This window comes from Pseudomonas parafulva NBRC 16636 = DSM 17004, from assembly GCF_000730645.1.
GTDB classification, from domain to species: domain Bacteria; phylum Pseudomonadota; class Gammaproteobacteria; order Pseudomonadales; family Pseudomonadaceae; genus Aquipseudomonas; species Aquipseudomonas parafulva.
On sequence record NZ_BBIU01000014.1, the window covers coordinates 1 to 56,449 of the forward strand.

49 protein-coding genes, 6 tRNA genes and 2 pseudogenes (1 of these 57 cut by a window edge) are annotated in these 56,449 nt (G+C 60.9%); 35 read left to right on the plus strand and 22 right to left on the minus strand.

Annotation, left to right across the window (positions count from 1 at the left end; translation table 11 throughout):
* Nucleotides 1–73 precede the first annotated feature (73 nt).
* The 3 genes from PPA02S_RS10525 (at nt 74) to PPA02S_RS10535 (ending at nt 7,478) form a co-directional block, all read left to right on the plus strand.
* On the plus strand, nt 74–3,682 hold the full coding sequence (locus tag PPA02S_RS10525) for an RHS repeat domain-containing protein (RefSeq protein WP_217997273.1): 3,609 nt from the start codon (nt 74–76) through the stop codon (nt 3,680–3,682).
* Between the two features lie 200 nt (nt 3,683–3,882).
* Nucleotides 3,883–6,387, plus strand: a complete 2,505-nt coding sequence (locus PPA02S_RS10530; RefSeq protein WP_028634806.1) for a fimbria/pilus outer membrane usher protein — start codon at nt 3,883–3,885, stop codon at nt 6,385–6,387.
* The gene (locus tag PPA02S_RS10535; RefSeq protein ID WP_080667890.1) at nt 6,387–7,478 is read left to right on the plus strand and encodes a fimbrial protein; all 1,092 of its coding nucleotides are present in this window, start codon (nt 6,387–6,389) and stop codon (nt 7,476–7,478) included. Before PPA02S_RS10530 ends, PPA02S_RS10535 begins: the two co-directional genes overlap by 1 nt.
* Here PPA02S_RS10535 and PPA02S_RS23020 read toward each other — a convergent pair.
* The 4 genes from PPA02S_RS23020 to vasI are packed head-to-tail and all read right to left on the minus strand — an operon-like array spanning nt 7,469 to nt 13,381.
* Nucleotides 7,469–7,678 carry a hypothetical protein gene (locus PPA02S_RS23020; protein ID WP_155273713.1) on the minus strand — a complete coding sequence of 70 codons (210 nt, stop codon included), beginning with the start codon at nt 7,676–7,678 and terminating at the stop codon, nt 7,469–7,471. The genes PPA02S_RS10535 and PPA02S_RS23020 overlap by 10 nt on opposite strands.
* An 11-nt stretch (nt 7,679–7,689) precedes the next feature.
* Nucleotides 7,690–11,298 (minus strand): type VI secretion system membrane subunit TssM, encoded by a 3,609-nt coding sequence (gene tssM / locus PPA02S_RS10540; protein WP_028634804.1) that lies wholly within the window; start codon nt 11,296–11,298, stop codon nt 7,690–7,692.
* The gene (gene tssA, locus PPA02S_RS10545; RefSeq protein WP_028634803.1) at nt 11,295–12,761 is read right to left on the minus strand and encodes a type VI secretion system protein TssA; all 1,467 of its coding nucleotides are present in this window, start codon (nt 12,759–12,761) and stop codon (nt 11,295–11,297) included. The genes tssM and tssA overlap by 4 nt, the downstream gene beginning before the upstream one ends.
* Entirely contained in the window at nt 12,749–13,381 is a 633-nt protein-coding gene (gene vasI / locus PPA02S_RS10550; protein WP_080667889.1) for a type VI secretion system-associated protein VasI, read from the minus strand. The genes tssA and vasI overlap by 13 nt, the downstream gene beginning before the upstream one ends.
* A 275-nt stretch (nt 13,382–13,656) precedes the next feature.
* Between vasI and tssB the strand changes: the two genes are divergently transcribed.
* The 15 genes and pseudogenes from tssB (at nt 13,657) to PPA02S_RS10630 (ending at nt 28,828) form a co-directional block, all read left to right on the plus strand.
* On the plus strand, nt 13,657–14,160 hold the full coding sequence (tssB, locus tag PPA02S_RS10555) for a type VI secretion system contractile sheath small subunit (RefSeq protein ID WP_028634801.1): 504 nt from the start codon (nt 13,657–13,659) through the stop codon (nt 14,158–14,160).
* 17 nt (nt 14,161–14,177) lie between these two features.
* On the plus strand, nt 14,178–15,668 hold the full coding sequence (gene tssC, locus PPA02S_RS10560) for a type VI secretion system contractile sheath large subunit (RefSeq protein WP_028634800.1): 1,491 nt from the start codon (nt 14,178–14,180) through the stop codon (nt 15,666–15,668).
* The gene (tssE, locus tag PPA02S_RS10565) at nt 15,665–16,075 is read left to right on the plus strand and encodes a type VI secretion system baseplate subunit TssE (RefSeq protein ID WP_028634799.1); all 411 of its coding nucleotides are present in this window, start codon (nt 15,665–15,667) and stop codon (nt 16,073–16,075) included. The genes tssC and tssE overlap by 4 nt, the downstream gene beginning before the upstream one ends.
* A 3-nt stretch (nt 16,076–16,078) precedes the next feature.
* On the plus strand, nt 16,079–17,845 hold the full coding sequence (gene tssF / locus PPA02S_RS10570; RefSeq protein WP_028634798.1) for a type VI secretion system baseplate subunit TssF: 1,767 nt from the start codon (nt 16,079–16,081) through the stop codon (nt 17,843–17,845).
* A complete protein-coding gene (gene tssG / locus PPA02S_RS10575; RefSeq protein WP_028634797.1) occupies nt 17,809–18,825 on the plus strand; it encodes a type VI secretion system baseplate subunit TssG in 1,017 nt (338 codons plus the stop codon). Before tssF ends, tssG begins: the two co-directional genes overlap by 37 nt.
* On the plus strand, nt 18,822–19,379 hold the full coding sequence (locus PPA02S_RS10580; protein WP_028634796.1) for an FHA domain-containing protein: 558 nt from the start codon (nt 18,822–18,824) through the stop codon (nt 19,377–19,379). Before tssG ends, PPA02S_RS10580 begins: the two co-directional genes overlap by 4 nt.
* Complete coding sequence (tssJ, locus tag PPA02S_RS10585) at nt 19,376–20,170, plus strand: type VI secretion system lipoprotein TssJ (RefSeq protein WP_028634795.1); 795 nt, start codon at nt 19,376–19,378, stop codon at nt 20,168–20,170. Before PPA02S_RS10580 ends, tssJ begins: the two co-directional genes overlap by 4 nt.
* Nucleotides 20,171–20,222: 52 nt before the next feature.
* A pseudogene (gene tssK, locus PPA02S_RS10590) lies at nt 20,223–21,560 on the plus strand (type VI secretion system baseplate subunit TssK).
* Nucleotide 21,561: 1 nt separating this feature from the next.
* Nucleotides 21,562–22,410, plus strand: coding sequence for a type IVB secretion system protein IcmH/DotU (gene icmH / locus PPA02S_RS10595; protein WP_028634794.1), 849 nt, complete (start codon nt 21,562–21,564; stop codon nt 22,408–22,410).
* Between the two features lie 133 nt (nt 22,411–22,543).
* On the plus strand, nt 22,544–23,059 hold the full coding sequence (locus PPA02S_RS10600; protein ID WP_028634793.1) for an Hcp family type VI secretion system effector: 516 nt from the start codon (nt 22,544–22,546) through the stop codon (nt 23,057–23,059).
* Between the two features lie 73 nt (nt 23,060–23,132).
* Entirely contained in the window at nt 23,133–25,199 is a 2,067-nt protein-coding gene (locus PPA02S_RS10605) for a type VI secretion system Vgr family protein (RefSeq protein WP_028634792.1), read from the plus strand.
* A gap of 14 nt (nt 25,200–25,213) precedes the next feature.
* Nucleotides 25,214–26,569, plus strand: coding sequence for a DUF2169 family type VI secretion system accessory protein (locus PPA02S_RS10610; protein ID WP_028634791.1), 1,356 nt, complete (start codon nt 25,214–25,216; stop codon nt 26,567–26,569).
* A gap of 1 nt (nt 26,570) precedes the next feature.
* Entirely contained in the window at nt 26,571–26,927 is a 357-nt protein-coding gene (locus PPA02S_RS10615) for a DUF4150 domain-containing protein (RefSeq protein ID WP_028634790.1), read from the plus strand.
* A 4-nt stretch (nt 26,928–26,931) separates the two neighbouring features.
* Nucleotides 26,932–28,125, plus strand: a complete 1,194-nt coding sequence (locus tag PPA02S_RS23240; protein ID WP_211230855.1) for a hypothetical protein — start codon at nt 26,932–26,934, stop codon at nt 28,123–28,125.
* Between the two features lies 1 nt (nt 28,126).
* The gene (locus PPA02S_RS10630; RefSeq protein WP_028634789.1) at nt 28,127–28,828 is read left to right on the plus strand and encodes a hypothetical protein; all 702 of its coding nucleotides are present in this window, start codon (nt 28,127–28,129) and stop codon (nt 28,826–28,828) included.
* A gap of 79 nt (nt 28,829–28,907) precedes the next feature.
* Here PPA02S_RS10630 and PPA02S_RS23025 read toward each other — a convergent pair whose 3' ends face one another.
* A complete protein-coding gene (locus tag PPA02S_RS23025) occupies nt 28,908–29,060 on the minus strand; it encodes a hypothetical protein (protein ID WP_154660092.1) in 153 nt (50 codons plus the stop codon).
* Between PPA02S_RS23025 and tnpB the strand changes: the two genes are divergently transcribed.
* Nucleotides 29,059–29,418 (plus strand): IS66 family insertion sequence element accessory protein TnpB, encoded by a 360-nt coding sequence (tnpB, locus tag PPA02S_RS10635; RefSeq protein WP_028634788.1) that lies wholly within the window; start codon nt 29,059–29,061, stop codon nt 29,416–29,418. The two genes, PPA02S_RS23025 and tnpB, sit on opposite strands and share 2 nt — an antisense overlap.
* A gap of 18 nt (nt 29,419–29,436) precedes the next feature.
* Nucleotides 29,437–30,071: pseudogene (locus PPA02S_RS10640) on the plus strand (transposase); the annotation flags it as partial.
* Nucleotides 30,072–30,531: 460 nt separating this feature from the next.
* On the opposite strand, the gene PPA02S_RS10645 reads toward PPA02S_RS10640, so the two are convergent.
* From PPA02S_RS10645 to PPA02S_RS10665, 5 genes are all read right to left on the minus strand, one after another.
* Nucleotides 30,532–30,607, minus strand: a tRNA-Gly gene (locus PPA02S_RS10645).
* Between the two features lie 86 nt (nt 30,608–30,693).
* Nucleotides 30,694–30,769 (minus strand) — tRNA-Gly (locus PPA02S_RS10650).
* Between the two features lie 3 nt (nt 30,770–30,772).
* A tRNA-Glu gene (locus PPA02S_RS10655) sits at nt 30,773–30,848 on the minus strand.
* A 92-nt stretch (nt 30,849–30,940) separates the two neighbouring features.
* A tRNA-Gly gene (locus tag PPA02S_RS10660) sits at nt 30,941–31,016 on the minus strand.
* A 4-nt stretch (nt 31,017–31,020) separates the two neighbouring features.
* Nucleotides 31,021–31,096, minus strand: a tRNA-Glu gene (locus PPA02S_RS10665).
* Nucleotides 31,097–31,419: 323 nt separating this feature from the next.
* Here PPA02S_RS10665 and PPA02S_RS10670 point away from each other — a divergent pair.
* Nucleotides 31,420–32,187, plus strand: coding sequence for a hypothetical protein (locus PPA02S_RS10670; protein ID WP_028634787.1), 768 nt, complete (start codon nt 31,420–31,422; stop codon nt 32,185–32,187).
* A 53-nt stretch (nt 32,188–32,240) separates the two neighbouring features.
* Here PPA02S_RS10670 and PPA02S_RS10675 read toward each other — a convergent pair whose 3' ends face one another.
* Both PPA02S_RS10675 and PPA02S_RS10680 read right to left on the minus strand, forming a co-directional pair.
* Nucleotides 32,241–32,723: a free L-methionine (R)-S-oxide reductase MsrC gene (locus PPA02S_RS10675; protein ID WP_028634786.1), complete on the minus strand. Its 483-nt coding sequence runs from the start codon at nt 32,721–32,723 to the stop codon at nt 32,241–32,243.
* Nucleotides 32,720–33,610: an ATP-binding protein gene (locus PPA02S_RS10680; RefSeq protein ID WP_028634785.1), complete on the minus strand. Its 891-nt coding sequence runs from the start codon at nt 33,608–33,610 to the stop codon at nt 32,720–32,722. Before PPA02S_RS10680 ends, PPA02S_RS10675 begins: the two co-directional genes overlap by 4 nt.
* A gap of 81 nt (nt 33,611–33,691) precedes the next feature.
* On the opposite strand from PPA02S_RS10680, the gene PPA02S_RS10685 reads away from it, so the two are divergent.
* Nucleotides 33,692–36,046, plus strand: coding sequence for a hybrid sensor histidine kinase/response regulator (locus PPA02S_RS10685; RefSeq protein WP_028634784.1), 2,355 nt, complete (start codon nt 33,692–33,694; stop codon nt 36,044–36,046).
* On the opposite strand, the gene PPA02S_RS10690 is transcribed toward PPA02S_RS10685, so the two are convergent.
* Both PPA02S_RS10690 and msrB read right to left on the minus strand, forming a co-directional pair.
* On the minus strand, nt 36,036–36,524 hold the full coding sequence (locus tag PPA02S_RS10690) for a glutathione peroxidase (RefSeq protein WP_028634783.1): 489 nt from the start codon (nt 36,522–36,524) through the stop codon (nt 36,036–36,038). The two genes, PPA02S_RS10685 and PPA02S_RS10690, sit on opposite strands and share 11 nt — an antisense overlap.
* A gap of 14 nt (nt 36,525–36,538) precedes the next feature.
* The gene (msrB, locus tag PPA02S_RS10695; protein WP_028634782.1) at nt 36,539–36,934 is read right to left on the minus strand and encodes a peptide-methionine (R)-S-oxide reductase MsrB; all 396 of its coding nucleotides are present in this window, start codon (nt 36,932–36,934) and stop codon (nt 36,539–36,541) included.
* Nucleotides 36,935–37,101: 167 nt separating this feature from the next.
* Between msrB and PPA02S_RS10700 the strand changes: the two genes are divergently transcribed.
* Complete coding sequence (locus PPA02S_RS10700; RefSeq protein WP_028634781.1) at nt 37,102–38,313, plus strand: pyridoxal phosphate-dependent aminotransferase; 1,212 nt, start codon at nt 37,102–37,104, stop codon at nt 38,311–38,313.
* Between the two features lie 241 nt (nt 38,314–38,554).
* Nucleotides 38,555–39,442, plus strand: a complete 888-nt coding sequence (gene htpX, locus PPA02S_RS10705) for a protease HtpX (protein ID WP_028634780.1) — start codon at nt 38,555–38,557, stop codon at nt 39,440–39,442.
* Nucleotides 39,443–39,564: 122 nt separating this feature from the next.
* On the opposite strand, the gene PPA02S_RS10710 is transcribed toward htpX, so the two are convergent.
* Nucleotides 39,565–40,215 (minus strand): thiopurine S-methyltransferase, encoded by a 651-nt coding sequence (locus PPA02S_RS10710; protein ID WP_028634779.1) that lies wholly within the window; start codon nt 40,213–40,215, stop codon nt 39,565–39,567.
* Nucleotides 40,216–40,316: 101 nt separating this feature from the next.
* Here PPA02S_RS10710 and PPA02S_RS10715 point away from each other — a divergent pair, with 101 nt between their 5' ends.
* Nucleotides 40,317–41,084: a DODA-type extradiol aromatic ring-opening family dioxygenase gene (locus PPA02S_RS10715; RefSeq protein WP_028634778.1), complete on the plus strand. Its 768-nt coding sequence runs from the start codon at nt 40,317–40,319 to the stop codon at nt 41,082–41,084.
* A 60-nt stretch (nt 41,085–41,144) separates the two neighbouring features.
* Here PPA02S_RS10715 and PPA02S_RS10720 read toward each other — a convergent pair whose 3' ends face one another.
* A complete protein-coding gene (locus tag PPA02S_RS10720; protein ID WP_028634777.1) occupies nt 41,145–42,824 on the minus strand; it encodes a DEAD/DEAH box helicase in 1,680 nt (559 codons plus the stop codon).
* Nucleotides 42,825–43,310: 486 nt separating this feature from the next.
* Nucleotides 43,311–44,066, minus strand: a complete 756-nt coding sequence (locus PPA02S_RS10725; protein ID WP_028634776.1) for a spermidine synthase — start codon at nt 44,064–44,066, stop codon at nt 43,311–43,313.
* 114 nt (nt 44,067–44,180) lie between these two features.
* Here PPA02S_RS10725 and PPA02S_RS10730 point away from each other — a divergent pair, with 114 nt between their 5' ends.
* On the plus strand, nt 44,181–45,527 hold the full coding sequence (locus PPA02S_RS10730) for a class II 3-deoxy-7-phosphoheptulonate synthase (RefSeq protein WP_028634775.1): 1,347 nt from the start codon (nt 44,181–44,183) through the stop codon (nt 45,525–45,527).
* Between the two features lie 11 nt (nt 45,528–45,538).
* Here PPA02S_RS10730 and PPA02S_RS10735 read toward each other — a convergent pair whose 3' ends face one another.
* Entirely contained in the window at nt 45,539–45,757 is a 219-nt protein-coding gene (locus PPA02S_RS10735) for a DUF1127 domain-containing protein (RefSeq protein WP_028634774.1), read from the minus strand.
* A gap of 96 nt (nt 45,758–45,853) precedes the next feature.
* Here PPA02S_RS10735 and PPA02S_RS10740 point away from each other — a divergent pair, with 96 nt between their 5' ends.
* Nucleotides 45,854–46,705 carry a LysR substrate-binding domain-containing protein gene (locus PPA02S_RS10740; RefSeq protein WP_042141622.1) on the plus strand — a complete coding sequence of 284 codons (852 nt, stop codon included), beginning with the start codon at nt 45,854–45,856 and terminating at the stop codon, nt 46,703–46,705.
* A 10-nt stretch (nt 46,706–46,715) separates the two neighbouring features.
* On the opposite strand, the gene PPA02S_RS10745 is transcribed toward PPA02S_RS10740, so the two are convergent.
* The gene (locus PPA02S_RS10745; RefSeq protein WP_028634772.1) at nt 46,716–47,465 is read right to left on the minus strand and encodes a sulfite exporter TauE/SafE family protein; all 750 of its coding nucleotides are present in this window, start codon (nt 47,463–47,465) and stop codon (nt 46,716–46,718) included.
* A 246-nt stretch (nt 47,466–47,711) separates the two neighbouring features.
* Between PPA02S_RS10745 and PPA02S_RS10750 the strand changes: the two genes are divergently transcribed.
* Nucleotides 47,712–48,167, plus strand: coding sequence for a MarR family winged helix-turn-helix transcriptional regulator (locus PPA02S_RS10750; RefSeq protein ID WP_028634771.1), 456 nt, complete (start codon nt 47,712–47,714; stop codon nt 48,165–48,167).
* Nucleotides 48,168–48,235: 68 nt separating this feature from the next.
* On the opposite strand, the gene PPA02S_RS10755 is transcribed toward PPA02S_RS10750, so the two are convergent.
* Together PPA02S_RS10755 and earP are read right to left on the minus strand one after the other, a co-directional pair.
* Entirely contained in the window at nt 48,236–48,808 is a 573-nt protein-coding gene (locus PPA02S_RS10755; RefSeq protein ID WP_028634770.1) for an elongation factor P, read from the minus strand.
* Between the two features lie 48 nt (nt 48,809–48,856).
* Nucleotides 48,857–49,990 (minus strand): elongation factor P maturation arginine rhamnosyltransferase EarP, encoded by a 1,134-nt coding sequence (gene earP / locus PPA02S_RS10760; RefSeq protein WP_028634769.1) that lies wholly within the window; start codon nt 49,988–49,990, stop codon nt 48,857–48,859.
* A gap of 128 nt (nt 49,991–50,118) precedes the next feature.
* Here earP and PPA02S_RS10765 point away from each other — a divergent pair, with 128 nt between their 5' ends.
* The 4 genes from PPA02S_RS10765 (at nt 50,119) to PPA02S_RS10780 (ending at nt 54,421) form a co-directional block, all read left to right on the plus strand.
* Nucleotides 50,119–50,499 (plus strand): hypothetical protein, encoded by a 381-nt coding sequence (locus PPA02S_RS10765; RefSeq protein WP_028634768.1) that lies wholly within the window; start codon nt 50,119–50,121, stop codon nt 50,497–50,499.
* Between the two features lie 2 nt (nt 50,500–50,501).
* Nucleotides 50,502–50,972, plus strand: coding sequence for a GreA/GreB family elongation factor (locus tag PPA02S_RS10770; RefSeq protein WP_028634767.1), 471 nt, complete (start codon nt 50,502–50,504; stop codon nt 50,970–50,972).
* A 55-nt stretch (nt 50,973–51,027) separates the two neighbouring features.
* A complete protein-coding gene (locus tag PPA02S_RS10775) occupies nt 51,028–52,206 on the plus strand; it encodes an MFS transporter (protein ID WP_028634766.1) in 1,179 nt (392 codons plus the stop codon).
* A gap of 82 nt (nt 52,207–52,288) precedes the next feature.
* On the plus strand, nt 52,289–54,421 hold the full coding sequence (locus tag PPA02S_RS10780) for a TonB-dependent siderophore receptor (protein WP_028634765.1): 2,133 nt from the start codon (nt 52,289–52,291) through the stop codon (nt 54,419–54,421).
* Between the two features lie 168 nt (nt 54,422–54,589).
* On the opposite strand, the gene PPA02S_RS10785 is transcribed toward PPA02S_RS10780, so the two are convergent.
* Nucleotides 54,590–54,679, minus strand: a tRNA-Ser gene (locus PPA02S_RS10785).
* 199 nt (nt 54,680–54,878) lie between these two features.
* Between PPA02S_RS10785 and PPA02S_RS10790 the strand changes: the two genes are divergently transcribed.
* From PPA02S_RS10790 to PPA02S_RS10800, 3 genes are all read left to right on the plus strand, one after another.
* On the plus strand, nt 54,879–55,568 hold the full coding sequence (locus PPA02S_RS10790; protein WP_028634764.1) for a crotonase/enoyl-CoA hydratase family protein: 690 nt from the start codon (nt 54,879–54,881) through the stop codon (nt 55,566–55,568).
* Nucleotides 55,569–55,637: 69 nt separating this feature from the next.
* Nucleotides 55,638–56,351, plus strand: a complete 714-nt coding sequence (locus tag PPA02S_RS10795; RefSeq protein ID WP_028634763.1) for a lysophospholipid acyltransferase family protein — start codon at nt 55,638–55,640, stop codon at nt 56,349–56,351.
* A 69-nt stretch (nt 56,352–56,420) separates the two neighbouring features.
* On the plus strand, nt 56,421–56,449 hold the beginning of the coding sequence (locus PPA02S_RS10800; RefSeq protein WP_028634762.1) for a magnesium and cobalt transport protein CorA. Its footprint extends 943 nt past the window's final position; the window shows 29 of its 972 coding nt (coding positions 1–29); it begins with the start codon at nt 56,421–56,423; its stop codon lies beyond the right edge, outside the window.

The following is a 56,449-nucleotide window of genomic DNA, read 5'->3' on the forward strand; positions in this document are numbered from 1 at the left end:
CGAGCCGAGCGACGAACCGGATGCGCCCACGCCGTGGAACTGCCCGCCCGACCCTTATGGGTTCTCGCGGCATTTGCGAGCCCTGACAGTTCATCCAGCCACAACGACAGGGGTCGAGCAAACAGCCAAAACCCTGCGTACTCGCTATCGTTATGCCACACTCGCCGTTGTGGCTAATAGCGCTGCACCGCCTGGGCTACGCGCCACGCAAGAAGAACTCGTCCAGGTAGACGACGACGAGCAGGAAATCTCCCTGCAGGTTGCGACAACCTGCTATTTGCATACGCCGGACAACCCCTTCCTGCACGGGCGTGTCGACAAACAGACCACCACGCTGAAACACGAAGACGACACGCCAGACATCACGACGGAAATTCGCTACTTCCATTCACGCATCAAGGATGCCAACGGCGCGGAAAGCCTCATCCAGACCCGGCAGACATTCAAAGGCCATGACCGGCTGGAGAAGACACTGCACAACTCGGTTTCCCGGTACACCGGATACGATATGCGACGTGAGGACCTGAACGGCGTCCACATTCATTACGCATATGATGCGATGGGCCGACTCGTCAGCGAAACCGTGGCGCCCGACACCGACGACGAGGCCACGCGTCAGTACCGCTATACCCTGCCTAGCAACCCAGGAGAACGACCCAGCCAGAGCGTTACCGATGTTCAGCAAGTGGTAACCCGCACCTGGTTCGACGGCTACAACCGCACGTTGAGCGAAGAGCGGCAAGTGCAAAGCGACGATGGCAAAACGCGGAACTGGCACTGTGTCTATGACTGCCAGTACGACAGCCTTGGCCGCCTGCAATCAGAAACGCGGCACGATGTATTGCAAGGTACAGACAAGCGCTCGATGACCACTGCATTCGGTTACGACGCCTGGGGCGACACCAGCCATACCACAGGCCCCGATGGCGTTACCCATCGCCGTGCACGCTCGCCGTTCGGTAAAGACGGCGACATCATCCGCACCTGGCAAGAGCGCCCCACAGAGCCCGAAAAACAGCGGGTGCTGATGATCAGCGAGTTCAACAGGCAGGGTAAACCTGTGCGGGAAACGCGCGAAGACCTCGCTGGCAAGCAGGTCGGCGCGAATGATTACAGCTATGACGGCCTCGGACGCTGCGTGAAGCAGGTACAGACCTTACGCGATCCGTTGAACGAGGCCCGTGCGCTCGATCGCACCCAGCGTTTCGTTTACGACGTCTGGGGCCGAATGGTCGAACGCGAACGCCCCAACCGCTCAGTGCTCAAGCGCACCTTCGCCGCTCACACCAGCGCCGAACTCACCACCCATCTGACACTGCGCGCAAGCGCCACGGCACCTGAACAGACCGTTATCAAGCGCGAGTACGACGGGCTCGACCGACTGGCTAAGACCACGGTCGGAACCATGGTCGATGTCTACCGCTACCAGGGCGATCAGATCAAGGTTCACCGTCATGAGCGCGGCAGCGGCCGTTCATCGACCTTTGGCTACCGCCTCACGCTCAATGAACAGCCTGTGAGCATCGCGGTCAACGAAGAGTCGGAACCTAGCTTGAAGTACGCCTTCACGCGCAAGGATTCGTCCATCACCAGCGCCGCGAACCCAGCCGGAGAACGCCTCTACGACTACACCGATCAGGGATTACTGCGCCAGGAGCAATGGAAAGCCACCGACACGGCCAACAGCTATAGCATCGACTATCGCCATTCCTTGCAAGGATTGCCGCTGGGTCAAAGTAGCAGTGACGGCGAAAACACCGTTCATGAGTACGATGAACTGGGGCGTCTGAAGAAAACCACCGATGGCAACCTGGTTGCCGAATTCGACTATGACGAGGATGGTCGGCCAAGCAGAACTCTGACGACAGATGCCCTCAGCGGGCGCACGGTCACCGCTGAACAGACCTATGACGATCTGGGGCGTTACCTTGAACGCACGGTAGCGCTGGATGATGGCTCCACGCACACCCTGAAACTGACCTGGCGCGACGACGACCAGTTGCACGAGCGGTCACATTACTGCGATGGCGCGCAATTGTTGAAGGAAACCTTCAGCTATGATGATCTCGACCGCCTGACGAGGATCGATTACCAGGGTACCCAGCTGCCACGCAACCGCGCCAACCGTGCAATCGTCATGGAGATGTACCGTTTCAACGACCTGGACCACCTGACCCAGTGTCAGACCCGCTTCGCTGATGGGGCAGTGGATATGGCGGTGTTTACCCCGAAAACCGATGGCAGTTTCCAGTTGCAGTCGGTGACGCATACGCTGCAGCCCGATTACCCGGCCAGCCAAACCTTCCGCTACGACGAAGACGGTAACATGCTCAATGACAGCCGGGGCAACCAGCTCAGCTATGACGAGCGCGGTCGCCTGCAGGAAGTCCGCAGCCCAGACAACAGCGTGTCGTTGGCAACCTACCGCTATGACGGGCACGACCATCTGATCGGCGTACGTGACCAGTCCGGTATCGAAGAACATCGCCGCTACCAGGGCTATCGGCTGAGCCGTACCCGGCGCGAGCAAATCGTGACGCGCTACCTTCATGGCGGTGAACACCCGCTGGGCATGCAGCGCCCAGGTGTGAGCGACGAAGTCAGGCTGCTGCTCAGTGACACCAGCGGCAGCGTCATCGGTGAATACGCTGCCGATGGCGTACATACCGCGCATTACAGTGGCTACGGTGAGCGTCCGGACGCCGATGAACTGCAATGCCCCTTCGCGTTCAATGGCGAAGTTCGCGAGCCGGGCCTGGACTGCTACATGCTGGGTAAGGGCTACCGGGTGTACGAACCGGAACTCAAATGTTTCCGCAGCCGGGACTCGCTGGCACCTGAAGACGCCGGTATCAACCCGTACATGTACGTCCTGGGCAACCCGGTCAACTGGCAAGACCCCACCGGGCATCTCAGCCAGCGAGGACCAGAGCTGCGACGCGATCCACGACCGCCTTACACCGGGCAGCCTGAGCCAGAGAAAAAGAAAGTCGGGTTCATGGATTTCCTGCTGCCGGTCATCTTCGGCGCCGTTCTCATCATCGCGACGGCAGCGGCGGTGTTCACCGGCGGGCTGAGCCTCGCCATCGCGGCGAAGGCCGCGGTCGGGTTAGCGGGGGTCGGCATGATGATTGGATCTGTGATAGTCGAAGAAGGGCCGGCGAAGGACGCCCTCACCACGATTGGCTTCATACTCGCGACCGCTGGTATCGGTGCGATGATCCAATCTGCGGCGGCGGGCTTCAAAGGCAGCGCTGCGGGCAAGGCCGTGGGCACTCAAACATCGACAGGCCCCAGTCTCGGTTCCCGTAGCGGCAGTGCTCAGAGCAGAGGCAGTGTTCAAACCACTCCAATGTCGCCACCGGGGGGTGGGAGCACCATTCCCGTACCTCCACCAATGCCTAGCACTTCGCAGGTAGTTCGTAGTAATAGTGCTACTCCACCCGCTGTTCCATCGCCGGATTACTCGCCGCTTACTACGCCTCGCAACAGTGTAGTACCCGGTCCTTCACAAAGCACTCCGGCAATGACTGCAACCCCGCCGTCGCCCCCTGTGGCTAGAGCAGCTGACCCATCCATGATCGCCGATCCGGCCGTTTCCGAAATGTTTCAATTGAGACCCATCAATCTCGTGTGGAAGACCGGAGGCAAGGAGAACGGGGCCATAGGAACGCCTGTTTAATACTGATCGCACCTGACGCATGCGAGGGCTTCATCACTGAAGCCCTCGTTTCGCAAGCAGATCCGCTATTCGAAATTCCAGCCCGCATCCAGAAATCCCCTACATTCCCGCTCGACTCCCATCTCTATCGTTCGCGCTCAGTTCCGTTACCCCAGAGGCCCTCCCCCTGGTGACGTCCCGTGCTTCGATAGGACTCCGCGATGCTCCTGCGCTCGATACGAAGGTTCACTCCTCCCTGCCCATTCGCCCCGTTACTGGCGTTAGCCGGTGGTAGCCTGCTGCTATCAGCCCCACGTCCCGCGTTCGCGAATCAGCCAGACCTGCATTTCAACTCGAGCTTCATGCGCCAGGCGCCCGATCAACCCACCGACGCGGGCGCTACCGCGCTGCAGGCGTTGGCGGCAGAAGCGCCATTGAGCCCCGGCCACTACCGCGTCGAGGTCAGCGTCAACCATGACTACCTGGGCCAACGCTCGGTGGAACTCGTCAAGTCTGCCGAAGGCAAGGGCTTGCAAGCGTGCCTGAGCGCCGCGCTGCTGCGCGAAGTGGGGTTGCGCGAAGAGGGCCTGGCCGCTGCACTGCCTGACGAGCAGTGCATCAACCTGGACAGCCTGGTAGCGGATGCCAGAACCGATTTCGACAGCAGAACACTGCGCCTGATGCTCTCCATCCCACAGATAGCCCTGCGCCGCGACATCGTCGGCAGCGTACCACCCGAGCAGTGGAGCTCGGGCATTTCGGCCGCCTTCCTGAACTACCAGGCGTCCATGCAAACCCGCAATCAGCGCGGTGCAAGCAGCACCAATCATGACTTGCTGGTTCATAGCGGGCTGAACATCGGTGCGTGGAGGGTTCGCAGTAGCCAGGCGCTGCGGGACACCGGCGACGGCAAAAGCCGCTGGACGCACAGCAACACCTATGCCCAGCGTGACCTGCCGGACAACCGGGGTAATATCACCCTTGGCGAGACGCTCAGCAACGGCGAGGTGTTCCGCAGCCAGCCGTTCAAAGGCGTGCAGTTAGCTTCCGACATGGGCATGCTGCCCGACACCTTGCAAAGCTATGCACCGGTGATCCGCGGCGTGGCGCAGACCCGTGCCAAGCTGGAAATCTTGCAGAACGGCTACCCGGTGTACTCCACCTACGTCGCAGCCGGCCCCTACGCCATCGATGACCTCAGCATCGGCACCGGCAGTGGCGAACTGGAGGTGGTGCTGACCGAAGCCGACGGCCAGGTCAGGCGGTTCATCCAGCCCTATTCCAGCATGGCCAACCTGCTACGCCCGGGCATCTGGCGCTACAGTGCGACCTTAGGCCGTTATAACGGCGCCGGTCGCCATGACGACCCTCTGCTTTGGCAAAGCACCCTGGCCCGCGGCGGCGCTTGGGACTCCACGCTCTACGGCGGGTTACAGGGCGGCGACTACTACAAGGCCGGCACGTTGGGCGTGAGTAAAGACTTGGGCAAACTCGGTGCCCTCTCGCTGGATGCTACCCATGCCCGTACCGACCTGGGCGGCTCGTTGGGAGAGGTTCAGGGGCAAAGTTTTTCGGCGCGCTATGGCAAGATTTTCCAAACCGGCACCAACCTGCGCTTCGCCGGCTACCGCTATTCGACCGAAGGCTACCGCGACTACGATGAAGCCGTACGCGAACGGGCTGCCGACAGCCGCTACCTGGGTAACCGGCGCAGCCGCGTTGAGGCCTCGGCACAGCAAAGTATCGGCGCTGGCAGTTCGCTCAGCCTCACAGTGTCCCAGGATGACTACTGGCGCAATAATTTGCGGCGGCGGCAGTACCAACTCCAGTTCAATACCCAATGGCGCAAGGTCAACTACAATTTCTTCGCCTCCCAGGCACTGAGCGCACAGGGCAAGGAAGACCGGCTGATCGGCCTGAGCATCACGCTACCGTTGGATTTCGCGCACATGGGGCACGCCTCCTTCGATGTGCAATCGGCGGGTGGCAAACAGCGCCAACGCGCCAGCCTCAACGCCAGCGCACTGGACAACCAGCTGCACTACGCGATTTCCGCCGACCGCGATGCCCGTAATAACAGCAGTGGCGCGCTATCGATGGGTTATCAGAACGCCTACGCCAGTTATGGCGCGGGCTATACCCAAGGCGGCAACTTCCGCTCGCTGTCCGCCAATATCAGCGGCAGCCTGCTCTTGCATGAAGACGGCCTCACGTTCGGCAACTACCTGGGCGAAACCAATGCATTGGTGCACGTTCCGGGTGTCAGCAATATCGGTACCCGCAACGCCCCGAATGCCACCACCGACAGCCGCGGTTACATGCTGGTACCGCACCTTCGGCCCTACCGCAAGAACGCGCTGCTGCTCGACACCGACGGCGTTGGGCCCGAAGTGGAAATCGACCAGGGCAGCGCCAATCTGGTGCCGCGTCGCGGCGCTATCGTCAAGGCAGCGTTTGCAGCACGGCGGGTCGCCCGCGTTATTCTCACGCTGCAGCACCCCGAAGGTCGGCCACTGCCGTTCGGCGCCCAGGTGAGCAATGCCGAAGGCCAGCCCCTGGCCGTGGTCGGCCAGGCAGGGCAAGCACTGCTGGCCATCGATGAAACCCCTCAGCAATTACAGGTGCGCTGGGGTGAGCAGGCACAGCATACCTGCCAGCTCACCATCGACCCCACCAACATCCCCTCCAATCACGGCTACCGCACGCACAGTGCACAGTGCTTGTGATGGATGCCCTGATCCAAGGATTCAGCCCAATGAAACGCTCAACGCCCCTGTGCGCCCTGGTATTAGCCTCAGCCTTCTCGGCCAATGCACTGGCAGAATGCTTCTGGGAAGACAGTAAATCCGGACACATGGAGTTCAACCTGCGTCTAGGCACCTACTGGATCCCCCGCGACGCACCGGTCGGCACCGTGATCGGTACACTGAACCAAGCCAGTAACCTGCGCAACGAGATGGGTATCAACCTGGTCTGCGACTACCAAGGCATCCCCCTGACCGTGCAATTGCAGGCAACTACGCCGATCGTATCCGACCCGGTCCCGCCGGTAGGTGGTGAAGACCTCACCGGTCGTATCCTGCAAACAGGCGTTGATGGCGTTGGCATTCACATACGCCTGCAAGAACCCTACATGAATGGGATTTCGCCCAACTTCTGGAGGCCCGTGACATGGGATTCGATCCCCTATCAAGGTCGGGCAGAGCATAGCACCGCGCCGACGGGTATCTATGCCAGAAGGCTGAAAGCTCAAATAACACTGATCAAAACCGGCCCCATTGCGGCAGGTCCCCAAGCGTTCAATGGCAAGCAGCTGTTCAGCGGCATATTCAGTGACGTTGGCAATGTGCTGAGCTATAACTTGCATGGCACCGTCATGCAGGCACAATGCACACTCACCGGCAATCCTGTCAGCGCCGACCCGGTGCTGCTGGGCGATCACGATCTGAGCAGCTTTACCGGGCCGGACTACACCACCCCGCCGACCCCGTTCTCCATTACCCTCAACGATTGCGTGACCGACAGCGGCTCTGGCGTGCAGGCTTACCTGAACTTCGACGGCGTTAAAGGCTCCACGATCATCGACAAGGACCGTGGCCTGTTCAGCCTGACCAGCTCATCGACCGCGCAGGGTATCGGCATACAGTTGCTGCATCACGACGGCAGTGCGGTGAAACTCCAGCAGGACGTACCCGTGGCCCCTATTGCTACCGGTCAAACCCGGCTGGACTTCCAAGCCCGCTATTACCAGACTCAAGCCACTGTAAAAGCAGGGAGTGCCGAAGGGGCGTTGAGCTTCACCGTAAGCTATCGCTGAATCAGCAGCTGCAGCCCATGCTTTTCGCGGGCAACGGAAAACGCGATGTGAAAAATTACTTGTCCCATTGAAGTCATTGGATTTTTTAGCCAGCCCCGCTTTCCAGGTCTATCTTTAAGCAGGGTATGCATACTTGACTCCAATGGCTCAATCGCCTGCGTACGGTAATTCAACGCCTGGACACGCTCTTGCGTTTGCATGAATTGCCTACTTATAAGCCGGCTTGCGTAGTGGCCCCCAGCTTGGGCGACTTCTGCAACAACCCTCGTGGCAACCGGAAATTTTTGAACGGTTCTTGCGTGATTGGGTTGAAGGCCTTCTGCGCGTTGAGCCTGTAACGCATCACGCCATCGCCGGTTCTGAAGCTCAGGTCTACGCTGGTTGCCGTACGCCCGTTGAGCGCACCACGGCTGAGCAAACGGAACATCGACCACGGCCCTCGGTACTCCAAACTGCTGCTATTGCCGTTCTGCCTGAGCAAGGTCAGGTTGCTGCGCACCTGCTGCCCCAAAGTATTGGGCCAGACGATACCAGTGATCTGGCTCGGGCCATGGGTATAGGAGATCAGTTGGCCATCCAGGTCCAGCAAGCTTGTGCGCTGGTTGGCGCTCAACCCCAGGGGCTCGATGCTGAACAGCACACTCAGGTTGCCGCGCTGATCGAAGAAGGTCTCACGGATGCGGTCTGCCCGCTCCAGCTGTTCGATCACATCGCTGCGGATCAGTGATTGCCCCTGCTGGCCGGCCTGCAGGGCTTCGAGGTTATCCTTCAGGAAGACCTTCAGGTACTGATCGTTGAACTGCTGCAGCCGCCCCTTCGGCCCGAAGAAGGCCTCGAAGTCGTCCAGCGAAGCATCAGGCGCCCGAACCACGAAAGGGTAGCGCCCTGCCAGGCGCTGCTGGAAGAAGCTGTATACCTCGGCATCCCAGCGCCGCTCCAGCTCGCGCAGGGCTTCAACATTCAGCACTTGTGCCGTTTGATCCGCCACTTTCCGGACTTGGTGGTTGATTGGCTCTGGCAAGCCGGTGGCGACTCGCTGCAAGGTGCCAATTGGATCCTGCCCCGTCATCGAGAAACGTTGATGCACAGCGCGCAGTGCAGCTTTGCCTCTGTCCGGGCTGTCCTGCACCGCCTTGGCGTAATCATGAAGGGCCGCAATGGCGCCAAGGGTTTCATCGTAGTAGCTCGGCTTCTCGCCCGCTGCCTGCAACATGGCGCTCAGCCCGGTAAAAGCCCGCTGAATAGCCCAGGCCTGATGTTGCTCGGCGTTGCTGCTTTTCGGTTGCAGCGCTGCGGTCTCTTTGGGGGGCTCGACGTTTGCAGGTGTAGAAAGTGAAGTGTTATCTCTTACCGTATCCAGCAACCGATGCAGGGGGGCCGCGGGCCCGGTGAACTGCTGCAGGATCGCAACCCCATGATCCAGATCGCGGAAGTCAGCCACTGAAATGGCGTTCAAGGCGCGCCGCCAGCTGTCAACGTAGTCCGCGCTGTACAAGTTGCGCAGCCGCTCGCTCAACGCCTCCCGATCAGCGTCCGAATAATCAAGCTGACCGCGTTCACCCAATGCCCATTGGTCGATCATTGCCATGTCGGCAAACCGCTGACTGCGCGGTTCGAAGTACTCCTTGAAGCCTTTGGCGGTGAGCAGCGGTGCCAGCAGGACATCATCGCCCTTTCTGGCACTGCCAGATAACTGATACACCACATCAAAGGCTGGACCCACTTGATGACGCAGGTCCAGGCCGGTATGCAACTGCTCCCCGGCCTGCTGTTTCAGGCTCGCATACACTCGCTCTGGCAGCGGTACCCTGCGCAGGGCCTGCTGTACCTCGGCAATACGCTGGCTGAACTGCGCAAGGTCGGTGTCGGCATAGGCCAACGCGTACTTCAGGTGCCGCATCAGGTCCCGTTGCAGTTGGCCCTGACCGGGGAACTTCTGTTGCCACTGGCGGGCCATCCAGTCTTCGACCCACTCGGTTCGTCGGTTCTGGCGGTCCTCCAGCATGCGGTAAACCCTGAGTGCAGCCATTTGCTGCTCACTGCCTGGGGGCGCCGCGTTCATGACATCGACCACGCCGCTGGCCAGGGCCGGCAAGAAGCGTTTGGAGAGCAAGCTCAGGTAGGCCTCATCGACCGTAGGCCCGATAGCTCGCCCCTGATACAGACCTAGATCCGCAACACCCGGCCACGCAGCGCGATAGTCGCCAAACACCGACACGGCATCTCGGATCTGGTCCAGCGGCGCCAGCAGGTTGCGCCCGGTCGGATCCAACCGCTGATCCACTTCGTAATGACTGTATTCCCTGCTCTTGGCGAGCACATTGGCGGCTTTGGCACCATTGATATCGAAGTAACGCTGCCAGCTGGCAATAGCCACACAGACTGCCAAAACCCCTACACCTGAGCCTACCCAGAGCAACTGACGCTTGGTGCGCGCCACCCTTATGTTGTCGCCGGCAAGCCCGGCCTCCTGATAGATGACCCGTTTGAATGCGTGCTGGATGAAATAGGCCAGCGCCTTGCCTTGCGCCTTGCCCTCGAGCAACGGCAGCTTCGTCTTGTAAGGCTGTGCCGCTTCACGCACGAACGCATTGAGCATGTCACCCTGCTGCACGACCGAAGACCAGTACACGCCACGCACCAAGGCAGGCGTGGTGAAGCGGTCGCTTGCCAGCGCTTCTTTCAGAAAACCCAGCAGTATGGGGCGCAACCCCATTAGCTGCGCATGTAATGTGAAGAGACGCGTTCGCGATGGCGCCTCACCTATCGTATCGAGACGATCAACTACCTGCTCAAACGTCTGCCTGAGCAATAGGTCGTAGTGATCGCCGTACTCTTCCAGCCAGGCGTCGAACGTTCCCACCGCATCCAGCTTGAAGGTGAAGCCCAGCATCTTTTCCCGCGAGCCAGCAGGAAGCCCGGCATAAAACTGGTCAAAACCATCCAGCAGATCGAACTTGGTCAACACTACATACAGCGGCAGGCGGGAGCCCAACTGACTGCTCAGCTCGTACAGCCGCGCACGCAAAACATGCGCGAGTGCAACACGCTGCTCAGGTGTGCCGTGCAGCAGCGCAGGGAGGTCGACAGCCAGCAGCACGCCGTTGAGTGCTCTTTGGCTGCGGTTGCGCACCAACCAACCCAGCAAGTGTTGCCACAACCTGGCTGCAGCATCGGGAGGAACGTCATTGGCATCGGCTTGCTCGGGTGGCGAAACTGGCCGCGATGCTTGACTGATGAAGGCGCCCGGTGGATCGATGATCAATGCCTCGTTGCTGACCCACCAACCGAGCGGGTAGGCGAGCGCTTGCGCTTGTCGGCCCCGTGCCTGCGCCTTGTCGATGTGCGTCAGCGAGAAATTCTGTTCGGTACGGTCGATGAAGCTGGTCTTGCCGGCGTGCTGGTCGCCCAATACCAAGTACCAGGGCAATCGGTACAAGGCGCGTCGCCCACCCGCATTGTGCAGAAATCGCGAAAGCCCTTGGTTCAATGCCTTCTCTTGCGCCTGAACGAACGGCAACGTGCGGTCCAGCTCGGCGGCCACCGCCTGATTGCGTTCTGCCTGCAGGCGGTGATTACGCTTGCGCAACACAACCAGCCAGCACAGCAGGGGCACCAACACGAGTACCAGACTGGCCAGCCCTCGATGGGCCATGCTGGCCAACGGTTGCTGCTCGCGCCACGTCCATTGCGGACCGAGCCACCAGATGGCAACCAGCATCAGTACAGCACCCAGTACGAGTAGCACCGGCATGGCCAGGCTGATACGGGTCACCCAGGGCAAGGCCCAGCGTTTGATGTACTTCCATAGTGGGTTCATCGTGACTCCCGTTCCTTGTTCCGATCAGCCTGTATTAGCGGTGCCGCATACCGCTGGAGGCGTTGAAACACCTCCGGCTCCCAGGCGCTGGCGGCGGTTTCCTGCATCGTTATGGCTACACCTGCACATAGGTCCCGGGCCAGCCACGACACGCCCCGAGCGGCCAACAGGTCAGCGGCAATGACGGTGGTATGGCAATGCTCACGGGGGGTGTGGAGCTCCGCCTGCATCCCCTGTAGCCTGAGCAAGACCGGCTCCACGCCACCCGCTTCCAACTGGCTGACCAGTTCCTCACGCAGGCTGACAAACTCATGGGTGGCTGCCCCCAGATCCGATGCGCTTTGTGTGCCCTTGAGCCACGCCAGGCATTGGTCATCGACAAACACCCGGCCGTCGCTGAAGCACAACTGCTGCAGTGCCGGCAAGCGCTGCACGAACCGTGCGGTCGCAGCACGAATGGCTTCAGCCACCTCGCTCATGGCCAACCGCGTGGCGGCGGTGGCCGCGAGGAAACTGCCGCGTATCCAGTAGGGGCAAGCCGTCACACTCTTTTCGATCCGCAATAGCAAAGCCGCGTCAATGGCGGTCCCCGCAATGGCCTCTTCATAATCACCGGCAATATCCTGAGGTACGGCCATCAGCTCGGTGCGGTTACCTTGCTTGGTTTGAGGTGCCGCCTGGATATGAGCCCACAAGCCGAACCGACGTAACAGGTAGCCGGCAGGATCATAGGGATCCTGATGGTTGATCAGCTCGGCCATAGTGAGCATCGCCCTTCGGGACTCACGCTCGCTGCCCAGCGACACACGCGGCATTGGCGTGGCGATGAAATCGGCCATTGGTGCAGATTTGATACCGCTTGCAGGGGCCTTGGCCGTTGTTGAGTCACTCGCGCCGTTAGCCAGCTCTATGTGTTTGCCAAGCAGCTGCTTCAGTTCGCCCAGAACGGCTTCATCCAGCTGCGCGGCCGCTTGCTGCTGTTGCAAACGTTCCAAAGCGTCCTGTGCCACCGCCGCATGAGCGGGGCTGTATGTGAAGTGGTCCAGCTGTGGCAGCGCTTCGATGAGACGATTGAGTATCAGGGCAACCAACTTGCGTTTACCCAAGAAACCCTTAGGGCCCGGTTTGGGGTACGAACCTTCCCAATACTGCTCGATCAAACCGGCGAGCATTGCCAAGGTAAAAACCCACCGTTCCCAACATCGGCTGCGCAGCCAGGCGGCACTGAGATGCGCGGCGATGCGCAAATGTTTGCACTGCGAACCTAGGTACTGGCAGGACGCTTCTTCGATGTAAACCCAGTCGATGGAAGCCTCCTGCAGCCCACCCAGCTTGATCATCTCCTGGTCAATGGCCTGGTAGGTTTCGTCCTCCACATCGAACAAACCAGCAGGGCTCTGAGCGTCGATGGGGGCAAGTAACCGGGCAATTTCCTGTGCGGTGACCTCTGTTACCAACGACATGCTTTGCGCGCCTCATCGATGAGTGGGTCGAGCCCCTTAGCGTCGAAAACCAGGCCGTCAACGGCTGGGTTGTCACTTTCGACGTGAATGCGCTTAGCCCCGATCAATTGCTTGATCTGCTCGATGCCCGGCAGCCCTCGCCCGGCATCGAGCACCTGACCGTTCTCTCTCACCTGCCAGGGCGTAGGGACAGTTGAGCCATGTTCCCCTAGCAATTGCACGGTCACCCGGCCGGTATCGATGGGGTGCGCGGTGATCAGTTGGAGCCTGGAGATGTTCTGCACACAACTGATCACCAAGTAGGGCGCCGGTGTGACCACGGTGTCGGCAGGCGCCGAAATCATGACCTCGTCATCCCCACGACTGAGACGGAACATGAGGTCCCCGGGTGCGCGCTCGAGCGCCTGAGTCACTACGCGACTCACAGTGGGCGCATCTTGCTCTTGCGCTGACCACTGTCGACTCATCGTGTGCGCCGGCGTGCCCGCAGCCTGGTCAAAACATGCCAAGCGCTCGATGTCAGACACGATTCGTGGACAGTCCCGCGGCTCGACTGCCAAGGCGGGCGCCCAGCAAAACAGTAATAAAAGCCAAACGCCATTTGGATAGCGAGGAATCATTCCATCTCAACTCTGTTATTCAACAGCACACCGGTACTGGCAACCAGCCGGCCACTCCACAACAGCGAAACAAGGCTAGTACACGAAGACGGATACTTACAAGAAATTATTTTGTTACATATTCAAACTCGACGCTAGGCAAATATTAAGCGCATGGTTTTTTAGCAACACGACGCTCAAGCATCGGATGCTTCAGCCATTCATGTTTAATATTAAACGCCAACTTGTAGGACGCATCCTACATATAGGCCTCGCACCAGCAAGGATATATAGCCATGCGCAAATCATCCGGTTCTGTCGCACCCAAAGAACGCATCAACATCAAGTATGTACCCGCCACTGGCGATGAACACGCCGAAATAGAGCTGCCGCACAAGATGTTGGTGCTGGGTGATTTCGGTCTGGATGACACCCGCGCTTTGGAAGACCGCTCAGTCATGCGCATCGATAAACACACCTTCAACAACGTGTTGAACGATGCCGCTGTCAGCCTGGCCATGTCCGTGCCCTCCGAGCTCAGCACAGCCCCGGATGCGGAGCTGGCGGTCGCCCTGCAGTTCACGTCCATCGACGACTTTGGACCCGATAGCATCGCCCGCCAGGTTCCGGAGCTGAATAAGTTGCTGAAGCTACGCGAAGCGTTGGTGGCCCTCAAAGGCCCGCTGGGCAACGTGCCGGCGTTTCGCAAGCAACTGCAGCACCTGCTGAGCAACGAGCAAGCGCGCAAACAACTCGCCGAAGAACTGGACCTGGTGCTTGAGGCGCCTAAACAAGACTGAGACAACGGAGCGTCCCCATGCCAAAGCAAAACAGCACGACCCTCACGGCTGAAACAACAACCGAGACATTGAGCAACGCCACCTTGCTCGACCAGATCATGGCAGAAACCAGATTGGTGCCCTCTCAAGAGGGCTATCAAGTCGCTCGCCAGGGTGTATCGGCCTTTATTGCCGACATCCTGAAAACTCATGACCCTGATCAATTAATCAATAAGCACCGCGTTGATCAGATGATTGCAGAGCTGGATCGGGTACTCGGCAAACAGATGGACGCCATCCTGCACCAGCCCGCGTTCCAGCAGCTCGAGTCGGCTTGGCGCAGCCTCAAACTTCTGGTCGACCGCACAGACTTTCGCGAGAACATCAAACTTGAGGTTTTGCATGTCAGCAAGGACGACTTGCTCGACGACTTCGAGCATGCGGCCGACATTACCTGCAGTGGCATTTATAAACATGTCTACACCGCAGGGTATGGCCAATTTGGTGGTGAACCGGTTGCCGCGATGGTCGGCAACTACAGCTTCGGCCCCTCTTCACCCGATATCAAGCTATTAAGTTACATGGCCTCGGTCGGCGCCATGTCACATACCCCTTTTCTTGCCGCACCCTCCCCTGAATTCTTCAACCTCAGCAGCTTTGAAGAGTTGCCCAACCTGAAGGAGATCAAGGACATCTTCGCCGGCCCACGGCACGCCAAGTGGCGCGCGTTCCGTGAAAGTGAGGATTCGCGCTATGCGGCGCTTGCCGGGCCGCGCTTCATGCTCCGCTCTGCCTATCATCCGCAAGAAAACCCCGTGCAGAGCTATCACTACGCCGAGGACATCGCCGGCCGACACGAAAACTACCTGTGGGGCAACTCCGCCTTCCTGCTGGCCAGTTGCATCAACGACAGCTTTGCCCGCTACCGCTGGTGCCCGAACATCATCGGCCCACAGTCGGGTGGCGCCGTCGAGGACCTGCCGGTACACCTGTACGAGTCCCTGGGTCAGTTGCAGGCCAAGATTCCGACCGAAGTCCTGATCTCCGACCGCAAGGAGTTCGAGCTGGCCGAAGAGGGCTTCATCGCCCTGACCATGCGCAAGGACAGCGACAACGCCGCGTTCTTCTCAGCCAACTCGGTACAAAAACCCAAACACTTCCCCAAGACCCCCGAAGGCCTGCAAGCGCAGACCAACTACAAGCTCGGCACCCAGCTGCCTTACCTGTTCATCGTCAACCGGCTGGCCCACTACATCAAGGTGCTGCAGCGCGAACAGATCGGTAGCTGGAAGGAGCGCAAGGACCTTGAATCCGAACTGAACAAATGGATCAGGCAGTACGTTGCCGACCAGGAAAACCCGTCAGCCGATGTGCGCAGCCGCCGTCCGTTGCGTGCTGCGCGGGTGGAGGTTTCGGACATTGCCGGTGACCCGGGCTGGTACCAGGTTTCGCTCGCCGTGCGCCCGCATTTCAAATACATGGGCGCGAACTTCGAGATCTCCCTGGTCGGACGGCTCGACACGCAATGAGTGGTCTTTTCAGTCGTTTGAAGGTGGATCAGTCAGTTAGCCGCGAACCCTCCCTGCAGGAGAGCGCTTCCCAGAAGTTCGCCGCCATCAAGTGCCACCTCGAAACGTTACTCAACGCTCGCCAGGGTTGCTCCAAAAGCAGCCCTGAACTGGGCCTGCGTGACTTCAACGGGCACGACGTCAGCAGTGGCGACCTTCTGCAGCAAGTGCGCGCGGACATCCGCCGCACCCTTCAGCGCTTTGAGCCGCGCGTGCACGTGCGAACGCTCAACGCCATGCCCGATTGTCATGCCCCGCTGGAGCTGCATTTCAGGCTGGACTGCCTGGTACAGGTCAACAACCACACGGAGCAGCTGCAACTGGAGCTGCTGGTCAACGGCCATAACCGCCACACCCGCGTGAGGTGACCCATGACACTCAAAGACCGATTCAGCGAAGAGTTGCGTTACCTGCATGAACTGGGGAACGACTTCGCCCAAGACAACCCACAACTTGCCCGGCTGCTTGGCAAGGGTGGCAGCGACCCGGATGTCGAACGCCTGATGGAAGCCTTTGCATTTCTCACGGCCAAGCTGCGGCTCAAGCTGGAGGACGACCTGCCGGAGCTGACGCACCCCATGCTGCAGCTGCTGTGGCCCAATTACCTGCGGCCTTTGCCAAGTGCCACGATCATTCAGTTTACGCCGCGCAAGCAGGCGCTCAGCCAGTCGCACCGTATCCCCAGCGGCTCACGGCTCTTTTCCAGACCCGTGGACGGAGTGCCCTGCGAATTTCGAACCTGCACAGCGGTGGACATCCACCCGTTCGAGATCGATGCGGTAGGTGCGACCCAGACACTCGACAGTTCGGCGGTTTGGCTCGGTTTGCGAACATTGGTCGAGCGGCCATTGAATACCCTGGGCTGCGCCAGTCTCGACTTCCATCTGGGCGGAGACACCCTTACAGCCCGCACGCTGTATCTGTGGCTGTCCCAGTACCTTGATCAGGTCAGCGTGACTATCAATGGCGAGGTTCGCAGGCTGCCGTCCAGCAGCGTCGTCTTCCCGGGTTTCAGCCCGGACCAAGCGTTGCTGCCTTACCCCCAGAACGTCTTCGACGGCTACCGGATTCTGCAGGAGTATTTTGTATTTCCCGAGCGTTTCCACTTCTTCAGCGTAACCGGGCTGGAAAAGGCCTGGCCCGATCAAACGGCTGAGAGCGTCGGCCTCGAATTTCACTTCACCCGCCAGTTACCGGATTCGCTGCGTGTCGGCAGCGCCGACTTCAGCCTGTTCTGCACCCCTGCGGTGAACCTGTTCAGCCACAGCGCCGAACCCATCGACCTCTCCAGCCGGCCCGCCCAGGTCGAGCTTACGCCCCGAGGTAAGCAGCCGCACGCCTATGAAATCTTCAGTGTCGACCAGGTCATCAGCACCCGCACGACCACTGATGGCAGTACCGGTGAACACCTTCGCACGTTCCGCCCTTTTGAGTCATTCGCCCATGAGATCGAGCATGTGCAAGGTCGCACCGCCCTGTACTACCGGTACAGTATCGAAGACTCATTGCGGGGCGATGGCGTCATGCACCGCATCGCATTCGTACGTGCCGACGCCAATGCCTACATCGGCGAGCTGGAAACAGCGTCCATCGACCTGACCTGTACCAACCGCGACCTGCCGCTGGCGTTAACCGTCGATGACATCAATGTGACTTCCGAGGTCACACCACCCTTGGCCACCTATACCAACCTGCGTCCTCCCACCCGCCCCTACCGGCCGGTACTGGACGGCCAGTTGCAGTGGGCCCTGATCTCCAACATGTCGCTCAATTACCTGTCGCTGCTATCGGCCGAACCGCTGAAAGCGGTCATCAATGCCTATGACTTTGCCGCCCTGCATGACATCCAGCAAACCCGCACCACCCGTAAACGCCTCGATGGCATTCGGGATATTCAAACCGAGCCTTTGGATTGGTTGATCAAGGGCCAACCCATTCGCGGGTTGCGTACACGGCTGGAGCTGGATCAAGGCGCATTCCTCTGCGAAGGCGACCTGTACCTGTTCGGTTGCGTACTGGCGCACTTCTTTGCCCTGTACGCCAGCATCAACGCCTTCCACCAACTGGAAGTGATCAACACCACCAACAACGAGCGCTACACATGGCCCATCCAGACCGGCAAACAACCGCTGTTCTAGCCGACCAGCTGCTCGCCGAGGCACACCAGTACAACTTCTTCCAGTTGCTGGAGCGCCTGCACGGCTTGCACGGGGATGACCTGGAACCACGCTGGCCTGCCCCGGCCACACGGCTGCGCGTACGGCTTGCCAGCGACCCGCGCCTGACCTTTCCCGTGTCCGACGTCTACAAGGCCGAACGCATGCCTGAAACAGAAGACCGCTATCGCGTGTGCACCACATTCATGGGGCTGCACGGCACAGACTCGCCCTTGCCCACCTATTACCTGGAAGAAGTGTCGTACGAGCATGCCCATGGCATCGGTGTGCGGCCGGCCTTCTTTGACTTTTTCAATCACTACCTGCTCAGCCTGTTGCACCGCATCTGGCGCAAGTACCGCTATTACATCCGCTTCCAGCCGGGCGCGACCGACGGCTTCTCGCAGTACCTCTTTGCCCTGCTCGGCCTGAATGACAAACAACTGCGCGGCGACACCCCGCTGCCCTGGAGCCGCCTGCTCAGCTTCGCCGGGGTAATTGCCAGCCGCAGCCGAGCGCCGGGTACCGTTGCCGGCATCATCGCCCACTGTTTCGACTTGCAGCAGGTGCACATCCGCGAGTTCGAGACCCGCTTGGTTCCCACCACGGCCAGACAGCTGGTGAGCCTGGGCCGCCGCAATGGCCAGTTGGGCAGCTCCTTCATGGTCGGCAGCCGCACGCGAACCCGCAGCAGCAAGTTCACCATCGTGATCAGCGAACTCGACCAGGAGCAGTTGCGGGACCTGTTGCCCAGCGGCATCAACTTCAATCGCTTGCGTGCACTGATCGATTTCCTGTTGCGTGACGGGCTGGCCTACGACCTGGAGCTGCGCCTAAAGCAGAACGCGCTGTCGCCCTTCTGCCTGCACCGTAGCCGAGGCGCCTACCTGGGCTGGACCAGCTTTGTCGATGACCGTCACGGCCAGATCAGCCCTGTCGTGCGGTTCCGGGGGCGCTCATGAGCACATTGACCTTGAGCATCACCAACCTTGATCAGTTGCAACACAACGTCACTGCCCGACATCAGTTTGACCGCACGGGCGGCACTCTCGGCAGCGCAGGGGCCACCTGGCGGATCAACGATCGTGAGCAGACCATTGCACCGATCCATTGCGAGATTCGCTGGATCGAGGGCAGCTTCTGCGTGATTGACCGTTGCCACCGTACCTACCTGAATGACAGCCACGACAGCTTGGGAGCGCTCGCCCCCCGGCGGCTGCTGGAAGGTGACCAACTGCGCGTTGGCGCCTATCGCCTGCAAGTTCAATTTACACGGGCCGATGCACGCTCGGTGGAGGACCTGTTCAGGCCTGAACAGCACACCCTTGATCACTGGCTACTGGAGGCTCCAGCCAACCCTTGGCAACCCACTTCAGGCGCCAAGCACGTTGTCGCAGACATCTGCACAGCCTTCGCGCCAGGTATCGGCAACGATCCCTTGGCAGCACTGGACACCGCGACAGGGGCAGCCCAAGAGAGCCCTCTGGAACACCTGATTGCAGGAGAACGCCCATGACCCGTCATTCATTCGTGGCCGGCCTGCTGATTGCGCTACTCGGGCTTCCCGGTTGCACCTCCCTGAGCAAAATCGGCCAAGTGGTGATGGATCCCTCGGTACCCGTCGGCGCACCCAGGGAACACCCTACCCAAGTCGCGTTCAGCATCAATGCCAGCCCGACGCTCAATGGCAATCCGAACAGCCTTGAGATGGCGCCCGAGGGGGAGCCCGTCATCGAGCCAAGCCCCTATGGCGTTAGCCTGAGCGCAGGTGACCCCTACGTGCTGACCGAAAAGGTCGGGGCTTTGTTCGAGTACCTTCAGGAGCACTTCCCGGCAATCTCGCCCGTCGACATGCCAGTGGAGGAAGGCGAGGAGCCGGCGCGCTCCCCCTTGGAAGAAAGTGCCCCCGGCAGCTACGACGATCCGACTGTAGTCCTGACCTTGCCGCCCACCACTACCGTGACGGCAGAGCCAATCGCTACCTCCATGGCCATCAAAATCCTGCAACTGCGCGACGATTCGCTGCTGCGCAACAGTGTGTATGAGCTGTTGGACAAGGACCCGGCCAAAGCGCTGCGAAGCACCTACATCCGCGATGACGACTACCTGCTGCGGCCCGGCCAGTTCAAGTTCATCCCCTTTGCGCCTATCGAGCCGGACACCCGCTTCGTTGCGGTGATTGCCGACTACCGCAACCAGGAAAACGCCACCTGGAGCCAAGTGCTGCGCATCCCCCCTCGCGGCCACCAGATCATCTTGTCGGTGTTGCTCAACGACAAGCAGGTTCTGCTCAAGGAGGAAGACTGATGGCGCCTGTAACGCTGGCCTTCCCCCTCAATCACGCTGACACGGAGCGCTCATGAGTTCACGTAACCCCGTCTTGTGGCCTGAAGGCCTGTTCGTCAAACCGCAGCATTTCCAGCAAGCTGCCCGTGCCGCCGAAGCGGCTGTGCATCAACGTATTGGCAGCCTGAACGCCGCCTTCTATGGCTTCAGCGAGCTGCAGTTGAACGACGAGTACCTGAGCCTGGGCAAGGTCGCCATCACCCGTGCACGGGGCATCATGCCAGACGGCACGGTGTTCGATATCCCTGCAGACCTGCCACCGCCGCCACCGCTGGAAATCGAAGACGACGGCGCGAAAGACAGCGAGATCTACCTGTGCCTGCCGCTGCGCACCGAAGGTGGCCGTGAAGTTAGCTGGCCCGATAACCCCGCCAACTTCCGTTACAGCGCCCAGGCCCTGGAAATCAAGGACACCCACAGCGCCGACGGTGACCTGGTCCAAGTCGACCTGGCAGTGCCCAACCTGCAGCTTAAACGCAAGGCTGAAGACAGCAGTGCCTACACCCGCCTGGCCGTGACGCGCATTCTGGAACGGCGCCCCGATGGCAGCCTGCAACTGGATGCAGGCTTCTATCCCACCAGCGTTTCAGTGCGGGCCATACCCGCGCTGCAAAGGTTTCTGGAAGAAATCACCAACGCCCTGCGCGAACGCGCACGTAACCTCGCCGCCCGTATCGGCGCCTCAGGGCAGTCCGGCATCGCCGATATCCGCGACTTCAACCTGCTGCAGGCCATGAACCGCTGGTGGCCATGCTTCCAGCATCTGGCCAGGCAAGGGCAAACCCACCCCGAACAGCTGTAACTGTGCATGAGCCAGGCCTGTGGCGAGTTCGTGACGTTTACCGACGAGAGCCGGCTGCCACAGGAATATCCCGCCTATCAACATACCGCGCTGCGCACCTCCTTCAAGCCGCTGGAGGACACGCTACGCCGGGCACTGAGTACGGTACTGCAACCCCGCGCCGTTTCGCTGCCGCTGGAAATGCTGGAGTACGGCGTCATGACGGCCGTGCTGGAGGACCGTCGGCTGATCGATGAGGCCACCTTCATCCTGGCCGTACGCGCCGATGTGCCACCCCAGGCGTTGCGCCAGATGTTCATCCAGAAAGCCAAGATCACTTCACTCGAAGCGCTGGAGAACCTGGTACCGCTGCAACTGCCCGGCATCCCTCTGAACGCCTTGCCGGTTGCACCTCGCGACCTGCCCTTCCACGCAGGCTTCAGCTATTTCGAGCTGGACCGGCGTGACCCGGCGTGGGCGTGCATGAAAACAGCCAATGGCTTCGGGCTTCATGTGGCTGGGGACTTCCCTGGGCTGGAGCTGCAGTTCTGGGCGATCAGGAGTGAATGAGATGAAAGAGGCTACTCACGCCCCTCAAGATGACAACAAGGGGTTCTTCGGGGCGATAAACAATGCAGATAGCGGAGTGAAGATCCCGTCTCAGGATTCAACGCCAGCAGTCCCGGGCGAGCCTGCTTTTGAGGGGTACCCCGCCGACCCTGAATTCCAGCTGCGTGGCGGGTACGACAACCTGATGCTGGATGCCGCCGCCCCTCTATTCGGCCTGGTGATACGCCTGCGCTCCCTGGATGCCTTGCCTAACATCAAGGACGTGCACCAGCAAGTGCGTAACCAGATCGACAACATTCGCGAGGAGATACGCCAGCACGGTTACGAACCCGCTCAGTTGCTGGCCTACTCCTACGGTCTTTGCCTGTTCATTGATGAAGCAGTTATGGACAGGCCCTGGGGCAAGACCAGCTGCTGGAGCCAGGAACCGCTGCTCAGCATCTTCCACGACGAAACCTGGGGTGGGGAGAAGATCTTCACGGTTCTCTCGCGCCTTATGCAGGAGCCCGAGCGCTACCAGGACGTGCTGGAGTTCATGTACTTCGCACTGTGCCTCGGCCTGAAGGGCAAGTACGCCATCGCGCCGAAGGGCGAAGCATCCCTGAACACACTGATACACCAACTTCACGGGGTTATCCGAGCACTGCGCGGCCCGACGCCGGAGACCGTTTGCGATCCCTATACCAACGTCGCCCCACGCAATTTCCGCATGAACCGGCAATGGCCGTGGTGGAGCCCGCTGGCTATCTCCGCCCTGGTAATGGCGGTGGCTTACAGCATCTATAGCTACCGGCTGAACCTGATTACCACGGAGGTGCTGGCGTCGCTGAACGGCATCTTGCAGCAGTAGCAAGCCCACGCAGGGCACAACGGGTTTCAAGGAGTTAGCGAGGCGTTTGCTTCGTTGAAAAGCCCATCGTTCCCGATGGCCACGCCACCCTGAGTGCGCGTGCTTTATCCACATGGACGCAGGAGAGACTGCCATGCCAACACCCGCCTACATCAAGATCACTGGCCAAACTCAAGGCAACATCACTGCTGGTGCATTCACCGCTGACTCCGTCGGCAATGTTTACCAGCAAGGCCATGAAGACGAAATCCTGGTTCAGGAGATCAAGCATGAGGTCACGACGCCTACTGATCCACAAAGCGGCCAACCCAGCGGTCAGCGTGTACACAAGCCGTTCACGTTCACCAGTTCGCTCAACAAAGCCACGCCGCTGATGTATCAAGCGCTGGCCACCGGCGAAATGCTGCCGACCGTCGAAGTCAATTGGTACCGCACCTCGACGGAGGGCAAACAAGAGCACTTCTTCACCACCAAGCTCGAAGACGCAACCATCGTCAGCATCAATACCGTCCTGCCCCACGCTCAAGACAAGGAGAACGAGAACTACACACAACTGATCGAGGTAGCACTGGCCTACAGGAAGATCATGTGGGAGCACGGGGTAGCCGGTACCGCTGGCTCTGATGATTGGCGAGCACCGGTCGCCTGATTCTCATGAATGCTCCGGGCGGGCCTACCTGCCCGGACTTTGTGTCACCTCAGACGGCGGACAAGGATTGCTTATGCCTAGTCAATCTGATTTGCGTTACAGCTTCCAGCCACTGGTTGGAAAAGCCGAACTCGAAGTGGTGTCGTTCGAGCTCCGCGAGGGCGTCAGCATGCCCTTCGAGTTGGAGCTGAAACTGATCAGCTTCGAAAACGATATCGACTTCGGCCACCTGCTCGACAAACCCGTGCTCTTCACCCTCTGGGAAGGCGAGCGCCCAGTGCGCTACGTGCATGGTCTGGTCAGCCGTTTCAGCCAGGCTGAAAGTGGCTTCCACCGCACCTACTATGACGCGCTGGTCGAGCCGCAACTGGCCCGTGCCGGCCTGCGCTCGAACTGGCGCATCTTCCAGCAAAAGACCGTGCCGCAAATTCTCGAGCTGATGCTCCAGCGCCAGGGAATCAACCAGTACGAACTGCGCGCCAGTATGGACTACCAGGTCCGCGAGTTCTGTGTGCAGGCCGGTGAGACGGACCTGGCGTTCATCGCCCGCCTGGCTGCTGAAGAAGGCTTCGTCTACCGCTTTGCGCACAGTGAAAAGCTGCACAAGCTGATCATCACCGACCGGCTGCAATCATTTGGGCTGATCAGCCATGGTGCCATCAAGACCGACGATGACGACGAGGGCTTCTTCGATGCCGACGAGCCTGTAGGCCCTGACAGCGTACTGTACCAACCCGCCAGCGGTGGCGATCAAGCCACGCCCTGCCTTCGCCGCTTGCGCTACAGCGAGCAGGTACGCACTGCCCGCCAAGTGCAGCGCGACTACACCTTCACCAACCCCGCCTACCGCCAGGAGCACAGAGCCGCCGGGCCCTTCCTGGAACACCAGTCCAAAGAGTACGAATACTTCGATTATCCAGGTCGTTACAAACGCGATGCCGTCGGCAAGCCGTTCACTGAAAACCGCATTACTGCTCTGCGCCACGATGTACGGGTTGCCGAGGTTGAGGGTGACGATATTCGCCTGCAACCGGGCCTTAGCTTCACCCTGACAGGGCACCCGCGCGATGACCTCAATGCCCATTGGCGGGTGAAAGCGGTTACCCATAAGGGCCACCAGTTCACCAGCCTGCAGGAAGAAGCCGCCGGCGCGGATATCAGCACGCGCTACGAGCAAACCGCCCTGCTGATCCCAGGCCGGACCGAATGGCGCCCTGCCCCTCTGCCCAAACCACGTGTTGACGGCCCGCACATGGCGACCGTGGTTGGCCCGAAGGGAGAAGAAATCTATTGCGATGAGTGGGGCCGGGTGAAGGTCAGCTTTCCCTGGGACCGTGAAAGCCAGAACAACGAGTTCAGTTCCTGCTGGGTGAGGGTTTCACAAGCCTGGGCAGGTGGTAGCTGGGGCGCAATGGCCATCCCGCGCATCGGCCAGGACGTGATCATCCAGTACGTCAATGGGGATCCCGACCAACCGATGATCACCGGGCGCACCTATTGCGGCGATCAGCTGCCGCCGTATGACCTGCCCGACCACAAGACCCGCATGACCATCAAGAGCCAGACACACAAGGGGGACGGCTTCAACGAGTTGCGTTTTGAGGATGAGCTGGGTCGGCAAGAGGTGTTCATCCATGCGGAGAAGGACCAGAACAACGTCGTCAAGCACAACGAAACCACCTTCGTCGGCAACGACCGCAGTGAACGCGTCGATCATAACGAGACGATTTCCATTGGTGACCACCGTACTGAGGACGTGGGCAAGAACGAGACCATCAGTATCGGTGCCAACCGCAGCGTGACCATCGGTGCCAACAAGACCGAAACCATCGCATTGGCCAAGGCGGAGACCATCGGCCTCGCCAAGGCCCTGACGATTGGGGCGGGTTACCAGGTCAGCGTTGGCGCAGCCATGAACACGACGGTCGGGCTTAGCCAGAGCGAACAGGTGGGCGTTCATAAGTCGGTCATCGTCGGCAACACGTTCAGCATCACCGCAGGTGACGAACTCAGCATCACAGTGGGCAAGTCATCGCTGGTGATGAAATCCGACGGCACCGTGCTGATCAACTGCAGCAACTTTGACTTCAGTGCCACAGGGCCTGTGCAAATCAACGGCAAGGATGTCGATATCAACTGAAGGGGTAACCCAAGATGGAGTTTCGCAACCTGACGCCATTTGACGTCAAGTGCTTTAGCGCGCTTGCGCCTGACGGTCAGGAACATCCTGTCATCGCCATGAAAGTCGGGTATCGGCTTGAGCCGATTGAGGGCTGTCCTTGCCGACTCCGGGCCGCTGTCATCGATGATGAACCACTGCCGCTGTGCATGGCCGACACTTACTATGCAGGGATTGGCAGCAGCTCCGTACTCGAAGAGAGCGACCTGGCGCCCTTCAAGCCACGCTGCGATGTGATTGTCGTCGGCCATTCCCATGCGCCAGCAGGGCAACCTGCGACTACGTGGGAAGCCGGCATCCGTGTTACATCGACTCGTCCCAAGCAAATAATCCCTGATCCGCCACCCCCAAAGCGGGCGCCGAATGTTTACCTCACCGCCGATGAACTGCAGGCGCACCAAGCACGAATACTTGAGGTGCGACAACGCAACAGAGAGCACCTCACTCCGCGCGTGTTGTTGGACAAGACACTGCGCTTTACCGGTCCACGAGAGTTTCATCACAACTTCTTTGGCTGGCACCTCACCGACCCAGCGCCTGCCACACGCGTTCCTCTACGCTGGGAACATGCGTTTGGAGGCGCCAGCCAGTTTGCCAATCCTGATTATGGGCATAACCCCGAAGCGCCTGAATTCCTGCTCAATGAAGTCTGCTTCAGTAATCCACTGGGCTGTGGCTGGCTGGAACAACGCCATGAAAAGCTGCATTACGAGCAGACCGGCGAAAAGCTCGCCAGCCTGCCTGCACCTCAGCTCGAGCATTTGGACGAGCCCATCGAACGCCTGCTGCGCTCGCGGCATCCAGCCGGCCCGCTAGATGCCGCTGCCATGGCGGAGGTGGCGGCCTCCTATGGCTGCAGCCCGGCCGGCTTTGGCATCGTTGGCCGCGCTTGGGCACCACGCTTGGCACTTGCTGGCACTTATGACGAAAACTGGGAAGACAATCACTGGCCAGGTCTGCCACAAGATTTCGATTTCGGCTACTGGAACGGCGCCCCAGTTGACCAGCAGGTAGCGTTTCCTACACCCGATGCACGCCTTGCCCTATTCAACCTGGTTGATCCATCCCTGAGCCAGGATGGCCACTGTGAAGTCCAGCTTCCAGGCCATCGCCCCTTCGTGCTCATGCGCATGACCAACGGCGTGATGCTGCCCCTGCCAATGCTCACCGACACTCTGCGCATCGATACCGACGCCATGACCCTGTCGATGACCCACCGTATCAGCCTGTCCAATTCGCTTGATATTCGCGTGCTCGAAGCGCGTTTCGAAACCGATCCTAACGCTCCCATTGTTCGGCGCGCCCCACACCGCGGCAGGGAGCACGTCTGATATGGCCGATAACGTAATGGCTCGGCAACAGGCGAAATGGACGGTCATCAGCATCGCCCCCGACGTGTGCAAAACGCCGATGGGCAGCAGCGTTCCACCCGTTCCTTATCCGGTCACGGCAGAGCTGGACACGAGCACGGGGGTGGCGAAAAGCGTGCGTGCCAATGGCCATCCGGTCGTCGTGTACAAGCGTAGTTTCACACCCACGACCATCGGTGACGCTGCTGGCAAGGCCAAAGGCGTCAAGAGCGGTACTGTCGAGGGCAAATGCCACCCGCTGGAACACAGCAGTTCCGTGCGTGCGGAGGGGCATCACCTGGTTCGCCATGGGGATCTGTTCTGGATGAACGGGAGCTGATGCGATGAGTCAGCAGCCCATTCAACTGGACCCATTGGTCGTTCAGGTACGCGAAGTGCCGCTGCGTAAGCTATCCGGCGGGCCAGACAAGATGTTCGTGCAGACCGACGGTGCAGGCAACGTACTGGTCGACTTCGCCGATGGCGTGCACGAGTGGGGCAAATCCCTGGTGTTGGATGAAACGCAGTATGAGGCCCTGCGGCAGGAAGCGTTCCGCAGGGAACTGGCGGACTTGGAGGACATACCGACCTACCGTGAGCTCTACCCTTCGTCGCGAAGCGGTGGCACGACTACCACGCCCAATGGCAATACGCTGGGTCGGGTAAATGGTGAAACGCCGGCTTCTGCTAAAGCCGCCAATGACGCCAACCCTCGAGTCGAAAGCGAATCACCGGCAGAAGGCCTTACCGGCGATGAGATACTCGATGGTATTCAGCTGGGGCTGGATATCTTTGGCCTGATTCCAGTGGTGGGCGAGATCGCCGACGTTGCCAATGCGGGTATCAGCCTTGGTCGTGGAGACTATGCTGGAGCGGCGTTATCATTGCTTTCAGCTATTCCATTTGGTGGCTACCTCGGTACAGCGGGGAAGCTCGTTCGGCGCGGCACCAAGACAGCAACGGAAGCTTCAGCAAAAGTCGCAGAAGAAGGAACAGGACGTGCTGCAAAAGAGATTTTAGGCAAGGCCACTGAGGTAGGAAGTGGCAGCACCGGCGCGAAAGTGTTAGGGGATGCCAAAGCAGTAAGGCAGGCTGACCCTCCATCACCACCCCCAAAAGGAATATCTGCAGAGCTGTATCGTAAGCTCCGCGCCAGAACTCCAAGCAGAGAAGCTCAAGCGATGGTAAATAAGGATGTTAAACTACCTTTGAAGGATCCAGCACTACCCGGACTCACTATTTCAAAACCCCTGCATGCCGACCATATAGTCCCAATGAAGCAAATCACAGAAATGAAAGGCTTTAATAAGCTAACATTTGAGCAGCAGATTCAGGTACTGAATCACAAGCCAAACTTCCATGGACTAAGCGAGACCGCCAATACGTCGCGAGGAGCCAAAAACTTCTCGGAGTGGACGACTTACAAAAAAGGAGGGATTGATGTTGATGCAAGCTTTAGAAGCAGCATGATTGAACGCGCTAAAAAATCCGAGACCGAACTACAAGAGATGATCACCAGCCTTTTAAAGGAGAAGTAACATGATCGAACTCAGCACAGTCATTCAAGACATCCATGACACATTCCCTGATCGAAGCGTATGCTTCGCAACCAAGGACGTTCCTCTAGACATAGTACTACCTATAGGCTGGAGGGAGTTTGGGCTAAACCTTGGAAACAAACCCACATACCCCAACGGTTGGAGCTCATTTCTCAAAGAGTTTCCGTCAACGATTACACTATTCGAAAATTGCCTATTAGGTACAGTACTGCTACTAGGCGCCCATATTGAAATGGCATACGTTTTTCATGATGGAATCAATTTTTATTACTACCTGGGAGGAACGCCCATCAAAGAAGACTCCGTTGAGACCGTTAAGTTAAAACACCTTCCTCAGAGACTTCAAGACTTCTATCGCGAAGTACACGATGGATATAATTTCTTTCCTGCAAGGTCAATGGGACCGCAGCGCATCTGTGACCAGATGCGCATTTCCGAATTAATTGATGATGATAATAACCATTTTGCTAAAAATTGGACTACAGTTTTCAGCAACGGCGGAGGAGACTATGTAGCAGTAGACAGCAACAGCCATGATGCTGCAGAAGGGTTAATATGGTGGCATGAAGAACCTGCAAATCCAGAACGCGGCATTGATATTTTTGAAGTCATGGATGCATGGATGGCGATATTCTCAGAGGGCATTCAGCCTCGGGAGCGAATACTCTCCACCCCCAATTAATTATAACTTCAAAAGTGGCGATACCGAGGGATCGGCTATTCCCCTTGTTTCGCCCCCGAACTCTTTCCACTGTGTCCCCTCACAATTTATAATCAACAACCACTAAAGTGGTATATTTAAAACCTGCATCACCCAACGTCATTTGTAACCGCTCCATGAACCCCACATTCAAAGCGCGAAGCTGATCCGCAATGCTTTGCTCCCGATCTTTTTCTGGAGCCAGCCCCGTCATGATGCGACCCGACGCCAAAGTCGAAAAAGTCTATCTCTACCCCAAGCCCGTCGACTTCCGAAAGTCGATTGAAGGCCTGGCCGCTCTGGTCGAACTGGATATCAAAGTGGCGGTGTTTGACCCCGTGCTTTTCGTGTGTCTCAACAAGCCGCGGAACCGCGTGAAGATCCTCTACTGGGAACGAAACGGCTTCTGCCTTTGGCTCAAGCGCCTCGAATCCGAGCGTTTCAAAACATCGCCAGACGCCACCGACGAGGCGATCATTCTGACCGTCCAGGAACTCAACTGGCTGCTCGACGGTTTTGACCTCTGGCGTAATCGTCCTCATCAGGTTTTGACGCCGCGCTACGTGGCATGACCCGGTATAATCCGGGCCATGATTTCTCTGCCCGATGACCTTCCTGATGATCCTGTTTTGCTCAAGCACTGTTGCTTGAGGCCCTCAATCGTCAGGAGGAAACCGCTCAGGCTTATCAGACTCACATCGTCGACCTGAAAGAACAGATCAAGCTGTTGCGTGACCGTCTGTTTGGACGCAAGTCCCAACAATCCGTGGAACCCAACACGCCACAGTTGGCCTTGTTCAATGAGCCTGAAAGCGAGCCAATGCCGTTGGTTGGCGACGCCGATGAGGAAGTCATTGCACCCACAGTGCGTCGTGGCAAACGCAAGCCGTTGTCAGCCAATCTGCCGCGTATCGAAGTCATCCACGAACTGCCTGAACACGAACTGACCTGTGCTTGCGGTTGCCGCAAACATGCCATCGGGGATGAAACCAGTGAGCAACTGGATATCGTGCCGGTGCAGATCCGGGTCATCACACATATCCGCAAGATCTACGCTTGCCGTGGCTGTGAGGCCGCACCGGTCACCGCCGACAAGCCCGCCCAGTTGATCGAGAAAAGCATGGCCAGCCCCAGCGTGCTGGCCATGCTACTGACCATCAAGTATGTCGACGGTTTACCGTTGCATCGGTTTGAAACGGTACTCAGCCGGCACGGTATCGAACTCGTTGAAGCCATCACCCTTGTGGATCGGCTCCAGCATGCTCTGCCGGCCTTTCTTCAGCACAGCACGGCGCTGCGATGCTCGAACCACTGCGCGTACATCGCCTGAAAGATGTTCTGCTCCGTGAGGGTTTGGGTGTGGCGCTGATGCCGGCGGTGCATGAAGAGATTGGTGCCGTGGGCGATCAACTGCCGCGGTTCGTGGCGCAAAGCGCGCTTGAGGTAGGCCTACTTCGGGAGAAGTCACGAGGGAGCTGTGCTTTTACTTTCCAGCCCATCAATAGCGAACGTGCCACGACTTGCCACCCGCACACTTACGCCGAGTAAAAGACCATCGCTATCCCCGAGGCTGTAATCCTTGCGGCTAGTTGGACCGGAATGGAATTGACTGAAACGAAAAAAGACGCCGAAGCGTCTATTTTCAAGGTCTTACAGAACTCCATCGAACTCTGCAGACCCATATTTGGAGCGGGAAACGAGACTCGAACTCGCGACCCCGACCTTGGCAAGGTCGTGCTCTACCAACTGAGCTATTCCCGCAATGTGAAGCTTTACCGCTAATCGGCGTGAAGCGCCAGAACGGCCTTCACCACCACTGTACCGTGCGAACGCCACAGTATTTAAACTGGAGCGGGAAACGAGACTCGAACTCGCGACCCCGACCTTGGCAAGGTCGTGCTCTACCAACTGAGCTATTCCCGCAAATGGCGTCCCCTAGGGGACTCGAACCCCTGTTACCGCCGTGAAAGGGCGGTGTCCTAGGCCACTAGACGAAGGGGACACACAACACTTTTCAGTGCACCAGCACATGAACCTCACGGTTCAGCCTGGGTTTTCTTTTCCTGCCGCGCCGCAAGGCGTTGCCGGAGAAACTGGAGCGGGAAACGAGACTCGAACTCGCGACCCCGACCTTGGCAAGGTCGTGCTCTACCAACTGAGCTATTCCCGCAATTTGGCGTCCCCTAGGGGACTCGAACCCCTGTTACCGCCGTGAAAGGGCGGTGTCCTAGGCCACTAGACGAAGGGGACACGCTGCTGGCATTGCTGCCTGCTTTCACTGCCTGCCGCGTTTCGCTGTGTGCTTTACGCTGCAAGTGGCGCGCATTCTATGGATGGTTCGGTGAGGCGTCAACCCCTTTGTAGAAATTTATTTAAATCAATGACTTCCGGGTTTCCACAATGCCCTTGAAGCAGGGCCTGATGCGTGTACGTTGATTTTTTGGCGTCAGGTCGGCGTTAATGTGCCAGCATGCAGTTCTGGGGCAGGCTGCCGATAAAAGGGAACCCGGTCAGGGGGCCTCGCGAGCAGGCTCGCCCTACCCTATGGCAAACCTTTTCATGAGGCATACACGGTGACACCACTTCTGATCACACTGCTCATCGTGGCGGGCATCGCGCTGCTGATACTGATCGGCTACCTGAACAATGTCGTGGAGAACGGCAAGCTCGAGCGGGCCCGGATGAAGATCGAGCTGGCCGACCGCCTGCGCCGTTGCGGCGAGATCACCGAAACCTTCCCCGGCCAGTTCATGACGCCAGGGCTGAAATTGCTGCTGACCCGCCTGGAGCTCAACCTCAACCAGCGCCAGCTGGGTGTGGACAAGCACAACGCCCAGCTCAAGGCCCGTATCGCAGAACTGGATGCCTTGATCGCACAAGGCGACAAGATCCCGGTCAACAACCCGCCCAACCCGATCCTGACCGAGGTCAAGGCCAAGGATGTGCGGTTTCTGCTCGAGGCACTGCACAACCAGATCACCCGCGCGGCGCAGGAAGGCTTCTTGCCTGCCCCAGAAGCCAAGCATTGGCTGAAGGAAATCCGCCACATTCTGGTGCTGCTGCATATCGAGTTCTTCAATAACCTGGGGCAACAGGCCCTGCAGAACGAACAGCCCGGCCAGGCGCGCCTGGCCTTCGAGCGTGGTGTGCAGTACCTGCGCAAGCAGCCAGAACCCAAGCTATACGAAGAACAACTGACGTACCTGGAGAAACTGCTGGCCCGGGTGAACGCCCAGGTGCTGGACCAGTTGGCGCCTGCCGAGAACGAAGAGAACGAGCTGACTGAAGGCCTGAAGACCGACGACGAGGAAACCTGGAAGAAGAAGGCCATGTACGACTGACCCCCATGCCTGCACGGGCGCAGCGCTAGCGCCCAGTACAGGCGATTGGCCGGTCAGCAGTCTGTCAGTTCGAGGAAGATGGCGGCCAGGCGCTCAAGCCCTGCCTGGTCCGCTTCACTGAAACGCCCAATGGACGGGCTGTCCAGGTCCAGCACACCGATCAGGCGACCGTCCTTGATCAGCGGGATGACCAGTTCGCTGTTGGAAGCGCTGTCACAGGCAATATGCCCCGGGAAGGCATGCACATCCTCCACCCGCTGGGTTTTACCGGTGGCCGCGGCCGCGCCGCATACCCCCTTGCTGAACGGAATGCGCACGCAGGCTACCTGCCCCTGAAACGGGCCAAGCACCAGTTCCTGGTTGCGGTTCAGATAGAAGCCGGCCCAGTTCAGGTCCTCGACCTGATGGTAAAGAAACGCCGAAAACTGTGCGGCGTTGGCGATGAAGTCACGCTCGTCGGCAAACAGCGCCTGCACTTGCGCCGCCATCAGGGCATAGCCGTCCAGGCCCGTGCCAGTGGCTTTGAGGTCGATCATTTACTTTGCTCCAGCAATTGCAGCCCAACCCAGTAGCGGGCGAACTGATAGGCACAACGGCCATTACGGTTACCGCGGCCGGTCGCCCAGCGCACGGCGAGTATGTCGAGTTGTTCGTCACGCTGCCAGGCCAGGCCCGCAGGCCGCGCCAGCTGTTCGATCCAGTGCTCGACCACATTCAGGAAGTGGTCCTGGGTAAACGGGTAGAACGAGAGCCACAGGCCGAAGCGGTCAGACAGGGCAATCTTGTCCTCCACCGCTTCGCTAGGGTGCAGCTCCCCGTCCACGCGCTTCCAGTTCTCGTTGTCGCTCTCTTTTTCCGGCACCAGGTGGCGGCGGTTGGAGGTGGCGTAGAGCAGCACGTTGTCGGGTGCCTGCTCCAGCGAGCCATCGAGCACGCTTTTAAGCACCCGGTAATCACCCTCCCCGGCCTCGAACGACAGGTCGTCACAAAACAGCACAAAGCGTTGTGGCAGCGCGTGCAGCAGTTCCACCACCCGAGGCAGATCGGCGAGGTGGTCGCGTTCGATTTCGATCAGGCGCAGGCCGGCCCCGGCGTGTTCGGCCAGCAGGGCACGCACCAGCGAAGACTTGCCAGTACCGCGCGAGCCCCACAGCAGCGCATGGTTGGCGGGCAGGCCCTGGATGAACTGATGGGTATTGCGGCCCAGTTGCTCGCGTTGCTGGTCGACGCCGATCAGGTCGCTGAGGCGGATATCCAGGCTGACCTCAAGGGGCAGCAGGTAACCGCTGCGCCCGTCGCGCTGCCAGCGTGCGGCCAGGGTGGTAGACCAGTCGATAGCCGGGCGCTCGGCCGGCAACAGGGGTTCGAGGCGCGCCAGCACCGATTCGGCGCGGTCCAGGAAAGCGATCAAGCGGGCGTCCATGACGACTCCTGAAAAGGGGGGGGACAGACCAATCAAGCCTGAATGGGTGACAAGCCCACCAGCAGCCGAGGTTGATCGGCTATGCTTGCGCAGCGCAAGGCACGTACAACCGGCTCGGGACCCATGGATATCAAGTTCACCAATCGCCTGTCATACAAGCAAGCCCGGTTGACAGTCCTGGTCGGCTTCATCCTGGGAACATTGCTCAGTCTCATCCAGATCGGCATCGATTATGCCAGTGAGGACGCGTCGATCAACCGTGAAGTGCGCGCCCTGCTGCAAATCAGCCACAACACCGCCTCGCGCATTGCCTACAACATCGATTCGGAACTGGCCCTGGAGCTGACGCGCGGGCTGCTGCAGTCTCCGGCAATCATCCGTGCACGCCTGATCGACAACAACGAAACGGTGCTGGCAGACGTGGAGCGGCCGCGCCAGCAGGACCGTTACCGGCCGCTCAGCGACTTTCTGTTCGGCGAACAGCGCCAGCTGCGCGAGCGCCTGTTTCTGACCCACATGCCAGAGGAATACCTGGGCACGCTGTACCTGGACGTAGACACCTACACCTTCGGCCGGCGCTTTCTGGACCGGGCCGGCATCACCCTGCTCACCGGCTTCGCCCGCAGCCTGGTACTGACGGGCATCCTGCTGGCGCTGTTCTACATGATGCTGACCAAGCCCCTGGTCACGGTGATTGCTGCGCTCAGCGGCAGCGACCCGCGCAAGCCAAGGCAAACCCGCGTGCAGTGCCCACCCGGCCACGAGCATGACGAGATCGGCGTGCTGGTGAAAGTGGCCAACCAGCAATTCGTCAGCATGGCGACGGAAATCGAACAGCGGCGCACTGCCGAAAACCGCCTTACGCAGTACCTGAACGAGCTGGAAGACATCGTCTCGGCACGCACCGACGAGCTCAAGGCCAGCAACAGCAGCCTGAGCCTGTCCAACCAGGAGCTGGAACAGGCGCGCCGCCGGGCACTGGACATGGCGCAGGCACGCGCGGCGTTTCTGGCCAACATGAGCCACGAAATACGCACCCCGCTCAATGGCATGCTCGGCATGATCGCCCTGGCCCTGGATAACCCTTCACCGGAAGAACAGCGTCAGCAACTGGCCATCGCCCATGACTCCGGCAAGGTACTGGTGGAGTTGCTCAACGATATCCTCGACCTGTCCAAGTTCGACGCCGGGCAGTTGGAGCTGGAGCGCATCGCCTTCGACATGGCTTCCATGGTCGAGGACACGGCCAGCCTGTTGTCGCAGAACACTGCGCAAAGCGTGGAACTGACCTGCCTGATTGCCCGCGACTTCCCGGCCAGCGTGCTGGGCGACCCTACACGGGTGCGGCAGATCGTCAGCAACCTGGTGTCCAACGCACTCAAGTTCACCCGCTTTGGCCGCGTGGACGTGCACCTGGTGACCATCGTCGGCGGTGTACGCCTGGAAGTACGTGACACCGGCATCGGTATCCCCGAAGAGGCTCAGGCGCGGATCTTCCAGCCCTTCACCCAGGCCGGTGCCGGCATTACCCGCCAGTACGGCGGCACAGGCCTGGGGCTGGCACTGACACGCAACCTGTGCAAAGCCATGCATGGCCACTTGCATATCAAGTCCGAGCCGGGTTTTGGCAGCCGCTTTACCGCCGAACTGCCCCTGGTCGAATATGCCAGCGCCATCCAGCCGGTAGCTCTACACGGCAACGTGGCGGCACTCAGCGCCAGTGGCAGCGGGCTGCACGAACTGCTCGAGGGCCTGTTGCCCGGCTGGGGGCTGAGTTATCAACGGCATGACGATGCCACCACCCTGCCGGGCAATATCGACCTGCTGATCGTCGACGACGTGCAGGCACTGGCTGCAGTGCGCAAGGCCATGCCAACCCCGATCCTGCTGGTGACCGCCTACGGCAACTTTCTACCCGGCGAGCAGGCCCTTGCCCTCGCCCCCCTGCACCAGTTGGCACGGCCACTGGCGCGGGCCGCGCTCTACCAGACCCTGCGCCGCATCCTGCAGGGGCAGGAGGCCGAGCACCCCCTGGCCAGCCCCGCCGCCACCCCGGCACAAGGCCGGGCGCGCATCCTGTTGGTAGAGGACAACCCGGTCAACCAGCTGGTGGCCAAGGGCATGCTGGCCAAGCTGGGCTGCCAGGTGCAGTTGGCCACCCAGGGGGCCGAGGCGCTGACCCTGCTGGAACAGCAAGCCTTCGACCTGGTATTGATGGACTGCAACATGCCGGTAATGGATGGCTACGAGGCCACCCGCCACATTCGCCAGAGCGGGCGCTGGCCCAACCTGCCGATCGTTGCGCTTACCGCCAACGCCATGCCCGAAGAGCGCGAGCGTTGCCGTGCAGCGGGCATGGACGACTACCTGGCCAAGCCGTTTCGCCGCGAAGACTTGCAGGCACTGGTCGACCAATGGGTACCGATCAACGGCTGAGCAGGCGTTCGATGTCGGCTTCGAGCGCCTGAGGCTTGGTGGTGGGTGCATAACGCACCACCTGGCCCGTGGCCGGGTCCACCAGAAACTTGGTGAAGTTCCACTTGATCTTCTGGCTGCCCAAAATGCCAGGGGCACGCTGCTTGAGTTCGACGAACAGCGGGTGGGTGCCGGGGCCGTTGACCTCGACCTTGCGAAACAGCGGGAAGCTCACGCCAAAGTTGCGCTCGCAAAACTGCGCGATGTCCCGCGCCTCGCCTGGCTCCTGCTTGCCAAACTGGTTGCTGGGAAAGCCCAGTACCACCAGCCCACGGTTGCGATAGGCCTGCCACAGCTGCTCCAGGCCTTTGTATTGCGGGGTAAAGCCGCACTGGCTGGCGGTATTGACCACCAGCAGCGCTTTGCCAGGGAAGTCGCCCAGCTGCTTGTGCTCGCCGCCCAGGGTCACACAGGGAATGTCCAGCTTCAAAGCTGCCATGATCGGGGCTCCGTTCAGTCGCGGGGGCGCAGGTCGATGCACACCGAGTTGATGCAGTAGCGCAGGCCGGTAGGTGCCGGGCCGTCGGGGAACACATGGCCCAGGTGCGCATCACAGCGGGCACAGGTGACCTCGGTACGGATCATGCCGTGGGACGTGTCGCGGATCTCGATCATGGCGCTGTCTTCTATCGGCGCGTAGAAACTGGGCCAGCCACAACCGGAATCGAATTTGGTCTGCGCATCGAACAGCGCCAGCCCGCAGCAGATGCAGTGGTAGATGCCATCGCGGCGCTCACTGTTGTACTTGCCGCTGAAGGGCCGCTCGGTGCCCTTGAGCCGACACACCTGGTATTGCTCGGGGTCGAGCATCGAGCGCCATTGTTCCAGGGTTTTCTCGATCTTTTGCATGGGGGTACCTCGGCAGGCTTAATTTCACCGTACGCCGTCTTTTCCGGGGCGCGGGTGGCACGTATATTAGTTGGCTTCGTGTGCCAGGCGTTCAGTCTGGCACCCGCTTTGTGCCCTTACAAACCTTTCGGCAGGGCGTAGCGCGTTTTCTCAATCGGGATTCCATCATGCAGTTCAGCAAATCGAACAAGCTCGCCAATGTCTGCTACGACATTCGCGGCCCAGTGCTCAAGCACGCCAAGCGCCTGGAAGAGGAAGGCCACCGCATCCTCAAGCTGAACATCGGCAACCCAGCGCCGTTTGGCTTCGAAGCGCCGGATGAAATCCTTCAGGACGTGATCCGCAACCTGCCCACTGCCCAGGGCTACAGCGACTCCAAGGGCCTGTTCAGTGCCCGCAAGGCGGTGATGCAGTACTGCCAGCAAAAGGGCATCGAAGGCGTCGGCATTGAGGACATCTACCTGGGCAACGGCGTGTCCGAACTCATCGTCATGTCGATGCAGGCCTTGCTCAACAACGGTGACGAGGTGCTGATCCCGGCGCCCGACTACCCGCTGTGGACCGCAGCCGTGAGCCTGGCAGGCGGCAAGCCGGTGCACTACCTGTGCGACGAGCAGGCTGACTGGTTCCCCGACCTTGCCGACATCAAGGCCAAGATCACCCCGAACACCAAGGCACTGGTCATCATCAACCCCAACAACCCCACGGGCGCGGTGTATTCCACCGAGCTGCTGCGCGGCATGCTGGAGCTGGCACGCCAGCACAACCTGGTGGTGTTCTCGGACGAGATCTACGACAAGATCCTCTATGACGAAGCGGTGCACATCAGCACCGCTTCGTTGGCCCCCGACCTGCTGTGCCTCACCTTCAACGGGTTGTCCAAGTCGTACCGGGTGGCGGGTTTCCGTTCTGGCTGGTTGATCATCTCGGGCCCCAAACACAATGCCCAGAGCTACATCGAAGGCATCGACATGCTGGCCAACATGCGCCTGTGTGCCAACGTGCCAGCCCAGCATGCCATCCAGACTGCGCTGGGCGGTTACCAGAGCATCAACGACCTGGTGTTGCCGCCGGGGCGCCTGCTGGAGCAGCGTAACCGGACCTACGAGCTGCTCAACGACATCCCCGGGGTGAGCTGCGTGAAGCCGATGGGCGCGCTGTACGCCTTCCCGCGCATCGACCCCAAGGTCTGCCCGATCTTCAACGACGAGAAGTTCGTGCTGGACCTGCTGCTGGCTGAAAAACTGCTGATCGTGCAGGGCACTGCCTTCAATTGGCCGTGGCCAGACCACTTCCGCGTGGTGACGCTGCCACGGGTGGATGACCTGGAAGCGGCGATTGGGCGGATCGGGAATTTCCTCAAAGGATATTCGCAGTAGGGTGTCACGGTTTTTCGGGGGGTGGCGCGTGGATGGCGCGCCGCGCTCGACCTCACAGCAGCGCCTCAGACAGGCAATGTTTCTTACATCCTGCAACGCTCTATCCCACAGCCCCTCCCCCCGCCTCTGCCATACTCCGCCATACACAGTTTGAAATAGTCCGCCGATTGAATCGGAACGGCAGGCCCCTTATATACCCCGCAGTAAGCGACAATTCATCCGTCAGGAGAACGTAACAACCATGATGCGCATTCTGTTGTTTGTGGCCACCAACCTTGCGGTGGTGCTGGTTGCAAGCATTACTCTGAGCCTGTTCGGTTTCAACGGGTTCATGGCCGCCAATGGGGTTGACCTGAACCTCAGCAGCTTGCTGGTGTTCTGTGCAGTCTTCGGCTTTGCCGGCTCCCTCGTTTCGCTGTTCATCTCCAAGTGGATGGCGAAGATGTCTACCGGCACGCAAATCATCAGCCAGCCGCGCACCCGTCACGAGCAGTGGCTGCTGCAAACGGTCGAAGAGCTGTCCCGCGAGGCCGGTATCAAGATGCCCGAGGTGGGTATCTTCCCGGCTTACGAGGCCAACGCCTTCGCCACCGGCTGGAACCGTAACGACGCCCTGGTGGCCGTGTCCCAGGGCTTGCTGGAGCGTTTCTCGCCTGATGAAGTGCGTGCCGTACTGGCCCACGAAATCGGCCACGTCGCCAATGGCGACATGGTCACCCTGGCGCTGGTGCAGGGCGTGGTGAACACCTTCGTGATGTTCTTCGCCCGTATCATCGGCAACTTCGTCGACAAGGTGATCTTCAAGAACGAAGAGGGCCAGGGCATTGCCTACTATGTGGCCACCATCGTTGCAGAGCTGGTGCTGGGCATTCTGGCCAGCATCATCGTGATGTGGTTCTCGCGCCGCCGCGAATACCGTGCCGACGAGGCCGGTGCTAACCTGGCCGGCACTTCTGCAATGATCGGCGCGCTGCAGCGCCTGCGTGTGGAGCAAGGCCTGCCAGTGCACATGCCCGATACCATGAAGGCCTTCGGCATCAATGGCGGCCTCAAACAAGGCCTGGCCGGGTTGCTGATGAGCCACCCACCCCTGGAAGATCGCATCGACGCCCTGCGCCGTCGCGGCTGATCCAGCAGCCAATGCATTGAGGGCGACTACGGTCGCCCTTTTTGTTGCGCCAGTGCCGGCCCATTCGTCCACCCTGTGGGAGCGGGTTCACCCACGAATGGGCCGGCACAGGCAACCCAGCATTACCTGCTGACCTCGTACACCCGCTCAAGCAGACTCGGCACCCCGGCCTGCTGAAACTTGGGGTTCCCCTCAATCACCTCAGCCTGTTCCAACGCTTCCACCTGCCAGCCAGCAAACCCCTGCCGCAACTCGTCATCCCCCACCGAGAACGGTGGGCCGCCCAGCAACGACTGGTCGTAATCCAAGGTCACGACCAAGCCACGACAGCTTTCCGGCAACAGCGCCGAAAGCGCCTGCAGGTAGGCCGTGCGCATGGCAACCGGCAGGGCAATCAGTGCGGCGCGATCATAAAACGCTGCACAGCCCTGAACGTCCTGGGCCTGCAGCGCAAAGAAATCCCCGCACCACAACTCGATCCCTGCATTGCTCCACACTTCAAAGCCATTGTGCTGCCGCACCTGCGGCTGCAGCCCATGCTCGTCAAAAAATGCCTGCACTGCCTGGCGTGACAGCTCCACGCCCATCACCTCATGGCCCTGCCCTGCCAACCAGGCAAGGTCGAGGCTCTTGCCACACAGCGGTACCAGTACACGGCTACCGGGCCTTAACTGCAGGCCCGGCCAGAACGCCTGCAGGTACGGGTTCACCTGCGCTTGATGAAAGCCGATCTGATTGTTCGCCCAGCGTTGCTGCCAGAAAGCTGGCTCCATGATCACTCCCAGTTTTTAGATGGTTTACCGGTAAAACTTGGTTTGGAATTCGATCTGAAGTTGGTCGAAGATGATTGCATCTTACCCCTCAGGACCCCGCCATGCTCCCTAGCCTGTTCATTTCCCATGGGTCACCCATGCTTGCCCTGCAACCCGGCGCCAGCGGGCCGGCGCTGGCCGGCCTTGCCAACGCGCTGCCACGGCCGAAGGCCATTGTGGTGGTTTCGGCGCACTGGGAAAGCCGCGGGCTGCTGGTCACTGCCAGTTCACAACCAGAAACCTGGCACGACTTCCATGGGTTTCCACCGGCATTGTATGCCGTGCAGTACCCCGCGCCAGGCGCACCTGAGCTCGCAGACACAGCCTGTGCCTTGCTGGAAGCAGCCGGGCTACCAGCACAACGGGACGCACAGCGCCCGTTCGACCATGGCGCCTGGGTACCCCTGTCGCTGATGTACCCCGATGCACGCATTCCGGTGGTTCAGGTGTCGCTGCCCAGCCATGGCGGGCCGGCTTTGCAGGTCAAGGTGGGGCAGGCACTGTCGCGCCTGTGTGAGGAAGGCGTGCTGCTGGTGGGCTCAGGCAGCATCACCCACAACCTGGGCGAGCTGGACTGGCACGCCGGGCCCGAGGTGATCGCGCCCTGGGCGTTGGCGTTTCGGGATTGGGTGGTGCAAAAGTTGGAGGCTGATGACCAACCTGCATTGCTGGGCTACCGCCAGCAGGCGCCATTCGCCCAACGCAACCACCCCAGTGACGAACACTTGCTGCCCCTGTTCTTCGCCCTTGGCGCAGGGGGCGAGTTCAAGGTGGTGCACCAAGGCTTCACCCTGGGGGCCCTGGGCATGGACATTTACCGGTTCGGTTGACCCCCACCGCATGCAAAAAAAATCCCCGAACCAAGTCGGGGATTTATCACAGCACCAGGATCAATCTTCGCGGTAGCGACGCAGCTTCAGCTGCTTGCCGGCTACGCGGGTATCCTTGAGCTTGGCCAGCAGCTTCTCGAGGCCGTCTTCCGGCAGCTCGACCAGGCTGAAGCTGTCACGCACCTGGATGCGGCCGATGGCATCACGCGCCAGGCCACCTTCGTTCAGGATCGCACCCAGCAGGTTCTTGGCGGCGATACCATCACGGGCACCCAGGGCAGTACGGCAACGCACACGGCCTTCGGCCAGTGGCAGCGGTGCACGGCGCTCGCGCTCGCCGCGTTCACCACGGTCGCTGCGCTCACCGCGCTCGGTACGCTCACCCCGTGGCGCGAAGCTCGGTACCAGCGGTTGCTCGCGCTCTACAGCCGCCAGGTCCAGTGCCTGGCCGTTGGTGGCCTTGCGCAGCAGCGCAGAAGCCAGGGCGCGGGCGCTGCAGCCCAGGTCGGTGGTCAGGCGGTCAAACAGCTCACCGTGGGTGGCTTCTGCCTCGGCAACCAGCGGTGCCAGGCTGGTGGTCAGCTTCTTGATGCGGGCATCCAGCACGGCCTGGGCGTTAGGCAGACGCGCTTCGGCAACCTTCTGCCCGGTCACGCGCTCGATCACCTGCAGCATGCGGCGCTCACGCGGGGTGACCAGCAGCAGGGCACGGCCATCGCGACCGGCACGGCCAGTACGGCCGATACGGTGAACGTAGGACTCTGGGTCGTACGGCATGTCAACGTTGAACACGTGAGTGATGCGCGGTACGTCCAGGCCACGGGCCGCGACGTCGGTGGCCACGACGATGTCCAGGCGGCCATCCTTGAGCGAGTCGATGACGCGCTCACGCTGGTTCTGGGCGATGTCGCCGTTCAGCGCGGCAGCCTTGTAGCCCTTGGCTTCCAGCGCAGCGGCCAGGTCCAGGGTGGCTTGCTTGGTGCGCACGAAGGCGATCAGCGCGTCGAACTCTTCCACTTCCAGCAAACGCAGCACTGCCGGGATCTTCTGGTCGGCGTGCACCATCAGGTGAGCCTGGTCGATCGCGGTGACGGTCTGGGTCTTGGTCTGGATCTTGACGTGCTTGGGTTCGCGCAGGTGACGCTCGGCGATCGAGCGGATCGACGACGGCAGGGTGGCGGAGAACAGCACGGTCTGACGGGTAGCCGGGATGGCATCGAAGATCACTTCGAGGTCGTCCATGAAGCCCAGCTTGAGCATCTCGTCGGCTTCGTCCAGTACCAGGTACTGAACGGTCGACAGGACTTTCTCGTCACGACGCAGGTGGTCGCACAGGCGGCCCGGGGTGGCCACGACGATTTGCGCGCCGTTGCGGATTGCGCGCAGCTGTGGACCCATCGGGGCACCACCGTACACGGCAACCACGTTCACGCCAGGCATCTGCTTGGCGTAGGTTTCGAAAGCGGTAGCAACTTGCAGCGCCAACTCACGGGTTGGCGCCAGGATCAGGGCTTGCGGTTCGCGCTTGCTCACATCGATCTTGTTGAGGATCGGCAGGGCGAAGGCAGCGGTCTTGCCGGTGCCCGTCTGCGCCTGGCCGATCATGTCGTGACCGGCGAGGATGATCGGGATCGATTGTTGCTGAATGGCGGACGGCTCTTCATAGCCGGTAGCTACCACAGCAGCAACAATGTTCGGATTGAGATCGAGAGCGGCGAAGCCGCCGGTTTCCTGGGTCATGGGTCTGCCTCTAGGTGCATCCGCAAAGACCCATGCTCCAAAGCTGCACAAGCCATGAAAGACCGACAGGTCACCCAGGCAGCTTTGGCGGCGGGGATTTGCGAAAACGATTGAAAAAGAATACGTGGGAAGGTCCGCCTAGCGGACGTGCAGCCGAAGCTGGACTCGGAGGATTTGCACCGCCTGATTTTGAGGTCCGCTAAAAGACCGGCGCGTACTATACCCGAAATAGCGCACTACGTGAGGAATTTTTTCAGCATGCAGTGGTATTGCCGGGCCATGGGGCAGCAGAGGGCTGAATCGATTCCCTTCGGCGTATTGCGCTGGCCTCTTCGCGGGTAAATCGGATCGCCGCACCGCCGCTCCCACAGGGACAGCCCAACGTTTGGAAGTATCTGTCCTCCACAAAATCTGGATGCTGGCCCGATCCCTGTGGGAGCGGCGGTGCGGCGATCCGATTTACCCGCGAAAAACGCGGCGCAGGTTTCAGGTGGCCGGGCGAATCTCGCGGATCAACCCGTCAAGGCTATAGCCCAGGCGCGGCGCCAGGGCTTCGGCGCGGGCGCGCAGGCTGTCGAGGTCAAGCGCCTGGTCCAAGTCTGCCGGCACCAGCAATATCACGTTGCCCTCCTTCACTGGCAGCTCCCAGTAATGGCGATGGTACAACCCCCTCAGCAGCGCCGCCCCCAGCGGCTTGCCATCGTCGGTGGCCCATTGGTTGATCACCAGCCAGCCACCGGGGTTGAGCTGCTGCTGGCAACGCTCAAGAAACCCCCACGCCAGGTGCCCCACGCCCGGCCCATGGTCGGTGTACAGGTCAACGAACACCAGGTCGGCCTGCTCGGCAGTGGGCAGCAGCTCCAGCGCATCGCCGATGCGCACATAAAGCCGCGGGTCGTCATCCAGGCCCAAGTGCTGCATGGCCAGGCGCGGCACGTCCGGGCGCAGCTCGATGGCCTCGATGTCCTCCAGCGGCAAAAATTTCATGCACGCCTGGGTCAGCGTACCGGCGCCCAGGCCAAGAAACAGCGCGCTCTCGGGCTGCTCATGGCACAACGCGCCCACCAGCATGGCACGGGTATAGTCGTACTCCAGCCAGCTGGGGTCGGCAGTGAACACACAGCTCTGCTCGATGGCATCCCCGAATTCCAGAAAGCGGTAGTCATCCACCTCGTACACGCTGATGACGCCGAAGGCATCCTCCACACGTGCCAGCAGCCGCTCCTGACGTTCCGCCTCCATGTTCCACACCCACCCGCGCAAAAGGGCATTGTCCGCCAACACCCTCGCTGCAACAAGCGCAGCGCCAACTGTTAACATGGCGTCAAGCCTGCAACCTACATGACCGAGCCTGACATGAACCAACCGTGGAGCCCTGCCAGCTGGCGCGCACTGCCGATCCAGCAGCAACCGACCTACCCCGATGCCGCGCACCTGCTCAAGGTCGAGCAGACCCTGGCCAGCTACCCTCCCCTGGTGTTCGCCGGTGAGGCACGTGAATTGCGGCGCCAGTTCGCCGAGGTGACCGAAGGGCGTGCCTTCCTGTTACAGGGCGGGGACTGTGCAGAAAGCTTCGCCGAGTTCTCGGCGGCCAAAATTCGCGACACCTTCAAGGTGCTGTTGCAGATGGCCATTGTCATGACCTTCGCGGCCGGCTGCCCGGTGGTTAAGGTAGGCCGCATGGCAGGCCAGTTCGCCAAGCCGCGCTCGGCCGGCGACGAGACCATTGGCAACGTCACCCTGCCCGCCTACCGTGGCGATATCGTCAACGGTATCGGGTTTGATGCAAAAAGCCGCATCCCCGACCCTGAGCGTTTGCTGCAGGCCTACCACCAGGCCACCGCTAGCCTGAACCTGCTGCGCGCCTTCGCCCAGGGCGGTTTTGCCGACCTGCACCAGGTGCACAAGTGGAACCTGGACTTCATCGCCAACTCGGCATTGGCCGACAAGTACCACCAGCTGGCCAACCGCATCGACGAAACCCTGGCTTTCATGCGCGCCTGCGGCCTGGACACTGCCCCCCAACTGCGCGAAACCAGCTTCTTCACCGCGCACGAAGCGCTGCTGCTCAACTATGAAGAAGCGTTCGTGCGCCAGGACAGCCTGACCGGCGATTATTACGACTGCTCGGCACACATGCTGTGGATCGGCGACCGTACTCGGCAACTGGACGGTGCCCACGTGGAATTCCTGCGCGGTGTGCACAACCCGATCGGGGTGAAGGTGGGGCCGAGCATGGACCCCGAAGCCCTGCTGCGCCTCATCGACATCCTCAACCCGGCCAACGATCCGGGCCGCCTGAACCTGATCGTGCGCATGGGCGCAGGCAAGGTGGGTGACCACCTGCCGGGGCTGATCCGCGCCGTGGAGCGCGAGGGGCGCAAGGTGCTGTGGAGCTCCGACCCGATGCACGGCAATACCATCAAGGCCAGCAGCGGTTACAAGACCCGCGATTTTGCGCAGATCCTCGATGAGGTGAAGCAGTTCTTTCAGGTGCACCAAGCCGAAGGCAGCCATGCAGGCGGCATCCATATCGAAATGACCGGGCAGAACGTCACCGAATGCATCGGGGGTGCGCGCCCGATCACCGAAGATGGCCTGTCGGACCGCTATCACACCCATTGCGACCCGCGCATGAACGCCGACCAGTCACTGGAGCTGGCATTCCTGATCGCCGAAACCTTGAAACAGGTAAGGCGCTGACCGGCCACGCTTCACTTGTGCAACGGGTCGTCCCAGAAGTGCCGCTCGCTTTCCTGGTGGATATCTGCACGGCTTAGCCCCAGGTCGTGCAGCGTTGCGTCGCTGAGGCTGGCCAGTTGCCGGCGCTGGCGATGCAGTTCCAGCCAGCGCGAGGGGCGCTGCAGGGCTGCACGCAACAGGTGCTTGAATGAAGAGGCCGGTGCCGGGATGGTGCTGTAGTTACCTTTCATCGTGAAGCCCTCCGTGTCGATGGCTTCAGTCTCGCGCCGGGCTTAAGATCAATCCAACGAATGTTTCTTATGCAAAGCATCTCGGAGATTGATGCAATGTCCCAGTACCAGAGCCTTGATGCAGATGTACTGCGCACCTTCGTGGCCATCGCCGACCAGGGCGGCTTCACCCGCGCAGGGGAAGTGGTCAACCGCACACAGTCTGCTGTAAGCATGCAGATGAAACGCCTGGAAGAAGACATTCTGCAGCGCCAGCTGTTCGAGCGCGACGGCCGGCAGGTGCGGCTTACCGCCGAAGGCCAGGTACTGCTGGGCTACGCCCGCCGCATACTCAAGCTGCACGGGGAAGTGTTCAATACCTTGCGGATGCCGCACATGGTCGGGGTGGTGCGCATCGGCACGCCGGATGACTACGCCATGCGCTTTCTGCCGAGCATTCTGTCGAGCTTCGCCAAGGCCTACCCGCTGGTACAGGTGGAGGTGCATTGCGACACGTCCAGGCAACTGATGCAGCGCCAGGACCTGGACCTGACCATCGTTACCCGCGAGCCCGGTAACGAAGTGGGCCAGCTGTTGCGCCAGGAGCGGCTGGTGTGGGCCGCGGCCGAAGGCTTCTGCCCCCAGGAGCAGCGGCCCATGCCCCTGGCATTGTTCAACACCGAATGCTTCTGCCGCGCCTGGACCTGCAACGCCCTGGAGGCACAGGGCATCGACTACCGGGTCGCCTACACCAGCCCCAGCCTGTCGGCGATCTTTGCCGTGGTGACTGCTGGCCTGGCGGTGACTGCCCAGCTGCAGAGCCTGATCGGCGGCAACATGCGCATCCTTGGCGAAAACGAGGGGTTGCCGCAGCTGCCCCTGGCCAACGTGATGCTGGTGCGCAGCCCGAGCGTTGCATCGCCCATTACCGACTGCATGGCCGACTACATCATCGAAGGCTTCAAGTAGCCGCCACCGGCTACAGCTCGAAGCCCAGCATGATGGCGCACACCACCAGGAACACGCAGAACATGCCACGCAGCACTTTTTCGGGTAATGCGTGGGCCAGTTTTACGCCCCAGCTGATGCTGAGCAATCCGCCCACCGCCAACGGGATGCCCACTGCCCAGTCCACACTGTGGTGCACGCCGTAGGTCACCAGTGTGACCAAGGTACTGGGCGCCGCCAGCGCCAGTGATAGCCCCTGTGCCACCACCTGGGTAGTGCCGAACACGCTGGTGAGCACTGGCGTAGCCACTACCGCGCCGCCGACGCCGAACAGCCCACCCATGGTCCCGGCAAAACTGCCCAGCACACCCAGCCAGGGCCAAGGGTGGCGCATTTCGGCGCTGGCTGGCGCCACCTTCATGAACAGGCGTGCGATATTCCAGAGCGCCAGCGCGATGAGAAAGCCGACGAAGCCCAGCCGCATCGAGTGAGCATCCAGCCCAACCGCCCAGATTGACCCTAACCAGGCGAATACGAAGCTGCACAACGACAGCGGCAGGGCATGGCGCAGCTCGATACGGTTGCGCTGGTGGTAACGCCATAGCGCCAGCAGCACGTTCGGCACCACCATCACCAACGCTGTGCCCTGGGCCAGCTGCTGGTCCAGGCCAAACAGCACGCCAAGCGCCGGAATGGCGATCAACCCGCCGCCAATCCCGAACAGCCCACCCACAGTGCCCAGGCCTGCGCCCAGCACCGCATACAACACCCACTCGATCATCCTGGCTCCGCTTCATCACGCTATGAAGCCGGCCATGCTAGCGACTGCAAGGCGGCAGGGGAACGCAAATACGCAGTGTCGTGAATTTGAAACGAACTCTGCTGGCGTATTGCTGCTCGAATTCTTCAAGAGCCGCTTGACCCTCGTCCCAGCCGGGCCGCGGGCGCTGCGCAGTGAATGACGCTGGTAGTGAGCGCACCAACCATCAGCGTGCGAGATTCTTATTCGACGAATTCAAGGACCTGCATGAACGCCGACACCAAAGCCACTGGCGCCGAGCTGCTCCTGGACAACCAGGTCTGCTTCGCCCTGCACTCCACCTCGTTGCTGATGACGAAGGTCTACAAGCCGCTGCTCCAAGCCCTCAACCTCACCTACCCCCAATACCTGGCCATGCTGGTGCTGTGGGAACATGATGGGCTGACGGTAGGAGAGATCAGCCAGCACCTGCTGACCGACCCAGGCTCACTCACCCCTTTACTCAAACGCCTGGAAAGCGAAGGCCTGCTCAAGCGCACCCGCAGCCGGGAGGATGAGCGGGTTGTGATGGTGCAGCTGACCGACAAAGGGCGTGCGTTGCAGGAACAGGCCAAGGAGGTGCCGCAACGTATCCTCGAAGCCAGCGGGCGCACACCTGAAGGGTTGCAGAAATTGCAGCAAGACTTGCTGGAGTTGCGCGACCGACTGCACAAGAGCCTGTAGCGGGCACAGCTTTCAGCATGCACAAAAAAACCCGGCAAGCGCCGGGTTTTTGCGTTACGCAAGAAGGCTTACTTCTTGGAACGGCCTTTGTACACGCCACCTTCGCGAGTGTCGATGTCGATCCACTCGTCGATGTTGATGAAGTCGGCAACCTGCAGTTCGGTACCGTTCTTTAGCTTGGCAGGCTTCATGACCTTGCCCGAGGTGTCGCCACGTGCAGCGTTCTCGGTGTAGACCACTTGGCGGCTGATGGTGGTCGGCAGTTCAACCGATACCAGGCGGCCTTCGAAGAACACGGCTTCGCAGACGTCTTCCATGCCTTCTTCGATGAACGGCAGAACGGCTTCGATGTCCTCGGCGTTCAGCTCGTACATGGTGTAGTCGGTGGTGTCCATGAAGGTGTACGAGTCACCGCTGATGAACGACAGGGTCGCTTCTTTGCGATCCAGGATCACGTCGTCCAGCTTGTCGTCCGCACCGTACACGGTTTCGGTCTTGTAGCCGGTCAGCAGGTTCTTCAGCTTGGTCTTCATGATCGCGCTGTTGCGACCCGACTTGGTGAATTCGGCTTTTTGTACCAGCCACGGGTCGTTATCGATCCGCAGTACGGTGCCGGGCTTCAGTTCTTTACCAGTTTTCATTACGCAGTATCCGAATCTGGATGGATTTATAAAAATCGAGGCCGCATATCATAGCCAATTTCGGTAAAACTGTACCAGCGTCATGGCAAGGTCCGGCTGGGCGGCCTGTTTTGCACACCATTGGCGGGCGTGGGCCTGCAGTTCCGGCCAGTGCACCATGAACCCGCGCCAGGCGGCGTCCATGTCCTGATGCATGTTCCAGGCCCGCCACAGGGTCAGCAGCGCGTGCGCGGCAGGCTCCGACAGGCCTTTGCGGTAAATCGCCAGGAACGCCTCGAGTTTTTCCCAGTGGGCGTTCTCTTCCTGCACGTAGATGTGCCACAGCATGGGCCGCCCGGCCCACTGGGCGCGCACGAACGAATCTTCGCCGCGCACGGCGTTGAAATCGCAGCACCACAGCAAGCGGTCGTAATCGTCCTGGCTGACGAAAGGCAACACCTGCACGGTCAACGTGCCACGCTGGTGAATGGCGCCTACCGCCAGTTCTGGCTCATTCAGCCAGGCGCAGAGCTCAGGCACGATGCGGCCCTGGGGCACCAGCATGTGGCTGGGGTTGGCCGCGCTGGCCAGGGCGTCCAGCCAGCCGCCCAGTTGCGGGTTTTCGTAGGCGAACAGCGAAATCAGTGCGGCGCCGGCCTGGGGCTGTACCCCAAGCCTGGCAAGGTGCCCGGCGCGCTGGGCAGGGTCGGCCTCGAACGCCACGCGGCGGGCCAGCAAACCGGCCTCACGCAGCAGCCCGCCCGTACGCTCGGTAAACCCGGGGAAGTAAAACACGGTGCGCAACCCATTGGGTTTGGGGGACGGCAAGCCATGGCAGCCCTCGACCCATTCTTCGGCGCTGAGGTATTCCAGGTTCAGCCACAAGGCTGGGGCCGGGCGGCTGCACAAGGCTTCGACATAGGCGTCAGGCAAGCGGCAACCGAACGCGGCAATCACCACGTCCGCCGTACCCGCGGGCGCCCACTCGGCCGGCCAGTGAAGCACCTCGACCCCCTGTTGCATTTGCCGGGCTGCGCCCAGGTCGGCCCCGGGGCACAACGGCACGAATGCCCGCAGGTCATCCACCCACAGGCGCACGGCCACCCCGTGCTCGGCAACCAACTGGCGAGCCAGGCGCCAGGTGACGCCGATATCGCCATAGTTGTCGACGACCGTGCAGAAGATATCCCAGGTGGCTTTCACGCGCCCCGCCCTCGCCCATGCCCAAAAGTGCGAATTCTGCGCATAAACTAAGGCCAACGAAAGCACCGTCGCGGATTATTACCCTGCCCATGCGACAATGCGCCCATTCTGATGCACAGGAGACTGCCATGCCCCGCCCCCGCGAATTGAGGATTACCCTCAGGCCTCTGCCTTTGATACTCAGCGTCGCGGTAGGCCTGTGGCTTGGCGCTGGCGCCATTGCACTAAGCATCTGGGCTGCGTCATTCATATGGCCAGAGGCGCCACGGCCATTGGACGAGGCCGCCACTACCAGCGCCCCGCATACAGCGCCCCCGTCAGCGGCTGCCGAAGACTCCCAAGCGCGCATGTTCGAGCAGTATAAAAAGGGGGTGCAGAAACAGGCGGCAGAAGCCGCCCAGGGCGACCCGCGCAACCTCGACAGCCCCAAGTGTCAGTTCTGGCTGCAACAGAACCGCACGGCGCCCACCGACAAAAGCCAGGCCAATGTGCTGGAGTTCTGCTACTGATCATGAACAAGCCGCTTTTACTGGCACAGATCGTTGCCACCCTCGAGCGTGACCTGGACGTGCTGACCCGCGCCGCGCAAACCGCCTACGAAACGGCAACAGCCGAAGAAAACGTTGCCGAGAACAAGTACGACACACTGGGCCTGGAAGCTTCATACCTGGCTACCGGCCAGGCGCGCCGCAGCGCCGAGATCCGCCAGGCGCTGCTCGGCTACCAACAACTGCTGCTGCGCGACTACGACCCGCACCGTGGCATTCAGGTGAGCAACCTGATCACCCTAGAGGATGAAAAGGGAGCCCGGCAGCAGCTGTTTCTGGGCCCCGCAGCCGCTGGTTTGAAGATTGCCGACGGCACCCAGGCAACCACCGTGATCACCCCTCGCTCGCCGCTGGGCCAGCAACTGATCGGCAAACGCGTTGACGATGAAGTGACGCTTGCCGCACACACCCTGGTGATCGTCGCCGCCACCTGAGCTACGACGCCTGCCCATAGCCACCTTTGTTTACACTGCCCGCCAAGAGACCCGTATGACCAACCCCACCCTCAGCCGCGCCCTGATCCTGCTGATGGCCACCGCCACCGGCCTGGCCGTGGCCAGCAACTACTACGCCCAGCCGTTGCTGCACAGCATTGCCGAACAGTTCGGCCTGAGCACCGCGGCTGCCGGCAGCATCGTCATCGCCGCGCAGCTGAGCTACGGCGCCGGCCTGCTGTTGTTGGCGCCCTTGGGCGACCTGTTCGAGCAGCGCCGCCTGATTACCGTGATGACCGCCATCGCAACCCTTGGGCTGATCATCAGTGCGTGCGCCCCGAGCCTGCCCTGGCTGATTCTGGGTACCACGCTTACCGGGCTGTTCTCGGTGGTGGCGCAAATCCTGGTGCCCATGGCCGCGTCCCTCAGCGCGCCCAACCTCAGGGGGCGCGCGGTCGGGACGCTGATGAGCGGCCTGTTGCTGGGCATTCTGCTGGCACGCACCGCAGCCGGCTTCATGGCCGAACTGGGTGGCTGGCGCAGCATCTATGTGCTGGCCGCCGTACTGATGGCTATTACTGCACTGGCCCTGCACCGCAACCTGCCACAACACCACAGCCATGCCGGGCTGAAGTACCCGGCGCTGATCGGCTCGGTGTTCAGGCTGTTTGCCCAGGAGCCGGTACTGCGCCTGCGTTCGCTGCTGGGGTTGCTGGCATTCAGCCTGTTTGCGTTGTTCTGGACGCCGCTGGCGTTCCTGCTGGCCAGCGAGCCCTACCATTATTCCGACGCGGTGATCGGCCTGTTCGGGCTGGCGGGGGCCGCGGGCGCGTTGTCGGCCAACTGGGCGGGCCGCCTGGCAGACCATGGCAAAGGGGCGCTGGGCACCACCGTAGGCCTGGTGGTGCTGTTGCTGTCCTGGGTACCACTGGGGTTCGCCCAGCAGTCGCTGGTGGCGTTGCTGCTGGGGGTGCTGATGCTGGACCTGGCGGTGCAACTGGTGCACGTCAGCAACCAGAATGCCGTTATCGCCCTGCGGCCCGAGGCCCGTACGCGGCTTAATGCGGGGTATATCACCTGCTACTTCATTGGCGGCGCCTTGGGCTCGCTGCTGGGTACACAGCTGTTCCAGCACCATGGCTGGCCGGGCATCGTGGTGGCAGGGCTGGCGATTGGCACCTTGGCGCTGCTGGTGTGGGGCCTGGCCCGCCGCGCAACGCCAGCCATGGCCTGACCCCAACGGCGCGCACTGATCGCTTCGGGCCGAAGGCGGCTGCTAAGATGCCGCCTTTTTCTTGGCCTTCAGGAACCTCGACATGCCTGCGTGCAACCCTCGCCTGCCCTTCAGCCTGCTCAGCCTGGGCCTGGCCTTGCAGTGCCCCAACGCCCTCGGCCAGGGCAGCCTGGAGCTGGCGCCGGTGCAGGTGTCCGATACGTATGCCGCAGGCAGCTACCAGGCAACCCAGGCCGCGGTAGGCGGCTTCCAGCCGGGCCCGACACTGGATACCCCCGCTTCGATCAGCGTATTCAGCCAGCAAATGCTGGAAGACCGCCAGGTGCGCCTGCTCAGCGAAGTGCTGCAAGGTGACGCCGCTGTGGGCGAAAGCTATGCGCCGGTGGGCTACTACGAAAACTTCAATGTACGAGGCTTTGAGCTCAATGCTGCCAGCAGCTACCGCGTCAACGGCCAGACCGTGGTCGGCGAGCAGAATGTGGCGCTGGAAAACAAGCAGCAGGTAGAGCTATTGAAGGGGTTGTCTGGCCTGCAGAGCGGTGTGTCCGCACCCGGGGGCCTGATCAATTATGTGACCAAGCGGCCTGAAGCGGTGCACAGCGTCACGCTGGCCGGCACCGACCAGGGTGGGCGCTACCTGGCCACCGACCTTGGCGGCTGGTTCGGCAGCGAGCGGCAGTTCGGCCTGCGTGCCAACCTGGCGCACGAGACCATCGGCTCGTATGTGGAGCACGCCGACGGCAAGCGGGACTTTGCCTCGCTGGCGTTCGACTGGCAGCTCAGCCCTGCTGCCACCTTGCAGCTCGATGCGGAATACCAGCACCGCGAACAACGCTCGGTGCCGGGCTATCAGCTACTGGGTGGCCGCGAAGTGCCCCATGGCATAGACCCCCATGACCGCCTGGCCTATCAGGGCTGGGCCAAACCGGTACAGAACGACTCTCTGAACCTGGGCGGGCGCTTTGAGTACCGCTTCAGCGACGCATGGGCCGCCACGCTCAGCGGGTCCCGCAGCAAAGCGATCATCGACGACTACAGTGCCTTTGCCTGGGGCTCGAGCGAAGGTGCGTTCTTCTCCGGCACTGGCGACTACGACATCTACGACTTCCGCAGCCCCGATGACACGCGCCGTATTGATGAAGTGCAGGCCACCGTGGATGGGCACTTCGATGCGCTGGGCGTGGGCCACGAGCTGACCCTCGGCACCAGCGCCCAGCGCCGTACCCAGGACCAGCGGCCCTATTACAACGCGTGGCTGGGTACCGGCAACATCGCCACCGGTGCCCCGGCCCTGGCGCCATCGAGCAACCCGGTGGGCGCCAGCCAGCGGCGCCTGGACAGCCGCCAGTACGGGCTGTTCGTCACCGACCGCATCCATTTCAGTGAGGCCTGGCAAACCGTGCTGGGCGCCCGCGAAGTACGCCTGGACGAACGAACCTGGGACCAGGACGGTGTTGCCGGGCGTCACACCCAGCAGTACCAGTTGCTGCCCAATGCGGCGCTTATCTACAAACCGCAGCCGGATACCACCCTATACGCCAGCTATACCAAAGGCCTTTCTGCCGGCGGCACAGCGCCGTGGTTCGCCAGCAATGCTGCCGAGATACTTGCCCCAACCCTGTCGCGCCAGCTGGAGGTGGGCGTGAAGCACGACTGGCAAGGCCTGAGCCTGAGCGCTGCCTTGTTCCAGATACGCCAGGCCTACCAGTACGCAAGGCCCGACGGCGGCGGCAGCTTCACCTACGTGCAGCAAGGCCAGCAGAAGAATACCGGGCTGGAGCTGGGGGCCACTGGCTGGCTTACGTCCAACCTGCAGGTGCAGGCCAGCGCAGCCGCCATTCGCGCGCGGGTGCAGGGCAGCGGCACTGAGGCCTATGAAGGCCACCAGGCGATCAACGTACCCAGGTTCCGGGCGGCCCTGTATGGGGAGTACAACCTGCCGGTGCCGGGGCTGGCGCTGCTGGGCGGCGGGCGCTACAGCGCCAGTAAGGCGGCCAGCAAAAACGGCGACGTGAAGGTGGGCGGGTACGCCGTGTTCGACCTCGGTGGCCGCTACCGCACACAGGTGGGTGGGTATGACACGGTGCTGCGGCTGACGGTGGACAACCTGTTCGACAAGCGTTACTGGCGCGATGTGGGGGATTACCTGGGGGACAATTACCTGTTCCAGGGTGCGCCGCGCACCGCCCGGCTGGCGGCGACGGTTAGCTTTTGATACCAAGGCACTGGATGAGTGGGGATGGCACCGGCTGCGCCGGTGTTCGCCGGTAAACCGGCTCCTACAGGATTGGGGGCGGGTTTCACCGCCCTCCTCCAGCCCTCACAAAACAGCCAGTAACAAAAAGCCCCCGGGCTTTTCAGCGCGGGGGCTCTTCGTAGAATGTGGCGGTGAAGAAGGGATTTGAACCCTTGATACGATTTCTCGTATACACACTTTCCAGGCGTGCTCCTTCGACCACTCGGACACTTCACCGTTTTCCCTTCAAGCCTTTCAGCCTGTCGAGGCGCGCTAATTTAGTGGAAGGTCTTTTCTTTGGCAAGCATTTTTTTCAAATTTTTCATGTATTTGCATCAGAAGCCCGGCAAGGGCTGACTGGCCAGTCAGCCTTGCTGCTTTACCTGGCCCTCGGCGCTGGGTAACGTCATCGCCACGCCAACAACAGGACTGCGCCATGAGCGAGCTGATTACCTACCACGCCGAAGACGGCATCGTCACCCTGACCCTGAACAACGGCAAGGTCAACGCCATCTCACCGCAGGTGATCGCCGCCTTCAACGAGGCCCTGGACCGTGCCACCGAAGCACGCGCCGTGGTGATCATTACCGGCCAGCCCGGCATTCTGTCTGGCGGGTACGACCTCAAGGTGATGACCAGCGGCCCCAAAGAAGCCATCAGCCTGGTCACTGCCGGTTCCACCCTCTCCCACCGCCTGCTGTCGCACCCCTTCCCCGTCGTGGTGGCGTGCCCGGGCAATGCCGTGGCCAAAGGCGCCTTCCTGCTGCTGTCGGCCGACTACCGCATCGGCGTCGAAGGCCCCTACAAGGTCTGCCTGAACGAAGTGCAGATCGGCATGACCATGCACCATGCGGGCATCGAACTGGCCCGGGACCGCCTGCGCCGCTCGGCCTTCCACCGGTCGGTGATCAACGCCGAAGTGTTCGACCCACAGGGCGCGGTGGATGCCGGCTTCCTCGACAAGGTGGTGCCCGCCGAACAACTGCACGACGCCGCCCTGGCCGCTGCACGCGAACTCAAGAAGCTGAACATGCTGGCCCACAAGAACACCAAGCTCAAGGTACGCAAAGGGCTGCTGGATGCGCTGGAGAAGGCTATCGAGCTGGACCAGCATCACATGGGCTGACCGCCTCTGTTTGCCCCAGCCAGTGCACAGCCGTACACTGACGGGCGACTGTCTGGTGTGAGTCGTACCATGCTCTACTGTGTTCGCATGTTCCTGCTGGGCCTGCATTTTCTGGCCGTGGGTGCCATCGGCCTGATCATTGGCCTGTGCCGCCCGTTCAACCCCGCCAACAGCCGGGTGTTCGCACGCCTTTACAGCGTGCCAGCCACTTGGCTGATGCGCGTCAAGGTCAAGGCGGAGGTGGGCCCGCTGTGGGACCAGCCGCCTGGCTGCGTCATCGTCGCCAACCACCAATCCAACTTCGACCTTTTTGTGCTGGGCCAGGTGGTACCGCAGCGTACCGTTGCCATCGGCAAGAAAAGCCTGGGCTGGATCCAGTTGTTCGGCCAGTTGTTCTGGCTGGGCGGCAACGTGCTGGTCGACCGCAAAAACGCCTACCAGGCGCGCAAGGCCCTGCAAAAGACCACCCGCGTACTGCAGAACGGCACGTCCATCTGGATCTTCCCTGAAGGCACGCGCAACCCCGGCGACACGTTGCTGGCCTTCAAGAAAGGCGCGTTCCACATGGCGATTGCGGCAGGCGTGCCGATCGTGCCGGTGTGCGTCAGCCGCTACGCCCGGCGCCTTGACCTCAACAGCTGGCACCCGCGCACGGTCAGCGTGCGCTCACTGCCCCCCATCGCCACCGCGGGCATGACCCAGCAGGACCTCCCCGCACTCATCGAGCAATGCCGTGCGCAGATGCAGCAATGCATCGACCACATGGAAGCCGAACAGCCCTGAGCTTGGTTGCTCTCTGGGCGGGGAAGGACCAAGCTGTAGCCCGTGTTCAACCGGAATAAGCGGGCAACCATGGGGCGAGTCGTGGCATCGGCGGTGTA

Excerpts from the sequence above, each read along its gene's own strand:
- PPA02S_RS10735 (WP_028634774.1), bottom strand. The coding sequence starts at position 45,757 with ATGAAAGGTAACTACAGCACCATCCCGGCACCGGCCTCTTCATTCAAG.
- PPA02S_RS10610 (WP_028634791.1), top strand. The coding sequence starts at position 25,214 with ATGGAGTTTCGCAACCTGACGCCATTTGACGTCAAGTGCTTTAGCGCG.
- PPA02S_RS10780 (WP_028634765.1), top strand. The coding sequence starts at position 52,289 with ATGCCTGCGTGCAACCCTCGCCTGCCCTTCAGCCTGCTCAGCCTGGGC.
- PPA02S_RS10605 (WP_028634792.1), top strand. The coding sequence starts at position 23,133 with ATGCCTAGTCAATCTGATTTGCGTTACAGCTTCCAGCCACTGGTTGGA.
- tssC (WP_028634800.1), top strand. The coding sequence starts at position 14,178 with ATGCCAAAGCAAAACAGCACGACCCTCACGGCTGAAACAACAACCGAG.
- tssG (WP_028634797.1), top strand. The coding sequence starts at position 17,809 with ATGGCCCATCCAGACCGGCAAACAACCGCTGTTCTAGCCGACCAGCTG.
- PPA02S_RS10715 (WP_028634778.1), top strand. The coding sequence starts at position 40,317 with ATGCTCCCTAGCCTGTTCATTTCCCATGGGTCACCCATGCTTGCCCTG.
- PPA02S_RS10775 (WP_028634766.1), top strand. The coding sequence starts at position 51,028 with ATGACCAACCCCACCCTCAGCCGCGCCCTGATCCTGCTGATGGCCACC.
- PPA02S_RS10615 (WP_028634790.1), top strand. The coding sequence starts at position 26,571 with ATGGCCGATAACGTAATGGCTCGGCAACAGGCGAAATGGACGGTCATC.
- PPA02S_RS10630 (WP_028634789.1), top strand. The coding sequence starts at position 28,127 with ATGATCGAACTCAGCACAGTCATTCAAGACATCCATGACACATTCCCT.
- msrB (WP_028634782.1), bottom strand. The coding sequence starts at position 36,934 with ATGCAAAAGATCGAGAAAACCCTGGAACAATGGCGCTCGATGCTCGAC.
- tssF (WP_028634798.1), top strand. The coding sequence starts at position 16,079 with ATGACACTCAAAGACCGATTCAGCGAAGAGTTGCGTTACCTGCATGAA.
- tssM (WP_028634804.1), bottom strand. The coding sequence starts at position 11,298 with ATGAACCCACTATGGAAGTACATCAAACGCTGGGCCTTGCCCTGGGTG.
- PPA02S_RS10685 (WP_028634784.1), top strand. The coding sequence starts at position 33,692 with ATGCTTGCGCAGCGCAAGGCACGTACAACCGGCTCGGGACCCATGGAT.
- PPA02S_RS10745 (WP_028634772.1), bottom strand. The coding sequence starts at position 47,465 with ATGATCGAGTGGGTGTTGTATGCGGTGCTGGGCGCAGGCCTGGGCACT.
- PPA02S_RS10755 (WP_028634770.1), bottom strand. The coding sequence starts at position 48,808 with ATGAAAACTGGTAAAGAACTGAAGCCCGGCACCGTACTGCGGATCGAT.
- PPA02S_RS10600 (WP_028634793.1), top strand. The coding sequence starts at position 22,544 with ATGCCAACACCCGCCTACATCAAGATCACTGGCCAAACTCAAGGCAAC.
- PPA02S_RS10790 (WP_028634764.1), top strand. The coding sequence starts at position 54,879 with ATGAGCGAGCTGATTACCTACCACGCCGAAGACGGCATCGTCACCCTG.
- PPA02S_RS23240 (WP_211230855.1), top strand. The coding sequence starts at position 26,932 with ATGAGTCAGCAGCCCATTCAACTGGACCCATTGGTCGTTCAGGTACGC.
- PPA02S_RS10700 (WP_028634781.1), top strand. The coding sequence starts at position 37,102 with ATGCAGTTCAGCAAATCGAACAAGCTCGCCAATGTCTGCTACGACATT.
- PPA02S_RS10770 (WP_028634767.1), top strand. The coding sequence starts at position 50,502 with ATGAACAAGCCGCTTTTACTGGCACAGATCGTTGCCACCCTCGAGCGT.
- PPA02S_RS10675 (WP_028634786.1), bottom strand. The coding sequence starts at position 32,723 with ATGATCGACCTCAAAGCCACTGGCACGGGCCTGGACGGCTATGCCCTG.
- tssJ (WP_028634795.1), top strand. The coding sequence starts at position 19,376 with ATGACCCGTCATTCATTCGTGGCCGGCCTGCTGATTGCGCTACTCGGG.
- PPA02S_RS23020 (WP_155273713.1), bottom strand. The coding sequence starts at position 7,678 with ATGCAAACGCAAGAGCGTGTCCAGGCGTTGAATTACCGTACGCAGGCG.
- htpX (WP_028634780.1), top strand. The coding sequence starts at position 38,555 with ATGATGCGCATTCTGTTGTTTGTGGCCACCAACCTTGCGGTGGTGCTG.
- tnpB (WP_028634788.1), top strand. The coding sequence starts at position 29,059 with ATGATGCGACCCGACGCCAAAGTCGAAAAAGTCTATCTCTACCCCAAG.
- PPA02S_RS10765 (WP_028634768.1), top strand. The coding sequence starts at position 50,119 with ATGCCCCGCCCCCGCGAATTGAGGATTACCCTCAGGCCTCTGCCTTTG.
- PPA02S_RS10680 (WP_028634785.1), bottom strand. The coding sequence starts at position 33,610 with ATGGACGCCCGCTTGATCGCTTTCCTGGACCGCGCCGAATCGGTGCTG.
- icmH (WP_028634794.1), top strand. The coding sequence starts at position 21,562 with ATGAAAGAGGCTACTCACGCCCCTCAAGATGACAACAAGGGGTTCTTC.
- PPA02S_RS10530 (WP_028634806.1), top strand. The coding sequence starts at position 3,883 with ATGCTCCTGCGCTCGATACGAAGGTTCACTCCTCCCTGCCCATTCGCC.
- tssB (WP_028634801.1), top strand. The coding sequence starts at position 13,657 with ATGCGCAAATCATCCGGTTCTGTCGCACCCAAAGAACGCATCAACATC.
- PPA02S_RS10795 (WP_028634763.1), top strand. The coding sequence starts at position 55,638 with ATGCTCTACTGTGTTCGCATGTTCCTGCTGGGCCTGCATTTTCTGGCC.
- PPA02S_RS10740 (WP_042141622.1), top strand. The coding sequence starts at position 45,854 with ATGTCCCAGTACCAGAGCCTTGATGCAGATGTACTGCGCACCTTCGTG.
- PPA02S_RS10725 (WP_028634776.1), bottom strand. The coding sequence starts at position 44,066 with ATGGAGGCGGAACGTCAGGAGCGGCTGCTGGCACGTGTGGAGGATGCC.
- PPA02S_RS10710 (WP_028634779.1), bottom strand. The coding sequence starts at position 40,215 with ATGGAGCCAGCTTTCTGGCAGCAACGCTGGGCGAACAATCAGATCGGC.
- PPA02S_RS10750 (WP_028634771.1), top strand. The coding sequence starts at position 47,712 with ATGAACGCCGACACCAAAGCCACTGGCGCCGAGCTGCTCCTGGACAAC.
- PPA02S_RS10720 (WP_028634777.1), bottom strand. The coding sequence starts at position 42,824 with ATGACCCAGGAAACCGGCGGCTTCGCCGCTCTCGATCTCAATCCGAAC.
- tssA (WP_028634803.1), bottom strand. The coding sequence starts at position 12,761 with ATGTCGTTGGTAACAGAGGTCACCGCACAGGAAATTGCCCGGTTACTT.
- PPA02S_RS10690 (WP_028634783.1), bottom strand. The coding sequence starts at position 36,524 with ATGGCAGCTTTGAAGCTGGACATTCCCTGTGTGACCCTGGGCGGCGAG.
- PPA02S_RS10730 (WP_028634775.1), top strand. The coding sequence starts at position 44,181 with ATGAACCAACCGTGGAGCCCTGCCAGCTGGCGCGCACTGCCGATCCAG.
- tssE (WP_028634799.1), top strand. The coding sequence starts at position 15,665 with ATGAGTGGTCTTTTCAGTCGTTTGAAGGTGGATCAGTCAGTTAGCCGC.
- PPA02S_RS10535 (WP_080667890.1), top strand. The coding sequence starts at position 6,387 with ATGGATGCCCTGATCCAAGGATTCAGCCCAATGAAACGCTCAACGCCC.
- PPA02S_RS23025 (WP_154660092.1), bottom strand. The coding sequence starts at position 29,060 with ATGACGGGGCTGGCTCCAGAAAAAGATCGGGAGCAAAGCATTGCGGAT.
- PPA02S_RS10580 (WP_028634796.1), top strand. The coding sequence starts at position 18,822 with ATGAGCACATTGACCTTGAGCATCACCAACCTTGATCAGTTGCAACAC.
- vasI (WP_080667889.1), bottom strand. The coding sequence starts at position 13,381 with ATGATTCCTCGCTATCCAAATGGCGTTTGGCTTTTATTACTGTTTTGC.